Consider the following 57,671-nt stretch of genomic DNA (forward strand, 5'->3'; position numbering starts at 1 on the left):
TGCACGACACCTTGCTGCCCGCCCGGTTCGGGGGCACCGTGGACCGGTGGCTCGACGGTGTGCGGCAGCGTCTCGACCCCCGTACGGGACTACTGCCGCACCGCGTCTCCCCCGACACCGGAGAGCCCGTCGAGGTGGCCAGAGGCACCTCGCAGAGCATCATCCAGCGGTTCCTTGTCGACATAGATCCCGCCTTCGCCCGTGAGCAGTACACGCGCTTCCGCGAGCGCTACGTCGTCACCCCGCTCGGTCTCGGGCCCACCACGCGCGAGTATCCCGAGGGCCGGGACGGACCGGCCGACGTCGACTCCGGACCGCTCCCCCTCGGAGTGAGCCTGTCGGCGACGGTCGTCACGCTCGGCGCCGCGCAGGTCCAGGGCGACGCCTCGCTGGCCGAGGGGATCGCCAACTACGGGGAGTTGCTCGGCGTGCCGGTCAGCACCCCGTGGACCAAGCGGTACGCCTTCGGTCTGGTGCCGATCGGCGACGCGTTCGTGGCGTGGTCGAAGACGGCACGACCGTGGGTCACGGAGCCCCCGGAGCCTCCGCCGGCGCACCTCTCGTCCTGGTGGCGCCTGCCCCTGCTGTCGCTGCTGCTGCTCATCGGCGTCGTGCCGTGGGTGCCCGCGCTCCGCCGTCAGCGCCTGGCGAAGATCGGTTCCCAGCGGCCCGGTGAGTAGTCTTTGGGCGTACGGGCTCCGCTCAGCGAGACGACCTTGTCGCTGCCGAGCGTGATCAGTACCAGACGGTTGTCGTACTCCCCTCCGCCGGGCGCGATGTCCCAGGCGATCAGCCGCTTGTCGTCGGCCCAGGCGAGGAGTTCCTGGCCCTTCAGCTTGGCCACGCGCTCGCCGGTCCCGGGGTCGAGGACCTCGGTCGCCGTCGTACGCATACCGCCGGCGAAGCCGCCCGCGACGAGTTCGCCGTTCGGGGAGAGGCCGGCCGGGCCGCTCATCAGGTCGACGTGCTTCTCCTTCGGCGGCGTGGGCACCTTCTTCCCTTGCAGGTCACGGTAGTTCACGGGCTCCATGTCGACGATCTCGTACACGAGCGTCCCGTCGGCGTTGAACAGCAGGGGGCGGCCGGAGCCCATTGACGGGAAATCCGGCGGACGCTGGGTCGGCAGGGACGTCCAGCGCACGCTGTCCTTCGTGAGGTCGATGACGGCGAATCCGGTGCGGCTGTCGACCCGTTGCGGCTCCGGCGTGTTGTTGACCGGGATCCTCTTGGACCAGTAGGCGCGGTCCGGGTTCTTCTCGTACGTCGTGGCGAGCAGCTTCTCACCGTCGGGCGAGAAGACGAGCGAGCCGATGCCCTGCTCCACGGGGATCCAGCGGGTCACCTTCTTCGTGACCAGGTCGAGCATCCCGACGCGGTGGGCGGGCAGTTCGCGCTCCAGGACCGCCGCCGTGCGCATGCCGGGCGCGACCGCCAGGTAGGACCAGCGCGCGTCCACCTCGTAGCGTCCGGTCCTCTGGTCGAGCAGGGAGTAGGTGCGGGTGGTGATCGTGTCGCGGTTGGGCTGCTTGGCCTGGCGGGAGGTGTAGTACGCGGCGAGTGCCTGGTCGCCGACCGCGATCAGGTCGCGTGGCGGCGACTGGTCGACATGGGTGAGGGTCTGTCCGCGTGAGGCCTCGCTCGCCAACTGGGTGGATACGTCGCCCGAGTTGAGCGCGAGGGGCACGCCCACCGCGACGGCGACCACGAGCACGGTGGCGGCGGCGACCCCGGTGACGGTGCGTCGGGTACGGCGGCGCCGTGCGGCGAGGACGCGGTCCGCGAAGTCGGTCGGCGCGGAGGCGGTGTCGGCGGCCTGCTCGCGCAGCGAGGCCCGTACGAGCTGCTCGACGTTCACGGTCGTACCTCCACAGGGGCGAAGTCGCGGGACGGCGGCTGCTGTTGCCGGTGGGTGTCGGACGGGTCGTCGAGCAGGTGGAGTTCGGGTGCGAGGACCCGCAGGCGGGCGAGTGAGCGGTGGGTGGTGGAGCGGACCGTGCCGACGGAGCAGCCGAGGAGGCGGGCGACGTCCGCCTCGGGCAGGTCCTCGAAATACCGCAGGACGAGTACGGCGCGCTGCCGCGCGGTGAGCCGGGACAGCGCGTCACGCATCACCAGGCGCAGTTCCGCGGCGCCCGTGCCGTCGGCGCCGGAGGAGGTCCGGGAGTCGGTGCCGGGGTCGGGTGGTTCGGCGACGGTGAGTTCCCTGCGCCGGCCCTTCAGGCGCCACCGGCTGACCTGCTGCCGGTAGAGGATCTGTCGTACGTACGCCTCCGGTTCGTCGATCCGGTGCCAGTGGTCGGCGGCCTTGATGAGCGCGTTCTGCAACAGGTCCTCGCCCGCGTGGCGGTCGCCTCCGCTGAGCAGCACGGCGGTTCTCAGCAGCGCCGTCGACCTGTTGGTCACGAATTCCAGGAAACTCTCCTGGCCTGTGGCATCCATCGTCACCTTCTTCTCCCGGCCGGCCGGTCGGCCCTGCCTACCCGTACTGACGCGCGGGAGAGCCCTTCACTATGCCGGGTGCCCCGACCTCCTCATGGGTGTGGCCCCGCGCGGCGTCCCTCCGCGCGGGGCCACGGTCATGGTCGGCGGCCGAGGTGGGGTGTCAGGGGGTGATGCGCAGCGCGTCCACCATCCCCACCGACGTGCTGCGGTTCACGATCCTGATCGTGTGGGAGCCGCCTGTGAGTCCCTGTTTCTGCCATACGACCTGCTGGACCTGTCTCGCACCGTCCGCCCGCAGATTCACCGTCGCCTGGAAGACGTTGTCGAGATAGACGTCGACCGTCCCCATGTCGCCGTTGCGTTCGGACAGATACTGGATTCCGGTCCCGGTGAACGTGTAGGACGCGACCGCGTCCACCGTGTTGCTGTGGTGCGTGTCGTCGTTGAAGTCGCCGTAGCCGCGGCTGTTGGTGAGATGCCAGTTGTTGTCGTACGTCAGCGCCGTGTTGTTCACCATCGGGTCGGCCGTCGCGTTCGACCCCAGCGTGGAGCTGGTACCGGCCAGGGACTTCATGCCCTGGTTCGCGGTGCCGGTGAGCTGCGTCTGGGTGTAGGAGCTGAGCGGTTTGGCGGTCCGCTCGACGACGTACACCTCGTTCGTCCCGGTGTTGAAGGTGATCTCGGCGCTGCTGGACGTCGTCACGACGGCGTTGTCGGAGGTCCTGCGGACCCTGACCTCCTGCGTCCCCCAGGGATTGACGACGCGGGCGGCGTTGCCGAACTGGCTTTTCACTCCTACGTACTTGACCTCACCCGCCTCCCTCTCCGAACTGACCATGAATCCGCCCTTGGCCAGCAGGCTGAATTTCCCTACGAAGGTGGAATCGGTGGGGGCGGCGGGAAAGACCCGGATCTTGTCGTTGTACGACTGGAGCAGCGATTCGTTCGTCGCGGCCAGATGCACACCGAGGTATTCGAAGACGCCGTTGGTGTTGCTGGTCATGCCGTTCGGATAGTTCTGGTACTTCTGGAGCATGGTTTTGAGACCCTGGAGCGTCTGATTTCCGAGTCCCAGTCGCGCCGCCTGGATCGCGTCGTTGGCCCATACGTTTCCGTACGGGAACGGCCTGGCGTTCCAGGTGTTGATCGCTTTCTGCTGGTCGGGATAGCCGATGCCGGTGAGGTCGTAGGGCCAGATGATCTCGGCCGCGACATTCTCGTTGTTGCGCGTCTGCGCGATCGGGGGTGTGTGCGGCAGATAGGTGTTCGCGTTCGTGTCGGACGGGTACGCGATCAGGTTGTCCAGGATGTTCTGCCACTGCGGGCGCAGCCCGGCGTCCAGGCCCAGTTGGGTGCCGGCCTTGATGGCGAGCGGGAACAGGGTGCGTACGGCGGCGAGGTCCGTGATCGCGTTCGGCACGTTCCAGTACGTCTCGTGCGCGTGGGAGGTGGCCACGTGGTATTTGCCGGTCGAGCTGTTGAAGGACAGCTTCGCCTGGTAGAACTTGGCGACCTCGCGCATGAACGGATAGGCCGTGTTCCGCAGGTAGTTGGTGTCGTTCGTGTACGTGTACTGGAGGTACATGTTGTACGCGGCCTCGGTGCCGGTCGACCAGATGTTGTTCGTGTAGTCGCTGTTGACGGTGCCGCGCGCGTTGCCGTCCCAGCCCATCGTCTCGGGCACCCAGATGCCGTCCACGTTGTAACGGGTGCGGGTGTACGCCTTCAGCGCGTCGAAATTACGGCTGTAGAGCTTGTTGAACCCGGCCATGAGATCGGTGTGGTTGGAGGCGAGGAACGAGTTGTAGATGTCCCGTTGATTCCAGTACCAGTACGCGTTGCTCCATTTCGTGGCGTCCCCGGTGGCCCGGAAGACGCCGTTGATGAAGTGGGCCGGATAGTTGCCGTATCCGGCCGCCGCGATCATGTAGGTGGAGAGGTAGTAGACGTTCTCCATGTAGTCCGCTTCGCGGGACCCGTTGGAGTACTGGACGAACGACTTCTGCCAGAAAGCGTGCCACCAGTTGAGATACGCGGTGTTGGTGCTGGTGTATCCGGCGGCCTTGACCTCGGCGAGCGCGCGTTTCGCCTCCGCGACCGAGTCGTGGCCGGCCGCGTTGAGCCGACTGCTGGCGGTGAACCAGATGGTGTAGCTGGAGTCCGGCGTGATCGACAGCCGCACCTTGCGGCCGTCGACGACACGCGCGGTGTACGCGGCGCCCTCCACGGTCGCGCCGAGGGTGTAGCCGAAGTTCTGCGGATCCGACTGGCCTCGGCTGAGTCCGGCGCCGGTGGAGTCCGCGTACGTGGACACGGTCCGCCAGGTCTCGATGTTCGGTACGTCACCGCTGTTGCCGAGCCCCGCGACGTCCCACAGGCTCAGGTCGAGCGTGATCGCGGACACCCCGGAGCGGCTGTCCTCGACGTGGATGCCCATGACCTCGGAGTTGGGCCGGCCCATCACCGTGACGGTGCGGTTGTTGTCGTATGTGGTGGTGAGCGTGCCGTCGTAGAGGGAGAGGCGCTGCTGGAAAGTGGCGTAACCGCTGTCCATCGCCGGGGTGGTGGAGAGGTTGAGCAGCCCGGCGCCGAACGCGGTCTGCTGCGAGGTGTCCACGCCGGACACCTGCATGTTGAGGCCGTTGTTCTGCCAGGCCATCGCGCCGGTACGGCCGTTGCCGACCGTCAGGCCGTGCTTGGGCTCGGTGGTCGGGCGGTTGTAGACGATGTCGTGCTTGGACAGGTACTTCGCGTAGTCCACGTTCAAGGCGCCGGTCGAGGAGTTGAAGGCGGCGTCGGTGGGTGCGGCCACGGCGGGTGACACACCGGACACGCCCGACAGGCCGGTCAGCATGCAGACGAGGACGAGGAACGCGCCGAGGAGGCGTGCGGCGCGTGTTCTCGTACCGGTGGTCCCTCTTGCTGACGGTCTCGCGGTGGTCACTGCGCTCACTGCGCATCACTCCTACGGGCGGTCACGGTGGCGGGGCGGCTGATGCCGGGCCCGGTGAAGGTGTAGCTGTCGAGGTCGAGAATGGCGCCGGAGCCGCCGGTGAAGACCACGAAGAGATCGCGCGGCTGCTCGACGGCGCCCGTGACGGGCACGCTGATCTCGGTGTACGACTCCCAGCCGCCGGTGTTGGGCACGGTCACGCGCGCGACCACCGGGCCGGTGACGGAGTCGTACCGGAAGGTCGCCACGTTCCCCGCCTTGTCGGAGGAGACCCGCGCCTTGATGCCGGTGACGCCCTTGAGGCTCACCGGGTGGTACTTGACCCACTCGTTGTTCTGCACGTCGCCGAGGCGCTTGCCGCCCTCGGCCCCGGCGGCGGTGATGAGCTGCGGGCCCGACAGTTGTGCGTAGTGCTCCGCCTGCCACTTCTTGGGCCACAGGCTGAGTTCCTTCTCGCCGGTCAGCGGTACGGTGCCGGGCGCGCCCTTGTCGGTGTAGCTGGCCCGCACCACGTAGAACTGCGTGGCGTCGAGGCCGGAGTGGATCGGTCCCGTGTTGAACGTCGTGGAGCATCCGGTGCCTTCGGCGACCTCGTGGGCGTGCTCCTGGTGGCCCAGGGCGATCCGTACGATCACCTTCGAGCAGTCGATCGGGCCGGCCGTGCCGTCTTCGGGGTCGGTCGCGGACGCCGTGACGGTGACGTTCTCGTTCCACTCGAAGACGCCGCCCGCCGGTGGCTGCGAAATCGTCAGCGTGGGGCGGTTGTTGCCGACGACGACGGGGATCGTCGCGGTACCGGTGCGTCCGGTGCCGTCGCTGACGGTGAGTCTCGCCTGGAAGCTGCCGTTCGACGGATAGGTGAAGGACGGGCTGGCGGCGGTGGAGTCGGTGCTGCCGTTGTCGGTGAAGTCCCAGGCGTAGCTGAGGGGGTTGTTGTCCGGGTCGCTGCTGCCCGCGCTGGAGAACGTCACGGCCAGCGGCGCGAGTCCGTTGTCCTTGTCCACGGAGGCCTTGGCGAGTGGTGACCGGCCGCCCTGCACGTAGTTGATCTTGTAGAGCCCGGCGTCCTCGGCGCCGGAGAAGTATCCGCTGCCGTATTCGAGGAGATAGAGCGAGCCGTCAGGGCCGAATTCCATGTCGATCGGGTGGACGAACTTCATGCCGTCCAGGACCGGTTCGATCTCCGTCGGCGTACCGGTGGAGGCGTTGCCGTTGTCGAACTGCACCTCCTTGATCCAGTTACGGCAGTACTCGGAGATCAGCAGCTTGTTGTCGTAGTACTGCGGCCACTTGACGTCGGAGTTGAGGTTCGCGTCGTAGTGGTAGACCTCCGTGTGATTGGGCGAACCGCAGCCGCCCGGAGTGTCGAGCTGCGGCCACTCCTTGCTGCCGCCGTGCTGCTCCCACACCAACGAGGTCTTGGTGGGGGGCAGTTGCTGGATGCCCGTGTTGCGCGGGGAGTTGTTGACCGGGCCGGTGCTCCCGCCGCAGGGGAACCAGCCGCGTGGCTGGTTGGCCGCGAAGTCCCAGTCGTTGTACGCCACGTTGGGGCCGCCGCAGTAGGGCCAGCCGTAGTTGCCGGGGCCGGTCGCGCGGTTGAACTCGTCGTACGCCGCCGGGCCGCGCGCGGGGATGGTGGCGCCGGCGTCGGGGCCGACCTCGCCCCAGTACAGGGTGTTGTTCGCCTTCTTGTCGACCCAGACGCGGTACGGGTTGCGTACGCCCATGACGTAGACCTCGGGGCGGGTGCCCGCGGTGCCCTTGGCGAAGAGGTTGCCGTCGGGGACGGTGTAGGTGCCGTTGTCCTCCGGGTGGATACGGTTGATCTTGCCGCGCAGATCGTTCGCGTTGCCCGAGGTGCGCTGGGCGTCGAACTGCGCGTGCCGGGACGGGCGTTCGTCGATCGGGGCCATGCCCTGCGTGTCCCCGCCGGAGTTGGTGTTGTCGCCGACCGCGAAGTACAGATTGCCTGCCGTGTCCCAGGACATGGAGCCGGCCGAGTGGCAGCACATCTCACGCTCGGTCGGCCACTCGATGATCATGTCTTCGCTGGACGGGGCGATGGTGTTGGTGCTCTGGCTGAAGGTGAAGCGGGATATCCGGTTCACCAGCGGGGTGCTCTTGGGCGAGTAGAAGAGCATCACCCAGCCGGTGGTGGCGAACCTCGGGTGCAGGGTGATGCCGATGAGCCCGTCCTCGAAACGGGCGTCCAGGGGGAGGGTCAGCGCGACCGTCGTGGACTTGGTGGCCGGGTTGTAGAGGCGGACCTGGCCGCCGGCGGCGCTGGTGCCGCGGTTGATGTAGAGGACCTTGCCGTCGGGCAGTACGGCCAGCTCGATCGGTTCGCCCATGCCGAGCCCGCCGTCGAGCTTGACCTTCTCGAAGCCGCTGGTGGGTGGCGGGGCGACCGCTTGCGGGGCGGCGACGGCTCTGGGGGCGAGTAGGAGTGCGGACAGGGTTAACAAGGCGGTCAGGTAGGCGACAGCGCGCGACAACACGGAACCTCCAGGGGGCCGATCGCGGGTGTGGGGGCGCCCCGACGGCCCGGCGCGCGGCGAAGGCGAACTGCCGCGCGCCAGGTCGTCCGGGCGGTCGATCTACTGCGTGGTGGTGCCGAACACGTTCAGGTCCCAGAGGGAGTAGCCGTACTGCGTGGCGCGCGCGGTGCCCTGGACCCGTACGTACCGTCCGGTGCCGCTCACGGCGATCTCGTCGAGACCCCCGTTGCCCGCCGTGACAGCGCTGACGGTGCGCCAGTTGGCATTGTCCGTCGACGTCTGGACCGTGTACGCCGTGGCGTGGGCGGTCTCCCAGTTGAGCCGGACCCGCTGGAGCGTACGGACGCCGCCGAGGTCGACGGTGATCGACTGCGGGTCGGAGTACGCGCTGCCCCAGCGGGTGGCGGAGTCGCCGTCCACGGCGTTGGCGCCCACATGCGTACTGCCGGGCTCGACGCTGGTGACCGTGACGGGCCTGCCGCGCGCGAGATCGGTGGCCTGCGCGTCGTCCTGCCTGATACGGACGTTGCGGTAGCTGATGTCCAGACCGGCACCGTCGTTCTGGAGACCGATATGGCCGAGCGCGATGTCACGGGTGCTCGTGTAGTCGTTGATCTTGACGCCGTTGAGATGGACCTCGACGTGCCGGCCGCGCACCGCGATCTCGTAACTGTTCCAGGAGCCGGGCGGGTTGAGCGCGGCGGCGCGCGCCGCCGTGTCGGGGGCCTGGAAGCTGTAGACGCTGCCGGTGGTACGGGTCGGGTCGTCGTCGGAGGCGTCGATCTGGATCTCGTGGCCGAGGTCGACCGGCTTCCACGGGTCGCCCTGCGGATCGGGGAAGCCGATGAAGACGCCGCCGTTGTCGTCGCCCGGCATCATCCAGTCGGCCTTGAGCGAGTAGTTGGCGAACGGGTTCACCGGATACCAGAGCAGACCCATGCCGCCGACCGAGGAGAGCGTTCCGTCGGCGAGGCTGAAGCTTCCGGCGCCGGCCTGCCGCCACGTGTCGAGACTGGCCTGGCTGCCGTCGAACAGCGGGATGTAGCCGTTCTCCGGGCGGCAGTCGGCGGCGGTGGCGCGCGCCGCGGTCCGGATACCGCCGAGCAGCATGGTGGTGAAGGCCGGGTCCGCGTACGACTCCTCGGTGTGGCCGAGGCCGGTGTACCAGGACCGGCCGCCCCGGTAGTCCTGGCACCAGGTGATCGGATGATCGCCCATGGTGCCGCCGGTGTACGACGCCTCGTCCAGGCTGGCGAGGACCTTCACCGCCGCACGTGGATTGGCGCGGTAGTTGTACCACTCGTCGGTACGGGTCCAGCGCTGCGGCAGATGCGAGGTGGCGGCGGACGCGCGGTCCTCGACCTTGACGGTGGCCTGCTGGGTGGCGGGGTGGGAGGCGAAGTACGCGCCGACGAGGCCGCCGTACCAGGGCCAGTCGTACTCGGTGTCGGCCGCGGCGTGCACGCCGACGTAGCCGCCGCCGCTTCCGACGTACGACTCGAAGGCGGTCTGCTGCGCGGCGTTCAGCACGTCGCCGGTGGTGGAGAGCCAGATCACCGCCTGGTACCGGGCCAGGTTGGCGGCCGTGAACGCGCCGGCGTCCTCGGTGGCGGTGACGCTGAACCCGTTGGCGGCGCCGAGCCGTTGGACGGCGGCGATTCCGGCGGGGATCGACGGGTGCCGGAATCCGGCGGTCTTGGAGAACACCAGGACCTTGGTCAGGGTTGCGGTGGGGGCGGGGGCCCGGGCTTCGGTGGGGGCCGGGGCCGTCCGGGCTTCGGCGGGTGGTGCTTGCGGTACGGCGACGAGCGACATGGCCGCCAGGACGAGCGCGATCAGGGCGCGGGACACAAGACGCACGATCCGGTCCTCTCTCGGGGCGCCCGGAGGCGCTGGCTGAGCGGAGCGCTGTTCTGCGACGAGGCGGCGTCGTCGTCAGGCGTAGTGAACATCGGAGGTATAGGGGGGTCAAGGGTCGGCGTCGAACTATCCGAAGATTAGTTTTCCTCCATGACAAAATGTCCCCTTGACCGCCCGCCGGGCGAGGACAGCCCTCAACTGCCGTACAGGGGGCGGGAATCGGCCACGTCGATTGATCGGATCTCCTCGCCGCCGCGATCCGGCCGGAGCCGGGGCCGGAGGCTGAGCAGCAGGTCGACGGCGACGGGGACGGCGGGAGTCCGGAGGCGTGGATGGCCGAGACACCCTCGCCGAACGGCCGGCTGCGCTACGTCATGCCGCCGGTCAACTACGAGGGCGGGCCCGGTGATTGGACCCGTTCGCCGTCCCTCTGGGGTACCGATCCGGCGCGGTGGCTCTGACCGGTACCGACCCTGCGGGCGACCGATTGTCAGTGGTCGATGTCACTATGAGTTACATGGAGATCGTGGGGTGGGGATCATTTCTGGAGCGGTGGAACGCGGAGTGGGCAGCCGCACCGAGCACGAGGGAGGAAGCCGAGGAGGACGGGGACGAGGACGGTCCGGCGGGGAGGATCGAGGCGGGGCTCGGGTTTCCGCCTGCCGGCGAGGAGCGGATCGCCGCGCTGGAGCAGCGGCTCGGTGCCACACTGCCGCCGTCGTACCGCTCGTTTCTGGCGGTGTCCGACGGCTGGCGGGGCGCCGGTCGTTCGGTCTGTCTGATGGGCACGACCGAGGGCGTCCACTGGCACGGGGACCCCATGGGCTTCGGCGTGAGCTACGAGAAGGAGCTGGGCGCGCACTCGTCGGCGCGGGACATCCTGGTGGCCGGAATGTGAGGCAGGGCCCTTCAGCTCTCTCTCGACTCCGACATGACCGATCTCCTGCTCGATCCCGGCGATGTGAACGCCGAGGGGGAATGGGCGCTGTATGTCTATCGGGGCTGGTCGGGCGAGTATCCGGACAGATTCGAGTCGTTCGGCGCCTTCATGCGGGCCAAGTATGTGGAGTTCCACGGGGACAACGGCGCGGACGCCGGCTTCGTCAACGAGACGACGCGCGCACTCGACGCGTCCCTTGAGCGCGCGCGGCTGGCCACTCTGGCCGGGGAGGACGTCGACCGTCAGGTGGAGGCCCTGGCCGAGGCGATGAGGCACGGCAGACCGCGAGCCCGCGAGCTGTATGTCCAGCTGACGACGATGCTCGGCAGCAGCGAGTACTTCCACGGGCCGGGCGGTCTTGAAGACCCGCTGGTCGGGAAGGAGTTCCTGCCCGTCGCACTGGCGCAGGACCTCCACGCCGGCAAGGACGACCCGTGGTTCCTGAGAACGCTCGACGAGGGTGACCAGGATCGGGCCACGGCGCTGCTTGAGCGAATCCGGGCGCGTACGTACGAGTACGAGGCCCCCGGCCCGTTCGGCGAGGCGGTCGTCGCGGCCCGCGAGCAGGCGCGGTGGGGCGACACGGAGGGTGCGTGGCGCACGGTGGAGGCGGCTCTGGCGGACTGGGAGCCGTACGGGGACGATCATGTCGCTCCGATAGGGCTGCTCGCCGATCCGATCCTCGGGCCGGTCGTCACGCCGGAGCGCGGACGACGTGTCCTGTCGACGCCGCGCGGTGCCGGGCTGGCGGGACGGGGTGATTCGGGCGCCGGCGCGGCCGGCTCCCCGGACGCGGCTGTGCCGGACGGGCTCGCGTGGCTGGTCGATCCCGCCCGGAATCAGCACTCGTACCGCTTTGTGCTCGCCGAGGGCCTCTCACCGACGGAGTTGGCCGGGCGGCTGGGCGGCGGGTCCCTGTTGCCTCCGCACAGCCACGCGGAGACGCGTCCGTGGGCCGGCATCACGAGGGACGCACCGGACCGGGTCGGATTCTGCGGGCCGGGGAACGAGGCGGCACGGGACGAAGCCCCGCGCGGTCTCGGCTGGAGCTTCGTGTTCAGGGACGGTGTGGAGCCGTTCCAGCCGCACCGGGTGCGACCGATGGGCGAGAAGGCTTCGCAGGGTGGCGGCCGGTCGGTGCTGGTGTGGTGCGAGAGGTATGAGACGTCTCCGGTCAGTTTTCACTTCTCCTACTGCGAGGACGGGCAGGAGCGCTACCGATTCACGGTGAGCGGTGGGACGAGGGAGCCGTCGGGATCGGGGGCTGTTCCGGACGCGCTCGATCCCCGACTTCTCTTCCCCGACGCGGGACGGGAGGGCGATCGTGGGGGCGAACGGCGGGCACTCGCCGCCATATCGGAGACGTTCGGGGTCTCACTGCCGCGTTTCGCGATCCAGCACGGTCGGCTGCCCGCCGTCATGACCGGGTCGTGGATCAGGCCGCCCGGCCGGGGTGAGGCACGGCTCATGTTCGTGCGGCACCGGCCGTCGGCACCGGAGAGCGGGTCATGACGCGTATCGAGGCCGAAGTCATCGGTACGGAGCGGCTGGTGCTGCTGCCGCAGCGGGTGGAGCACGCGCGGGAGATGGCGGCGGTGCTGTCCGACCCGGCGCTGCACATCTTCATCGGGGGCGAGCCGGCGACCGCCGACGAGTTGCGCTCACGCTATGCGCGCATGGCCGCGGGACCGTCCGATCCGGCGGTGTCGTGGTGCAACTGGGTCGTCCGGCTCAAAGAGGGCGGTGGCCAGGGGCGGTTGGCGGGAACGGTCCAGGCGACGATCGGCCCGGCCGGGACGGAGACCGGGACGGACGGGCCGTGGCTCGTCGCGGACATCGCCTGGGTCGTGGGGACCGCCGTGCAGGGGCGGGGTATCGGCACCGAGGCGGCACGTGGGCTGGTCGGCTGGCTCGAACGGCAGCCGGCGGTACGCGAGATCGCGGCCTGCATCCACCCCGACCACACGGCGTCGAAGGCCGTCGCCCGCGCCGCGGGCCTGGAGCCCACCGACGAGTGGCGGGAGGGCGAGGTGAGATGGCTGCTCAGACGAGTAGCCAGGTGATCAGCGAGAGGGACAGCATCGAGCAGAGCGTGGACAGGATGACGGTGTCCCTGGCGAGGTCGGTGTCCAGGCGGTATTCGGAGGCGAAGATGAAGGCGTTCTGCGCCGTCGGCAGTCCCGCGCAGACGACGACGGCGAACAGGGTGTGGCCGCTCAGCCCGAACAGCCAGTGGCCGACGGCGTAGGCGAGCAGCGGCTGAGCCACGATCTTGAGGGCGACCAGGAGCCCGCGTTCGCGGCGTGCGGAGGAGTCCGGCCGCACGCGCGTGTTGAGGGACATACCGAGCGCGAAGAGGGCTGCCGGGACGGCGGCGTCGCCGAGCAGTCGGAGCGGTGCCGTCGCCCCGGCCGGGAGGTGCAGACCGAGCGCCGACAGGGCCACTCCGGCGAGGGAGGCCGCGATGATCGGGTTACGGAAGGGCAGTTGGAGCATCCGGGCGGCGCGCCCGCTCGTCTCGCGCCGTACGTCCAGATCGATGAGGACGAGCACCACCGGCGCGACGAAGATCATCTGGAAGAGGGCCACGGTGATGACGAAGGAGGTGTCGCCCAGGACGTGCACGGCGACGGGGATACCGAGGTTGGCGGAGTTGACGTAGCCCGCGGCCATCGCGCCGACGGCCTGTTCGGCCTGGCTGCGCCGGAACACCCAGCGGCTGAGCAGCAGTCCGGCGGTGAAGACGACGATCAGGCTGATGGCGAAGACGAGGACACCGACGTTCAGCAGGGCGGTCACGTCGGCGTCGGCCATCGCCAGGAACAGCAGGGCCGGCATGGCGAAGGTGAAGGCGAAGCGCCCGAGGACATGCTGGGCCTGCCCGCCGAGGATGTCGTGACGTGCGGCCGCCCAACCGAGGCCGGTGATGACCCAGATGGGCAGGAAACCGAAGAGGACGGTGTTCAAAGCGTCCGCCGCCGCCCGCTTGCCGCCGCTGATGATGATCGCCGTACGTGTATGTGCCCGGCTTCGGGAGATGTCACCGGCCTCAGCATGCCGGACGCCTCGGCCGGCCGGTCACCCGCCCCCGCCCCCGTCTGCCACCGGACGTACGGAAGCCCCTGTACGGAACGGGTGCCTCCACCAGTCCCGCACAGGGGCTTCGCTTCCTCAGCGCCCGTAACGGATCAGGGCGCGCACCATGCGGCACGTCGTGTCCGACGGCGGATGGATGCCTATCAGCGCCGCCGTCGCACGGATCTTCCGGTTGTTCGCGTTCGCCGGGTGATACACACCCGAGTCGAGCAGGGCGATCGCGAGGCGCATGGCCTTGAGGCGGCGGTTGTGGGTCTCGTACCACTCACGGGGCTGTCCCGCGGGCAGTGGCTTGCGCTGCACGGACTTGACGGCTGGCTGTGTGATGTCGAAGAGCTTCGTCGTGATTGTGGCAACGGCCATCGGCGACCTCCCGGCACGGTGGTGGAACCCTCACGAACACTTACGATTCTACCGCCCCCCACTGACAATCGCCCCTGGCCAGACGGTGTTTGAGCATGCCGCGCAAGCCCTCCCCCCGGCCCTCGGGGACGCCCGGCCGGGCCGTGCCTGGCGCCAGGACTCTTGGCACTCCGTCCCCTTCAACCCGGCCTTCAGGACACGTCCGGGAAGCACTCGTCAGGGGCGGGTGAGCTGCCCCTCCGCCTCCGCGAGGATCTCCGTCAGCCGCAGGCCGAACCGTACGTCGCACGGGTGCGGCCGACCTGTGCGCGCCGCCGTCAGCAGCGCGTCGATCGCGATGCCGAACGTGTCCGCCGGATCGCCCCACTGCTCGGGAAGCACCACCGTCCCGTGCTCGCCCCGCAGTTCGAGCCCCGCCCCCGCGCCCTTGGCCGGGGAGCTCAGGCTCAGCACCGCCGAACTCGTCACGCCCGACGTGTGCGTGAGCACCAGATGCGTGAGGTCGGGCTCGGTCCGTACGGCCCTCACGGCCGTCACGTCCCCCAGGACCGGCAGCAGCGCGGAGAGCGCGTGCGGGCCCACGTCCCACAGGCCGCCCTTCTCGCGCCGCCAGGGCGAGTCCGCGTACGGGCTGCTGTCGTCGCCCGCCCCGTACAGCGCGCCGAGCCAGTAGGCGCGTGCCGTGAACCAGCCGCCCACCGCGGCCTGTTCGTCCACCCACTCCGCGGTCCCGGCGGCGAAGCGCAGCGTGCAGAAGACCAGGGAGGCGACGCCGGACCGTTCCGCGGCGTCCGCGACGGCGCGCGCGCCCGGCACGGTCGTCGCGACCGGCTTGTCCATGAGGAGGTGACAGCCGGCCGCCGCCGCGCGTGCCGCGAGCGGAGCCTGGATGTCGGGCGGCAGGGCGAAGGCGACCGCGTCGCTCACGGCGAGCAGCGCGTCGAGCCCGTCAAGCCCGCCCACACCGGGACCACCGTCGGGGCCGCCGGCGTACGCCGTGGTGCCATGCGCGGCTGCGAGCGCGGCGGCGGCCTCGGGCCGCCTCCCCCAGACCCCGCTGAACTCGGCGCCCGGGTGGGCCTCGATGGCGGGGGCATGCGTGCGCTCGGCCCACGGGCCGGTGCCGAGGAGTGCGATGCGTAGCTGGCTCATGCGGATCAGTCTGCCGTCCACACCGGCCCCGGCCCAGAGCGCCCCAGAAAATGGGGTGGCACGGTACCGGACCGCCGGTGCTACGTTTCGGGGGCCGGCCGCGGGCCTCCGGTGCGACTTCCGGGACTTGCCTCTGAAGCAATAATTTCGCTGTTCGCGCCCCCATGCCCCGGCCGGCTTCAGCATGTACGGGGACATGGGGGAACCATGACGGAGACCTACTCCGATCTGATCGCGGCCGAGGACGTGCTGCTGTTCGTCAACGCCGCCGTCACGTCGACGGGCCAGCGCGAGTTCCGTTCCGAGGCCGCCCAGCAGCGGCTCTCGCTCCACTTCCTCCACGAGTACGTACGGGTCAACTACCGCACCGTGTACGCCGCTTCGCTCGCCCTCGACATCAACGACCACAACGCGGCGCGCGTCGTCCAGCAGTTGTTGCGCACGGCGGGCGAGGCGAGCGACGACCAGAAGCGGACTGAGGGCCGGCTCATCGCCGCCCGGCTGGCGCTGCTGCCGCCGCAGCGTGTCTACCGGCTGTTCCGCGCGCTGCGAGCCGCGAAGGTCTCCAACCGCCGTACCCGCGCGATCCTGCGCGACTGGCTCGCGGCCCGGCCGGACCTGGGGCACGACGCGGTGAAGTACCGCGCCGGGCTGAAGACCGTGGCGCGCCACTTCCATCTGCCGCTGACGACGGTGACGGGGGCCGGCACAAGCCCCGTCGGCGAGTTGGGCGACTTCCTCTTCGAGCCGGGCGTACGCCCCCGCTACGAGCACCCGTTGCTCGACGCGTACCGCCGCGCGCACTACGAGCAGGGCGCGATCTACGAGCTGCCGTTCACCGTCGCCGAGGGTTTCGCCGCCAAACACGGCCTTGAGCGCGCCGCGTTCGTGGAGCGGATCGCACCCCGGATGACCCGGCTGGAACGGCTGCGTACACAGCGCGGGTCGGGCGCGGACGCCGCGGGCGCCGCCGTGCGGACGGATCTGTCCGTCATGCCGCTGACCAGGCTCGCGCTGTACGCCCTGTCGCTGACGCTCGACGAGCGGGTGCGCCGGCGCACGGAGCTGATGGGCGCGCTGCGCACCGCGGCGCGCCGGGCGGCGGGGCCGTACGCCGGGACCTGGGGGCGTGTCGCCGCCGTACTGGACGACAGCTATTCCGCGTCCGGCTCCGGCGAGAAGCGCCATCGTCCGCTCGCCGTCGCGCTCGGCGGGCACTTCCTGCTGGAGGCGCTGGCGGCGCCGGGGTCGTACGGCGCGTGGTGGACCTCGGGCCGTACGGACCCACTGCTGGTACGGCCGTACGGCCCCACGCCGCTGGGCATGCGCGTCATCGACGCGCTGGAGTACGCCCCCGACCGGCTAGTCGTCGTCTCGGACGGCTGGGACAACGCGCCACCGGGGCTGGCCGGTGAGGTACTGAGGGTGTGGCGTACGCGGCTGGACCGGGAGCGGCGTACGACGGTCGTCCATCTGAATCCGGTGTACGACGCGGACGGCTTCGACGTGCGCCGGCTCGCGGCGAGTGTGCCGACGGCGGGGATCCGGGACGCGGAGGTTCTGCCGGCGCTGGTGGAGATCGCGCAGTTCGCCGAGGGCCGGACGGGACTGGCCGAACTCCAGGCGTATCTGGACCGGCGGATCGAAAGTTTTCTGCGCACTTACGCGCGCACGCACCAGAAGGGGAAGGCGACATGACCGGGCTCGACTTCACCGGGCTGACGGCCCGCCCCGCACAGGTGTGGGGCGGCGTGCGGCTCGTGCCGCTGGTGCGCGAGGAGCCGATGCCGGGGCTGCGTCTGCACCGCGAGGTGTACGACCGCTTCGGCGAGGTGCTGGTGTCGCCGGGCATGAGTTACGTGTCGTACATCCCGCACGGGCTCGTCGCCGACTGGTCCGGCGAGCAATCGGCGGCGTACGGCACGCAGTTGGACACCGCGCGGTCGACGACCATGGCCGTCGACCAGCACCACCGCATGGTCAAGCGCCGCCCGTCGAAGAAGCGGAAGGGGCAGCCGACGGGCGCCGTCACCCGCTGCCGGTTCCTGCCGCTGCACCTGGCCATGGAGGGGTATCTGACGCTGCACTTCGGCGGCCCCGCGATCGCCTGGAACCAGTGGTCGCAGGAGGCGGTGAGCCAGGGTCTGTCGCCCCGTTCCGAGGCCGCCTATCTGGGGCTCGAAGTGCACGGGCTCGCGGACGCGCTGCGTGTCTTCGAGATTCATCCGGACCAGTGCGGGGTGATGGTGTACGTCGCGGACGCGCTCGCCGCCGCCTTCGTGGTGCCGCACCCCGATGACTACCGCGCGCTGCACCCCACGCTGCTCCAGGACATGTACGGGGAGCTGATCTACCAGTACGGCTACTTCGGCGGGCCCGTACCGGACTTCGAGGCGCGTCTGGGCGACGGGCGGCACATCGCGACGCTCGCCGATCTGCGGGCCGCGGCGCGGGCGCAGGAGCAGGCGTGGAGCGAGTCGCACGACTCGGTCATGGCGCGTGAACTGCTCGGCACGTCGTACGCGTTCGAGCGCGTCCGGCGCATGGCGTCGTTCGACATGTACCGCTTCCTTCCGCCGTTCCGAGTCGGCTCCGACGAACAGCACATCGGTGAGCTGATCACCGACCACAAGGGGCGCACTGCGTACCTGAAGACGTTCCGGCTGGCCCCGGCGCAGATCCGGCGGGGGCATCTGCTGAACAGTCTGGCCGGCAACGACTGGCATCTGCGGCGTACGGCGGACCAGTTGGGCACGACACCGGAGGAGATCGTGCGCCGGATCCACGCGGCGGGCTTCGGCGCGTTGCTTCGCTGAGAAGGCGTGGGGTCGGGTTGTCAGTGGCCTGTGACAGAGTTCCACCCATGCTGGCCATCAGGGTGAAGACAGAGAACTGGCAGGAATACGAGCGGATTTCAGCCGAGCGGCTCGGCGAGTTGATCGTGCGGATAGGCGGTGCCGACGATCACTTCCTGACCGTGGACCGGATACCCGACCGGCCGCATGTGTTCATCCAGGTGGCGCGTGACAGCGCCGAGAGCTACACGCTGGAGCACCGGGACGGCTCGGCCGACGCCATGTTCGGCACGGAGCTGCCGGACGCCGAGTCGGTGACCCGGATCATGGTGGCATGGGCCCGCCAGAAGGACGGGTGGGACGCGGGCGTGGTCTGGCAGCGGGTGGAGCTGCCGCCGGCGGAGCCGGTGCCCGAGTTGGACGACGAGACGCGGAGCGAGATCGAGGAGCACGTACGCGAGCTGATCAAGCGCGGTTACGACGGTCGGGAGCAGCTTGCCGAGGACGCGGAGGAGTGGCTGGTGGACGGGGACGAGCGGCCCGTCTCCGCCGCGCAGGCGCAGCGGATCGTGGACCGGCTGTGGCTGGAGCGTGTCGAGGAGCAGGCCGGGTGGGAGGGCGAGACCGATCCGGAGCGGATCACGGCGGTGTTCGCCGGGCTGGACGCGCGGGGCATCGTGGCCCGTGAGAACTTCACCTGCTGCCGCGGCTGCGGACTGGCCGAGATCGGCGCCGAACGCGAGGAGGGCGACACCAGGGCGGTGCGCGGCTTCGTGTTCTTCCACGCCCAGTGCACCGAGGCGGCGGCGCTCGGGGGCGGGCTCTCGCTCTACTACGGGGGGTTCGACGGCTCGGAGGAGACCACGACGGCCGTCGGCAGGGAGGTCACGGCGGCCCTGGCGGACGCGGGGCTGTCGGTGAAGTGGGACGGTTCGCCGGGGTCGGCGATCGACGTCACGGATCTGGACTGGCGCAAGCGGCTGAGCTGACGGCGGCCGGCGACGGATCCCTCTCCGCGTCGGGCCTGCGTATCGACCCTTGAGAGGGCACTCCTGCTGCGGCCCCGTTTCTGCTTCAATGAGGTCATGGCCAGCCTTCAGCACGACGCGTCGGGTCGCATCGACCTTGAGCCGTTCTGGCCGTCCCGGCAGCACCACGACTTCGACCGGGAGTGTTGCCGCGCGAGGAACGCGCCGGCCCTCTAAAGCCTCTTCCCGGGCCTTCGGCCGTCGCGAATGACGTACGTCCCGTCCCTGTCGACCCGACGACATCCTTCGCGCGAAAGAGCTGACCCCTCATGGCGAACTCCCGCCCTTTCTCCTCCGCCGCCGCGGCCTCGTCCGCCGCCTCCGGCCGTCACCGATTGCGAGCCGTCGACCGTGACGAGGTGGTGCCGCCCACTGCGGCCGGCTCGCCCGGACGGCTCGTGGAACTCCTCCCGCCCGGCTCCACCTGGCTGCCCGCCCCGGCGCACACCCTGCCGACGCTGCCGGGCAGGCCGCCGATGGTCGGCTATCTCGTACTCGTACCCGCCGATCAGCACCCGGTGGCACCCGCCCCGGCTCCCACGACTCCCACCGCCGGCGACGGCGAGGGCGAAAGCGAGGGGCCGGTGCGGATCGACTCCGACGAGCGGACCGTCGAGGTGGACGGCCGCCCGCTGGATCTGACGTACCTCGAATTCGAACTGCTCGCCCATCTCGTGGCGCACCCCCACCGGGTGCACACCCGCGACCAGTTGGTGACCACCGTCTGGGGTTACGGACATGTGGGCGACGGCCGGACCGTGGACGTGCATGTGGCCAGGCTGCGCCGGAAGCTGGGCGTGGAGCACCGGCACACGATCCGGACGATCAGGCGGGTCGGTTACAAGTACGCCCCGTAGGTACGCCCCGTACGACCGCACGCGTCAGTGAGGCCCCCGCCGGTCCGCCCGGCGGGGGCCTCACACCTGTGCCGGGGTGGCTAGGCAGCGGCGCGGGCGCGCGCCACCGCGCCGAGCGCCACGTCCAGGACCAGGAACGCCACCAGCGTGATGCCGAGCAGCGGTACGAACCAGCCGACCAGTGCCGCCACGGCGATCAGCGGCAGCAGCACGGACAGCGGCACCTTGCGCCATGCCCCGCGCGCCATCGGTTTGCCCACGCCCAGCTTCCGGTCCTGGGTGGGCCTGCGCTGCCACCACATGCGGTAGCCCCACACGATGATCACGATCAGCGAGAGGGCGAGGGCGGCGAGGAGCAGCTGGTTCACGATGCCGAACGTGAGCCCCATGTGGGCGTCGATGCCGATCCGGGTGAGCTGGGCGAGCAACGGGTAGTCGGCGAAGCGCAGTTCGTCGAGGATGAGTCCGGTGGCGGGGTCGACGGCGACGGAGTCCAGCCGGACCGGGAACTGGTTGTCCCGCTGCGCGACGACGTACGCCGTCCCGTCGGCGGGCGGCTTCACGGTCACCGGACCGTCGAGTCCGGCCTGGCGCGCGGCGGTCAGGGCGTTGTCGAAGCCGATGTCCATGCCCTGGTGGTCGCCGCCCGCCCCGCTGTCACCGCCGTGGCCTTCGTGCCCGCCGGCGCCGGCCGCCGCGCCCTCGCCGGACTTCAGGTTGGCCGAGACGACGGGGGTGGCGCCGCCCAACTGGTCCTGTACGGCGCCGATGTTGGCGCCCGCGTACGTCGACCAGGTCAGCCCTGTCGCGGAGAGCAGCACGAGTCCGGTGGCCGCCCACAGCCCGAGCGAGCCGTGCCGGCCGAGCGTCCTGCGGCGTCCGGTGGCACCGCGTTCGGGCCGCAGCAGGGCGCGTTTGGAGGTCCTTCTGCGGCCGATCCACAGCAGCAGCCCGCCGAGCGCGACGACCCACAGCCAGCTGGCGGCCAGCTCGCTGTAGATACGGCCGGGTTCGCCGAGATGCAGATGGCGGTGGAGTTCGGAGAGCCAGGTGCGCAGCGGGAGCGCTCCGGAACTGCCGTAGCTGTCCAGCTCGCCGCGGATCTGGGCGGTGTGCGGGTCGACGAACACGGCCAGCGACTTGCTCTCCTCGCTGTCCGGCATCGTCATCAGGACCCGTGTGGACTCCTCGGCCTCGGAGGACGGCCACACGGCGGTGACCTTGCCGTCGGGGTGCTCGGCGCGTGCCGCCTCCACCTGGTCGGAGAGCATGGCCGTACGGTCGCTGTCCGGGGAGCGCAGCTCCTGGCGGTAGACGATCTTCTCCGCCTGGTACGAGAGCGAGTAGAGCAGCCCCGTGGTGGCGGCGATCAGCAGGAGCGGGGCGATGAGCAGGCCTGCGTAGAAGTGCAGCCTCAGGACGAGCGGGCGCACCGCGCCCCAGGTGGTGGTGGGTGCGGGCGGGTTGTTCGCGCTCGCCTCCTTGGTGCTCGGCTTCTTGGTGCTCGGCTTCTTGGTGCCGGGTGGGGAGTCGGCGCCCTGTACGGGGTCGTCAATGGCCATGACTGTCCTAGGAGTTGGCGTGGCACGGGGAAACAGACCCCCGGGCCCCGCCCAGGTCAGATCAGGGCGGCGGCCCCGGAGGCCGTCGTTCGGATCGGGAGCACGCGGTGGGCCGGCGGGCCACGCCGGGAGACGGCATGGGCCAGGACGGTGCCGCGCGGCCGGTGCGGCGCGCGGGTGCGGTGCCGGGGCCGTACGGGCGGCGGCGGTACGGCGAGGGGCCGGGGCGCGGCGAGCAGCAGCCCCAGCGGGGTGAACGCGAACGCGGCGACGGTCTCGGCGAGCCGGAAGAACGCGGCCTCGCCACGAGCCAGCCAGAGCGCGCAGACGGCGCCGGCGAGCAGGTGAGCGGCGAGCATGCCCGGCGAGGTGGCGTCGGCTGCTGACAGCAGGGCGTCGCCTATGCCCGAAACACCCGTGCTCTCCTCCATGCCCGCCGTCCCGTGGCCGTGGCCCCGCGACGGCATCGCGCCGTGCGTCCCGGCTGCGGAGAACGTCATGTGCAGCGCGGCCTGTGCGGTGAGTACGGCGGGCCCGATGAATCCGATGCCCCGGCGCCGTCCGCCCGCGAGCCAGGACAGCCCGGCGATCACGGCGAATGCCGCCGTAAGCACACCGAGCGGAATTTCATGGGTGGATGTGGATGAATGCCCCACCGCGGCCAGTGTCACACACACCGCCGCGAGGACCGCGGCCCGCAAGGCGCGCATCGGCGACCGGGCATCTGTCATGGTGCGCACATGCTGCCATCCCCGTGACGCGTGCGGCAGATGGTGCTAACGGCGCTGACCTGCTATGCCCGCAGCAGAACGCATCCGGTAATCGGACAGGCGCGTGCCAGAGTTCGGGCATGAGACTTCTGATTCTGGGCGGCACCGAGTTCGTGGGCCGCGCCGTGGCCGATGCCGCGCTCGCGCGCGGCTGGCAGGTGACGGTCTTCCACCGCGGCCACCACGAGGCACCTGCTGGTGTCCGCGTCCTGCGGGGCGACCGCACCGAGCCGGACGGGCTCGCGGCACTCTCCGCCCCGGCCGCCGGCGCCGCTCCCGGATGGGACGTGGTCGTCGACACCTGGTCGGGCGCGCCGTCCGCCGTACTCGACGCGGCCCGGCTGCTCGCGGACCGGGCGGGGCACTACGCGTACGTCTCCAGCCGCTCCGTGTACGCGTATCCGACCCCCGCCGGTCTCCCGGAGGACGGCCCGCTGGTGGCGGGCGCGTCGGCCGACGCGGAGCGGCGGGACTACGCGAAGGACAAGCGCGGCGGCGAACTGGCGGCCGAAGCGGTCTTCGGCGACCGCGCGTTGCTGGCACGCGCGGGCCTGATCCTCGGGCCTTGGGAGAACGTGGGGCGGCTGCCGTGGTGGCTGGGGCGGATCGCGCGCGGCGGCCCGGTGCTCGCGCCCGGACCGCGCGACAACCCGTTGCAGTACATCGACGTACGCGATCTCGCCGAGTGGATCCTCGACGCGGCGGGCCGCGGGCTCGGGGGCGCGTACAACGTGGTGAGCCCGCCGGGTCACACCACGATGGGCGAGCTGCTGGCGGCGTGCGTCAAGGCCACCGGCTCCGACGCCGAGCTGCGCTGGACGGATCCGGACGCGATCCTCGCCGCCGGGGTCGAGCCGTGGACGGACCTGCCGATCTGGCTGCCGCGCGGTGAACTGCACGACATGATGCACAGCGGCGATGTCTCCAAGGCGCTCGCGGCGGGGCTGCGGTGCAGGCCGGTGGAGGAGACCGTCGACGACACCTGGGCCTGGCTCCGCTCGATCGGCGGCGAGGCCCCCCAGCGCCCGGACCGACCAAGGCTCGGGCTGGCACCCGAGGTGGAGACGGCCGTTCTGGGTTCCTGAAGCTTTCGCGGCCCCGCCGTGTGACGGCTGGGGCTGCTTGGGGCGGGGGATGCCGGGGGTGTGTGAGTGGTGCTAGGTACACCCCCGATTGGGGGCGGAAACAGCTCCCGCCTCGTAGCCGCCGCCGGGCAGACTGATGGTCGTGCCCGTCGGTCGGGCCGAGGGCCGGTCGCCGACGGGGCACGGGCGACGAGAAAGGGAACGACGATGAGCGAGACGAAGACCGGGACGAAGAGCGGGCCGAGGGGAATAGTCGCGGAGGCGGCGACAACCGCCGGCCGGGGACTGGTGCTGGGATTCACCGCCATCGCCGGCTCGGTGACGCTGTTCGTCCTCTCGGTGCTCTCGATCACCTTCATCCTGCTCGGCATCGGCGTCTTCACCACCCCCCATGTCCTGACGGCCGTGCGGATGCACGCCAACCGGCGCCGGCTGCTGGCCGCCACCTGGTCGGACGTCAAGATCCCTGTTCCGTACCGCCCGATGCCCGCCGACCTGCGGACCGGTGTCACCGGCCAGGTGGAGCGGACCACGCTGATGCTGAAGGACCCGGCGACCTGGCGGGACCTGGCGTGGCTGATGGTGGACATGACGGCCGGCGCGACGGTCGCGCTGCTGTCGATGACCCTGTTCGTCTACCCGCTTCAGGGGCTGGTCCTCGCGGCCGGACTGTGGCTGGTGTTCAGGAACGACCCGTACTGGTACGGCTTCGTGCCGGTCGACAGCCAGCTGACCGCCCTGCTCGCCGCCGCGCTGGGTGCCGCGATCTTCGCGGTGGGGGTGCGGTACGCCGACGAGATCCAGCGTGGTTACTTCCTGCTCGCCAAGTCCCTGCTCGCCCCCGGCCACGACCAGGAACTGGCCGAGCGCGTCGCCCACCTCACCGAGACACGGCACGACGCGGTGGACACCTCCGCCGCCGAACTGCGCCGGATCGAGCGGGATCTGCACGACGGCGCTCAGGCCCGCCTCGTCGCCATGGGCATGGACCTGGGCACGATCGAGGCGCTGATCGAGAAGGACCCGGCCAAGGCCAAGGAGCTGATCGCCAACGCCCGTAAGTCCTCCGCCGAGGCGCTGACCGAGCTGCGCGACCTGGTCAGGGGCATCCATCCGCCGGTGCTCGCCGAGCGCGGACTGGGCGACGCGGTGAAGGCGCTGGCGCTGCGGCTGCCGGTGGAGACCGACGTCCAGGTGGATCTGCCCGGCCGCGCCGACGCCCCGGTGGAGTCGGCGGCGTACTTCGCGGTGAGCGAGATCCTCACCAACGCGATCAAGCACTCCAACGCCGACCGGATCTGGATCGACATGAACCACGGGGAGTCCATGCTGCGGGTCACGGTCGGCGACAACGGCGACGGCGGCGCGAAGATCGGTTCCGGCACGGGGCTGAGCGGACTGGAGCGCCGACTCGGTACATTCGACGGCATCCTGGCCGTCAGCAGCCCTGCGGGCGGCCCCACCATGGTCACCGTGGAGATCCCTTGCGAGTTGTCCTAGCCGAAGATCTCTTCCTGCTCCGCGACGGCCTGGTCCGGATGCTTGAGGCGTACGACTTCGAGGTCCTGGCCGCCGTGGAGACCGGGCCCGAGCTGACCAAGGCGTTCGCGGAACTGCGACCGGACGTCGCCGTCGTCGACGTCCGGCTTCCGCCGTCGCACACGGACGAGGGGTTGCAGTGCGCCCTCGCCGCGCGCCGGGACCGGCCCGGACTGCCCGTCCTCGTCCTGTCGCAGCATGTGGAGCAGTTGTACGCACGGGAGCTGCTGGCCGACGGCAACGGCGGCATCGGGTATCTGCTCAAGGACCGGGTCTTCGACGCCGACCAGTTCATCGACGCGGTGCGCCGGGTGGCCGGCGGCGGTACGGCGATGGACCCCCAGGTCATCCAGCAACTGCTGTCCCGCAGGGCGCAGGACAAGCCGATCGGCCGGCTGACGCCGCGTGAGCGCGAGGTCATGGAACTGATGGCGCAGGGGCGGTCGAACGCGGCTATCGCGGCCCAACTCGTCGTCACGGAGCGGGCGGTGTCCAAGCACACGTCCAACATCTTCGGGAAGCTGGGGCTGCCGGTGTCGGACGACGACAACCGGCGCGTGCTCGCGGTGATCGCCTATCTGGACCGGGGTCAGCGGTGAGGCGGTAGCGGTGTGGGGCTGCTCCCGTTGCCCAAGGTGCCGACGGGCAGGGTGTGTTGAGGGCATCCGCCCGGTTTGTTGATGGAGATTTCTATGAATTCCTGGTGGGGCTGAACAGGCCCCGAATGACGTCCGTATGGAACGGAGCGCTTCCTCCCCACGCCGGAGATCCCACTGAACCGGCACCGAAGCTTGAGGAGTTCCATGGGACGCACGTCAAGAAAACGCTCGACGGTGGCGAACCGGGCCATCGCGGCCTCGGCGGCCTTGATTCTGGGCGGGGGTGGGCTGGTAGCGGTAAATGTCTACGCATCCGCGGGAGAAGACCGCTCCGGGCAGGATCAGCGGATCCAGAATGCCGGACGCCAGATGTCCACCATCGACTGTCCCGAAGTGGCGAACGCGCTCACCAAGGTGCCGCGCCGGGCCCGTGCCCAGGTCGACCGGGAACTGGCCCGGATGGACACGCAGATCACCGACGCGTACAAACGGTTCGCGGACAACAAAACGCAGTTGGAGAGTGATCCGAAACTTACCGAGAAGAAGATCCTGAAGCCGCTGAAGGCGAAGCGGCTCGCCAGCCTCAAGCGCATCCGTTCCGCGCTGCAGCGCGCGGGGCACTGGCAGAAGGGCCTGGACTCACTCGCACCGTGCACCATGCGCCCCGACGACGACGCCACCAACGACGGTGACCCGGGCGGTGGCCAGAACGGCGGGCAAGGGCAGAACGGCGGTCAGGATCAGAACGGCGGTCAGGACGGCGGTCAGGGTCAGAACGCGGGCCAGGACGGCGGTCAGGGCGGCGGCGACGGCGGCCAGCCGCCCGGCAACGGCCCCGACGCCTCCGATTTCGTCGACATCGAGTCCATCGAGCCGAACAGCCAGGAGCCCCAGCAGCAGGAACAGGCGTCGACCGGCACCTTCACCACCGAATGCGGGCGCAACGAGAACGGTCTCTTCAACTCGGACAACGTCATCGCCGCGCCCGGCGTGAGCAACGGCGCCCACCACAAGCACGACTACGTGGGCAACCAGGCCAACAACGCCTTCGCGAGCGACGACGACCTGGCCAACGGTGAGACGACCTGCAACGAGCAGGGTGACAAGTCCACGTACTACTGGCCGGTGGTCCGCCTCCAGAACGGTCAGAACGAGGACGACGCGAACGAGGACGGCGGCGGCAAGGACGGCAACGTCGGAGAGATCCAGACCCCGTCCGAGGTCACGCTGCAATTCGCCGGCAACGCCACGTCGAAGGTCACGGCCATGCCCCGCTTCCTTCGCATCATCACCGGTGACGCGAAGGCGTTCGTCAACGGAGACGCCAACGCGAATGCCTCGTGGAGCTGCACCGGATTCGAGGACCGTCAACTGAAGGACAAATACCCGATTTGCCCGGCGGGCAGCCAGGTGGTGCGTTCGTTCAACTTCCAGAGCTGCTGGGACGGACAGAACACGGACAGCGCCAATCACCGCACCCATGTCGCTTTCGCTGACGAGAACGGTCAGTGCCAGCCGGGATTCCAGGCAATTCCGCAGCTCAAGCAGCGGGTGGTGTACGACATTCCGCCGGGTCCCGGATTCGCGGTGGACTCGTTCCCCGAGCAGTTGCACAAGCCCATCACCGACCATGGCGACTTCATCAATGTCTTCGACGAGGACGTGATGAACAAGATGGTCGACTGCATCAACACGGGCAAGGAATGCAACTGACAACTGACGGTGTGAGGTAATCCTCGGGCGCCGGCCGGACCGTGTACGCGGTCCGGCCGGCGCCGCTCGACGTCAGCTCTCCGGGTGACCGGAGTGCCCCGCGGTGCCCTGCCCCGCGGTGCCGTGTCCCTCGGTGCCGTGCTCCTCGCCGCCGGAGTCCCCGCTCCCGGAGTCGTGCTCGGGGGCCGTCTCGACCGTCCCGCCCAGCCTGCCCCGCAGCGTCTCGACCACCTTCGCGTCGCCGCTGGCGACCCACTTCCTGCCGACGAGATACGACCCGCCGTAGTCGTTGGCCTGGTTGATCCACTCCCGCAGACCCCTGTCGGTCGCGAACGTGGTCAGGATGTATCTGCCGTCACCCGTCTTGCAGTTGGCCTGACGCAGCTCCTCCGCGTCCGTCTGCACGTTCGGATCACACGCGGCCTTCTCGGCCAGTTGTTCGAGGCTCCCGGTCGCCGTCTTCGGCACCTCCGGGGCCTCGTCGTCATTCGTGCCGCAGCCGCTCAACAGGGCCAGGGCCAGGGCCGGCACCAGCAGTGCCACTCGGGGTCGCTCGGTACGCATTCGGCCATCGTGCCCCCTCCGCAAGCCCCCGCGCGGGTGAACGACGCATCACATCGTTGCCCACCCCTCTCCCCGTCATTAACGTGCGCTCCGCATGCACCTGTTGTCACCCCCCGTAACCGAGGACAGAGGACCGCTGATGACCGAGCTGCCGAGTCCCACCCCTCCTGCCACTCCCTCCAGACGTGCGGTGCTGGCCGGCGCCGGCGCGATCGGCCTCGGTACGGCGCTGACCGCGCACTCCCCCGCCACGGCCCGCCCCGCCGCGCCGTCCGCCCCCGCCGCGCCGTCCGCGCCGGCGCCCGACACCGCCGGTGCCGCCCGCGCCGCCGTGGAGCGCCTGCTCCCCCGCCACGCGGACCAGTTCAGCTTCCAGGTGGCGCCCGGCCCCGAGCGGTTCCGGGTGTCCGGGTCCGCCGGCCGGATCGAGGTGTCGGGCACCGACGCCGGGGTCCTGCTCACCGGGGTCCACTGGTATCTGAAGTACGTGTGCGGGGCCCACATCAGCTGGTCGGGCAGCCAACTCGACCTCCCCGCCACGCTGCCCGCGCCCCGCCGCCCCCTGGAGCGCTCGGCGACCGTACAGCACCGGTTCGCCCTCAACGACACACACGACGGTTACACCGCCCCGTACGCCGACTGGCCGCGCTGGGAGCGGATGCTCGACGTCCTCGCCCTGCACGGCTGCAACGAGGTCCTCGTGACCACCGGCCAGGAGGCCGTCTACCACCGTCTGCTGACCGACTTCGGCTACTCCGACACCGAGGCCCGCACCTGGCTCCCCGCCCCCTCCCACCAACCGTGGTGGCTGCTCCAGAACATGAGCGCGTACGGCGGCCCGCTCTCCCCCGAGCTGATCGAGACCCGCGCCGTACTCGGCCGGCGCATCACCGACCGGATGCGTGAGCTGGGCATGTCCCCCGTGCTCCCCGGCTACTTCGGCACCGTCCCGGACGGCTTCGCCGCCCGCAACCCCGGCGGGCGCACCGTGCCGCAGGGCGACTGGAACGGCCTGCCGCGCCCCGACTGGCTCGACCCGCGTACCTCCGTCTTCGCCGATGTCGCCGCCGCCTTCTACCGGCACCAGGGCGATCTCTTCGGCGAGGTGAACCACTTCAAGATGGACCTGCTGCACGAGGGCGGCAGCGCCGGGGACGTACCGGTGCCCGACGCCGCCCGCGCGGTCGAGACCTCGCTCCACACCGCCCGCCCCGGCGCCACGTGGGTGATCCTCGGCTGGCAGTCCAATCCGGTACGGGCCCTGCTCGACGCCATCGACACCGACCGCGTGCTGATCGTCGACGGCCTGTCCGACCTGGACTCGGTGACGGACCGCGAGCGGGACTGGGGCGGCGCGCCGTACGCCTTCGGCACCATCCCCAACTTCGGCGGCCGTACGACCATGGGCGCCAACTCCGACCGCTGGACGCAGCGGTTCACGGCCTGGCGCGACAAGCCCGGCAGCGCGCTCGTCGGCACGGCGTACATGCCGGAGTCCACCGAACGCGACCCGGCGGCCTTCGAGCTGTTCAGCGAACTGGCGTGGCGGGACGAGGCGGTGGACGACCGCGAGGGCTGGTTCCGGTCGTACGCCGATCTGCGCTACGGCGGCGAGGACAGCGCCGCGCGGGACGCCTTCGGGGTGCTCGCGGCGACCGCGTACCGGCTGACGTCCGCCGACGGCCGCCCCGTCGACTCACTCTTCTCGCGCCGCCCCTCCCTCACCGCGTCGTTCGGGACCGCCTTCGACCTCGCCGAGTTCGACAAGGCCTTCGGCTCGCTGCTGGAGGTACGGGCGGAGCTGCGCGGGTCGGACGCCTTCCGGCACGATGTGACCGAGCTGGCCAGACAGGCGCTCGCCAACCGTTCCCGGCTGCTGCTGCCGCAGTTGCGCGCCGCCTTCCAAGGAGGCGACGCCGCCACGTTCCGCGCGCTCGCCGCGCTGTGGCTGAAGCTGATGCGGCTGAGCGACACGATGACGGGCTGCCACCGCTCCTTCCTGCTCGGGCCCTGGCTGGAGGACGCCAAACGGCTGGCGACCAGCCCCGAGGAGGCCGTGACCCTGGAGTGGACGGCCCGCACGCTGATCACCACATGGGCCGACAGATCGGCGGCCGGGCATCTGAGCAACTACGCCAACCGCGACTGGCAGGGCCTGCTCGCCGATGTCCATCTGCCGCAGTGGCAGGCCTATCTGGACGAGCTGGCCGACGCGCTGGCCACCGGGCGGGAGCCGAAGGCGTTCGACTGGTACGTGGACGAGGAGGCGTGGACGCGGGCGCGCGGCGGCTACCCGGTGCGGGCGGCCGGCGACGCGTACGGGACGGCGCTGCGTGTACGGGACACCCTGGCCACCGCCCCGTACCAGGGCACCGTCACGGTGGGCGCCGACCCGCTCGCCTTCACACCGGGCAGCACGGGCACGGTGAAGGCCGACTTCCGCAACGTCAACGGGCTGCGCGGCACCGGCCCCGTCGACTTCGCGCTGACCGGCCCCGACGCCCGGCCGGACGGCCCGGTGGGGCTGTCCGCCGTCGCCCCGGCCGGCACCGGCTCCGTCTCCTGGACGGTGACGGCCCCCGCCGAGCCGCTCACGGCGCCGCTGCGCCCGCTGCCGTACGCGCTGGCGGTGGAGTACGGGCCTCGCGGAGAGGAGCGCGTGCGGACCGTCCAGCGGGGCAGCGTGTACGTCGCGGGCCCGCTGGCCGCGGGCTGGCGCACGTACAGCAACAACGGGGCGGTGTTCGGGCAGCTCGGCGACCGCTTCGCGGTCAACGGCGGCGGCCAGGACCTGTGGCGCGCGACCACGCAGTTCGGCACGGCCTTCAAAGAAGGCGCGCTCCGGGACGGAGTGAGCGTGACGGTGCGGGTGGACGCCCAGGAGAACACGGGGGCGTGGGCCCGCGCGGGCATCGTCGTCCGCAACGGCCTCGCGACCCCCGGCTCGCCCGGCTTCGTCAACCTGGCCGTGACGCCGTCCAACGGGGTGGTGCTGTCGTACGACACGACCGGCGACGGCACGCTGGACACCTACCAGCGCGTCACCGGCATCACCGCGCCGGTGCTGCTGCGACTGGCGCGGGCGGGGGGCCGGTTCACCGGTTCGTGCTCGACGGACGACGGGGGGACGTGGCGGACGGTTGCCTCGGTGCCCGTGTCCGGCGCGGCCGACGCGCAGGACGTGGGCCTGTTCATGAGCGCGACGAACGGGGGCAGCGGGCTGCGCGGCACCGTCGAGTTCAGCGGTTGGAGGGGTGCGTAGGACCGGGCGATCGGCGGCAAAGCCCTTGATCCGTAAGGCGGTTGGGTGACCATCCGACGAATCGCTCGTTCTGCTGAACGTGCCCCCACCCGACGCCGCCACGGCCACCGCCCCCGCCTCCAGCGCCCCCGTTCCCGCCCCCGTCGACGTGGAACAGGCCGAGGCCGCCCTCGTCGAGCACTACCCGCGGCTGGTGCGGATCGCCTATCTCGTGCTGCCGCCCGCCCTCGGCCGCAACCGCCGTGTGCTGACCGCGCACGCCGTCGTCCAGCGTTCGCTGCCGCGCAACCGCACCGCGGCGACGCCTGACGACGGCTACGCCTACGTACGCGGCCGGGTGCTGCGGCAGGCGCTCGACGCGGGGCGCCGGCCGCGCCGTGCGGTGTGGCCCCGGCGCGCCCAACTGCCGCCGCTGCTGCCGCAGGTGTGGGGCCTGCGGCTGTTCCCGCGCTCGGGGGGCGCCGACGAACTCGCCCTCGACCAGCGCTTGTCGGCCCTCTCCGGCGGCGCCAGGGCCGCCTTCGTACTGAGGGGGCTGGAACTGCTGCCGGACACGGACGTACGCAGGCTGCTCAGCGCCGCCGGGATCGAGGACCCGCACGCGGCGCTCGTGGAGGCCGACGGCATCGGTACGGAGGGCGTGACGCTGCTGGAGTCCCCCGAGTACGATCCCTGTTCGCTCCAGGCCCGCCCCACCGATCTGCTGCGCCGGCGCCGGCACGCGCGTGCGGCGCTCACGGGCGTCGCCGCCCTCGCGGTGTGCGGCGCGCTGCTCGGGCTGCCCGGCGACGGCTGGGGCGCGAAGGGCGCCGCCGCCCCCTCGTACGCGCGCAACTCGGCGGCGGAGGCGGCCCTGGACCCGGCGAAGGTCCTGCGCGTCCCGGAGAACGCGTGGCGGAACTCCGCCCGTACGGACTTCTCCGTGTGGCCCACGCGCGGCGCGCTGGCCCGCGACGGTGAGTTGCTGCGCCGGGCGCTGGAGGTCTGGGCCGGACCGGGCTCGTCGGTGCGGGTCTCGTCGACTCCGGCCACGCCGGTGGGGCCGCCGATGGGACCGGCGCAGTTGCTGTACGCGGGCGAGGTCGACCGGGCGCGGGTGGTGCTGCTGTACGACGGGCTGCGGATCGCCCGGTACGCCGAACCCCGCACCGGTACCGGCCCCGTGGCCCTGGACTTCGCCCGCGTCGACGGGGCGGCGGCCGACACCGCGCCCGGCGCGGCACCGGCCACGTACGCGCTGGTCGCCGGGCGCACGGACGGCAACGTGCGCTATCTCACGGCGCCCTGGGTGGGCGCGACGGCCGTACGCGATCTCCTCGACCCGGCCGGTGACGCGCGGCCCCTGCGGCGCGGTGCGGACGGGGTGACGGATCCGCTGCCGATGCCGGGAGACACACCGGAGTGCGGGGCGTGGGACGCGCTGGAGGTGACGGAGAGCGGCAAGGGAGGCGCGAACGGCGGGGGCGGCATACGGCTGCTGTCCGACCTCGGCGAACTCACCCCCGCGCGGCTGACGTCGGGCCCCCCGTCGGCGCCCGTCGACGTGTCGGGCGGCGCGGCGCGCGGCGCCTGGGCGCGTACGGCGTGCCTGCTGCCCGCGGTGCGCTCGCACGGCGTGCGGACGGTGAACTCCTGGCAGTACGCGAGCCAGCGCCTGCCCGAGTCCAGCGGCGACGCGCGGTGGGTGTGCACCCGCGCGGAGACCTGGCGCGGCTCGGAGAACAGGGTGCTGGCACAGTTCCAGTCGCCCGCGGCGAAGACCGGGGCACCGAAGCCGGGGGCGATCGCGGCGCGGGGTTCGGACTCGTCTGCGTGCGGGGCGCGGGAGCCCCGGGTGCTGGCGGGTGTGCTGTGGAAGTCGCGCGGCGGCCGGTGGTACGTACTGGCCGCCGGCAGCGACGAGTTCCGCTCCGTCCGTACGACGGGCGGCGTCACGGGTGACGCGCGCGGACCGCTGCTCGCGGTCGCGGCGAAGCCCGGTGACCGGGCGGAGCTGGACGGGCTGCTGGCCGACGGCACGCGGGTGGGTTCGCTGCGGTGAGCTCCGCAGGGGGCTCAGGGCAGGAGCAGCCAGTCGGTGGCGAGCGTTCCCGCGAGGCCGAAGCCGAGCACCCAGGTGGCGAGGCGGGTGCGGCCGTGTCTGCTGAGTTCGATGACGACGCCGCAGAGGATCATCGCGAACCCGTAGAGGCCGACGACGAGGACGGAGCTGCGGTTGGCGAGGCGTACGGCCAACAGCGCGGCCATGGCGACCAGAAGGACCGACGCGACGACGACGCGGATACGGCGGGCCTGCCGCGGGGTGAGCGCGTTGTCGTCGTGGCCGGCGTCCGTGGTGGTGTCACCCGGATCGTCGGACAGCGGCTTCGGCTCCGGCTTCGGCTCGGGTTCCGGCCCCGATTTCGGCTTCGCTTCCTGCTCCGGCTCCGGCTTCGGTCCCGGCGATTCGGTGACCTCTTCCTGGTCAGATGCGCTCATGGTCGGCGAGCGTAACCGACCGGCTTCAACCACCGACGGTTAGGCTGTTCATATGACGACCGGGGTCCGACGCAGAATGGGCGTCGAAGAGCGACGCGAGCAACTGATCCGTGTCGCGCTGGAACTGTTCAGCCACCGCTCGCCCGACCACGTCTCCATCGACGAGATCGCGGCGGCGGCCGGCATCTCCAGGCCGCTGGTCTACCACTACTTTCCGGGCAAGCAGTCGCTGTACGAGGCCGCGTTGCGGCGGGCCGCCGACGAGTTGGCCGCGCGCTTCGCCGAACCGCGTGAAGGGCCGCTCGGCGCCCGCCTGCTGCGCGTCATGACACGCTTCTTCGACTTCGTCGACGAGCACGGGCCCGGCTTCTCCGCGCTGATGCGCGGTGGTCCCGCCGTGGGTTCGTCCACGGCCAACGCCATGATCGACGAGGTGCGGCAGGCGGCGTACGAGCAGATACTGGCCCATCTCGCGATCAAGTCGCCGCCGCCCAGGCTGGAACTGGTCGTGCGTTCCTGGGTGTCGCTCGCCGAGTCGACGGCACTGCTGTGGCTGGACGGCCGCCGGATCCCGCGCGGCGAACTGGAGTTGCAGCTGGTGCACGACTTCGCCGCGCTGGCAGCGGTGAGCGCGGCGTACGACGAGGAGATGGCCCGGCTCCTGCTGCCGGTCCTCGCCGACGAGCCGCCGGCCGGCCCGTTCGGCGATCTGTTGACCCGCCTGACGGCGCTGGCGGCGACGCTGCCCGCGGCGCCGCCCCCGGCGCAGCCCGCCGTGCTGCCGCTCCCCGCGCCGCGCAGCGCATAAGGACGGTCCGGGTCAGGACAGCCGGCGTCCTGGACGTGCTGCGCGGCGAGCTTGTTGACGGCGTACGGCCGGTCGGCCGTCACGCACCGGCCCTGAAGACCGCCACCGTCCTTCCCGGCACCTCGAAGGTGCCCGAACTCGCCTCGTACGACGCCTTCTTGACCGTCGCGTCCGCGCCGCCCGCCTGGACCGGGTGCAGGCCGTACGACCGGTCGGCGAGTGCCGTGACCCGCTGCCGCGCCGTGTCCGGCGTGGCGTTGAAGACCACCACCAGCTCACCGAGGCGCATCGTGATGACGCCCGGTGTCTCGTCGGGGCCGGAGAGCGGGAAGGAGAGCGCGGACTGGACGGCGTCCGTGGAGGGGAGGCGGAAAGCCCCCTCCGTGGTACGGATCCGCAGCAGGTCCTGGTACGCGGCGGAGGCGCCGGTGATCTCCGGGCAGCCGGGGGTGATGCCGGGTGTCCCCAACAGGGGCTTGGCGTATGGCCACTTGTCCCTGTTGTCGGCGGCGGGCGGCAGACCGCGCCCGAAGCCGTTGCCGGCCCGGCAGTCCCAGTTGATCGCGTTGAACCAGTCGCCGCTGTCGTACGAGTTGCGGTCCAGCGACTTGGACCGGAGCAGGTCCGTCCCCGCCTGGGAGAGCGAGGGCCCTTGGGTGAGCACCGCCGTCGCCATGGCGAGCACCTGGGCCCTGGCGCGGTCGGCGGCCGGTGTGGTGCGCGGCAGCTTGAACGCGAGGGCGTCGTAGAGGCTTTCGTTGTCGTGCGCGTCGGAGTAGGCGAGCGCTTCGCCGGGCGCGGCGGCGTAACCGGCCGGGGCGCCGTTGTAGTCGACCTCGGAGCCCTTGACGGTGCGGCCGGCGCTGTCGGTGAAGGAGTAGTCGGCGAGATTGCCGGTGAGCCCGACCTTGATCAGGTCCTGGTAGTGCAGCAGCCGGGCCCGCTGCTCGGCCGGAGTGCCGTTCGCCGCCGAGGAGTTGGGTTCGGTGAACAGTCCGGAGGCGAAGCCCTGGACGCCCGGGTCCTCGTCGAAGGGGCCGCCGCCGCGTACCGCGTCGCGCGCCCGGTCGGAGAAGGTCGCGATCCCGGTGCCGGCCATGTTCTTCTGTGTGGCCTGCTCGAAGCGCGCGTCGCCGGCGATCTCGCCGAAGTCCCAGCCCTCGCCGTAGAGGATGACCGCCTTCCCGTCGACCCCGTCCTTGGCGACGGTCAGCGCGTCCAACGCCTTACGCACCGCGAGGATGTTGGCCTTGGGGTGATGGCCCATCAGGTCGAAGCGGAAGCCGTCGACCTTGTACTCCTTCGCCCAGGTGACGACGGAGTCCACCACGATCTTGCCCATCATGGCGTTCTCGGGCGCGGTGTTGGCGCAGCAGGTGGACGTCGCCACGGTGCCGTCGTCGAGCAGCCGCTGGTAGTAGCCGGGCACGATCCGGTCGAGTACGGACTTGGGGTCCTGGCCGCTCGCCACGGTGTGGTTGTAGACGACGTCCATCACGGTGCGCAGGCCGGTGCCGTTGATGCCCTGCACCATCCGCCGGAACTCCACCGTGCGCTTGGTGCCTTCGGGGTCGCTCGCGTAGGAGCCCTCGGGCACCGTGTAGTGCAGCGGGTCGTAGCCCCAGTTGAAGCCGTCCTTCGCCGCCGCCTTCGCGACGCACGCCTGCTGCTCCTCGGAGTCGGGGGCGTAGACGGACAGGTCGCAGGCAGGCTGCTGCTGGTCGGAGGGCTTCTCCGGGATGGTGCCGATGTCGAAGGCGGGCAGCAGATGGACGTACGACGTTCCCGCGTCGGCCAGTTGGGCGAGGTGCTTCATGCCCTTCGACCCGGTGTCGGTGAAGGCCAGATAGCGGCCGGGGTGCTCCGACGTGCGGTCCGCGATCGAGAAGTCGCGGATGTGCAGCTCCTGGATCTGCGCGTCGCGCATCGGGACGGCCGCCGGCTTCTTCAGCGTCGACCAGCCCCGGGGCGCGAGCTTCGGGTCGGTGAGGTCGACGGCGAGGCTGCGCGCGGAGTCGGTGGTCAGGGCGGTCGAGTACGGGTCGGTGACCTTGTTGGTGACCATCTTCGCGGCGCTCGGCGCCCAGACGTCGACCACGTACCGGTACGCCTTGCCCGTCCAGTCCCGCCCACCCTGCACGGACCACACGCCGCTGCGGTCGTCGCGCCGCATCGGCACGCTCTTCCCGTCGAGTTCGAGCGCGACCCGCCGCGCCGTGGGCGCCCACACCGACAGCGTGGGACGTCCCTCGCGGAAGACGGGGCCGAGCGAGGCGCGGGTGGCGTCGGCGGCGTACAGGTCGTCCAGCACGCCGGGGATCTGCACGCCCGTCGCGTCCAGCAGCGCCCCGTTGGCGGCCCGCTGGGTGGCGATGAGCTGGCCGCGCAGTGACTCCTTCACCCTGTCCCGGTCGCGCGGGTCGACGGTGAAGGCCGGATACTCCTTCAGATGGGGGTACTTGGCCTTCTGCGCGTCGGTCAGCGCCCCCGGAGCGAGCCGCAGCCACTGCCCCTCCTCGGTCAGCGCCCCGTTCTCGACGGTGATCCCGCCGTCCGGCGCGTACACGAGCTGCTGGCTGGTGGCCTCGGTCGCCTTCACCTTCCACACGACGGTGTCGCGGTCGATCCACTGCGCCTCGGCCTTGCCGAGATCCGGCGTGGGTACGGCTCCGGCGGTCGGCAGCAGATACTTCGGCCGGCCGCCGAGCAGCCAGACCTCGTTGCCGTATGTCGTCAGGTCGAGCGACTGGTCGGACGGCAGGTCCTTCTCGTCGCCCTTGTGCAGGATGTAGCTGAGGGACGTGGCGCCCTCGGCGAGCGGCACCTCGTACGTCACGCCGTACGCGTCCTTCTTCACCGGCTCCAGGGGCTTCGCCCAGTCGGTGGGGTCCTTGGCGCCGGTCCAGGTGTGCAGCCCCCAGCCGTCGTAGTCGCCGTCGGCCCGCTGGTAGTGCAGGACGGCCCTGGTCTTGTCCTGCGGCGGATAGGCGCCGTCGGGGGCCTGCTCGCTCTGGCCGTCCTCGCCCTGCTCGATCCAGACCTCGCCGGTCTTCGCGAGGTCGACGGTGCGCTCGGGACCGTCCGGCGTCCCGTCCTTGACGACGGTGTACGGGACGGCCGACGCGCCCTCGGTGACGTCCACCCACGCGAACGCGCCGTAGGCGTCGCGTCCGGTGAACTCGGCAGCCTGGTCACCGGACTTGAGCTGCCAGCCGTCGTAGTCGCCGTCGGGGCGCCGGTAGTGCACGATCGCGTGGTCGCGCTCGACCGCGGTGGGCGGCTCGGGCGCGGGTGTCCGCCCGGCGGTCGACGAGGCGAGGTCCGAGGCGGTACGGCCCAGGCTGTCGACGACAACCGCCTTGTAGCGCAGGGGTGTTCCGGCGGCCACGTCGGCGTCCAGATGCTGGGTGACCTTGTACGGGGCGTGGTCGGCGCTGCCGAGGGTGCGCCACTTGCCGTCGCCGGCCTGGGCGGCGAAGACGACACGGTTCAGCTGTCCGCCGTCGACGTCCGCGCCGATCTCGACGGTGCCGGTGGCACCGGCCTCCGGGGCCGTCAGGGTGATCGACGGCTCGGCGGCCGGCGGCGCGAGCGGTTCGGCGGCCCGCAGGACCAGCGACGACAGCGCCGGGACGGTGATCCTGATCTTCGCGTCGGCCCCGCTGCGTACAACGTCACCCGCCGGTGAACCGCCGTACAGGGCAAGGAAGTCGGTGCGCGCGGACCCGGTCGGCACCTCCACGGTCTCCGGCGTCGCGGCGTTGTTCACGGCGACGACGTACTCGCTCCGCTCCTTCGCGTCGGTGCGGGAGAACGCGTACACCGAGTCGGCCGCGTACCGCTCGGTCTGTACGCCGTCCCGCAGCGCCGGGTGCCGCTTGGTGAGCTTCGACAGCTCGGCGATGGACCGGTAGAGCGGGTGCGTGGGGTCGTACGCGTCGGAGGCGTGCGTGCGGTCGGTGCCGAGCTGGTCGTCGTCCAGATAGTCGAGGGTCGTGGAGGCGAACAGGCTCTGGCGGGCGTCCTTGTCACCACCGGGGCCGGTGAAGCCCTGCTCGTCGCCGTAGTAGACGACCGGGTTCCCGCGCGAGAAGAACATCAGCTCGTTGGCGAGGCGGGCGCGCTCGACCAGCTCGGCGTCACCGGCGTCGGGGTTGTCCTGCTTGAGGAAGGTGCCGATGCGGCCCATGTCGTGGTTGCCGAGGAACGACACCTGCTCGTAGGCGTTGGCCTTGTCGGTGGTGTAGCGGTAGTCCTCACCGAAGACCTTCGCCAGCCGTTCGGCGGACGCGCCCTGCGAGGCGTACGCGCGCGCCGCGTCCTGGAAGGGGAAGTCGAGCGTGGAGTCGAGCCGCCCGCGCGTCACATAGGGCGCGGTGACGGCCGGGTCGGCGGAGTAGACCTCGCCGAACATGAAGAAGTCGTCGCGGCCCCGCTCCGCGGCGTAGGCGTCGAGCGCGGTGGCCCACTGGGTCCAGAAGTCCAGGTCGACGTGTTTGACGGTGTCGATGCGGAAGCCGTCGATGTCGAAGTCGCGGACCCACTTCTGGTAGATCTCGGCCATCCCGTCGACCACCTCGGGCCGTTCGGTCCACAGGTCGTCCAGGCCGGCGAAGTCGCCGTACTCGGAGCTTTCCCCGGCGAACGTCGAGTCACCGCGGTTGTGGTACATCGTGGGATCGTTGAGCCAGGACGGGACCTTCTTCTCGCCCGCCTTCGGAGCCGGTGTGTACGGGAACGCGTCGGCGTCCACCCGGCCGACGCCCTCCCGGTCGTCGAAGGGGCGGCCGTCCTTGTCGAGATACGGATAGGCGCCCTTGGGACGGTAGTTGTACTTCTTCTCCGCGTAGTCGACGGTGTCGGCCGTGTGGTTGGTGATGACGTCGAAGAAGACCTTCATGCCCTTGTCGTGGGCCTTGTCGATCAGCTTCTCCAGTTCGGCGTTGGTGCCGAAGTGCGGGTCGACCTGGGTGAAGTCGGTGATCCAGTAACCGTGGTAGCCGGCCGAGACGTCGTCGCCCGTGCCCTGGACCGGCTTGTTCTTGAAGATCGGCGCCATCCAGATGGCGGTCGTACCGAGGCCCTTGATGTAGTCGAGCCGGTCGGTGATCCCCTTGAGGTCGCCGCCCTGGTAAAAGCCCTTGTCCGCCGGGTCGTAGCCGGTCTTGGTACGCGAACCGGTGAGCCCGCCGCGGTCGTTGGACCGGTCGCCGTTGGCGAAGCGGTCGGGCAGGACGAAGTAGAACTGATCCCGTGTCAGATCGTGCCGGGCTGGTTCAGCGGCGAGCCGGGCGTCCGACGGCGGGGCCGGGGCGCGGGCGGCGACGGCCGGCAGCGCGGGCACCAGGGCAGCGCACAGGGCCGCGGCCACGACGGCGACGGCCGTTGTGCGCGCGGGCGCGGGCAGGGTCGGGCGTATCACGCGGGATCTCCTCGGGGTACGGGAAGAGGGCCGGCCCGGCGACGCGCGCGGGGAGGTGGGGTGCGCGTCGCCGGGGCGGCCGGATGGTGCGGGGGGTGCGGTTTTGTCGGATCTCGACCGGGCCGGACCGGGCCGGTCAGGAGCAGGTGCGGGCCCCGACGTGAAGGGCGACCGCCGTGTTGACGCCGAGCGTCGCAGTGAACTGGCCGGAGCCGTTCACGGTGACGCGGTTGCCGCTCTGCACGTCGCAGTAGTCACCGGCCGCCAGCGACGTCTGGAAGGTGCGGTTGAGCGCGGAGCCGGTGTAGTTGATCGCGACGTACGCCTTGGAGCCGCGCCCGAAGGCGATGCGGTCCCCGCCGTCGTCCCACCAGTCGGTGACCCCCTGGCCGCGCGCCGCGTTGCGGAAGCCGACCATGGAGGAGATCTCCCGCCAGTCGTGCTGGCACTTCCAGCCGTCGGAGTAACAGGCGTTCACGGTACCGCCGTTGGGCGGTCCGGCGTCGTGGTCGCTGAACTCGTAGCCGGAGTGCACATCGGGCGAGCCGTACGGGTAGGCCAGCATGAAGACATTGGCCAGCGTGTAGGTGGCGCCGTTCTTGTAGTTGAGGGTGTCGCCGCCGCGCTCGGTGTCGTGGTTGTCCACGAAGACGCCGGACCTGCCGCCCTCCATGAAGCCCCAGCCTTCGCCGAAGTTCTTCAGATAGGCCAGGTTCTCGTTGAGGAAGACCTGCTTGAGGCTGCGGCCGTAACGGAATTCCTGTACGTCTCCGGTGCCGAGGTACTCGCTCGGCGACACGGCCTCGCCGCCGCCGTAGATGGCCTCCTGCTTCCAGTACACGCCCGGATTGCTCAGCCTGGACTTGATGTTGGCCAGATCGGCGGCAGGCATGTGCTTCGCCGCGTCGATGCGCAAGCCGTCGACGCCGAGCGAGAGCAGGTCGTTGAGGTACGTGGCGATCCTGCCGCGTACGTAGTCCTCGCCGGTGTCCAGGTCGGCGAGGCCGACGAGTTCGCAGTTCTGGACGTTGCCGCGGTCGCCGTAGTTGTTGATCTGCGAGCGGCAGTCGTCCATGTCGAAGCCCGAATAGATGCCGGGGTACTCGTACTTGGAGTACGAGGTGCCGCCGGTGCCGGTGCCCGAGCCGGCCGACATGTGGTTGATGACGGCGTCGGCGACGACCTTCACCCCGGCGGCGTGGCAGGTGTTGACCATGGACTGGAAGGCGGCGCGGTCGCCGAGCCGCCCGGCGATCTTGTAACTGACGGGCTGGTACGAGGTCCACCACTGGCCGCCCTGGATGTGCTCCTGGGGCGGGGACACCTGGACGTAGCCGTATCCGTCGGGGCCGAGGCTGTCGGTACAGGCCTTGGCGACCGAGGCGAACCGCCACTCGAACAGGACGGCGGTGACGTCCTTCGCTCCGGGAGGCGCCGCCTGGGAGGGGTTCGCGGGTGCCACGAGGGCCGCCGCGCCTGCCACTAGGGCGAGCGCGAGGGCGGAAGCTCTGCGGGCCATGTTTCCTCCTGCGTGGGGGGAGGTGCGGATGACGGGAGAGGCCTCGGACGGCAACGCGCCCTGCCCTCAAGGCTCCTGAAGGTCCTGAATGTTCTTGCTGCAAGAAAGCAAAAGCCTGTCGCGAGCAGACCGTACGAGCCCCGCCCATCGCGGTCAACCCCCTGGACACCACTGGGTAACACCGGGGAAATATCGGAACGGATTGATGTGCAAGAGCTTCCGCAAGAGATTGCGCAGCGGTACGTTCGTCCCGACTCCGGTCCGGTCGGACGGGAGATCCCGGCGACGCCGGGCTCCACGCGCCCGCCCGGCCGGGCCGGTCACCGCCGCACCCCGGCGACGCTCTCAGATCACCCGCGCACCCGCCGTCGACCCCCGTACGACCAGCTCCGGCTGGAACACGTACTCCGTACGCTGCACGGGACTTCCCCCGATCTCCTCCAGCAGCGCGCTCACCGCCGCCCCCGCCATCGCCTGCACGGGCTGCCGCACCGTGGTGAGCGGCGGGTCGGTGAAGGCGATCAGCTGCGAGTCGTCGAAGCCCACCACGGACACGTCGTACGGGACGCGCAGCCCGCGCTCGCGGGCGGCCCGCACCACGCCCAGCGCCATCATGTCGCTGCCGCAGACGATGCCCGTACAGCCCTGGTCGAGCAGCGCCCCGGCCGCCACCTGGCCGCCCTCCACGCTGAACAGCGTGCAGCACACCCACTCCCCGGCCTCCTCGCGCGTGAGCCCCAGCGCCCCGCCCAGCGCGTCGATGAAGCCCTCGCGCTTGCGCGCCGACGGCACGTACCGCAGCGGTCCCGTCGCCAGGCCGATCCGCCGGTGCCCCAGATCGGCCAGATGCCCGACGGCCATCCGCATGGCAGCCCGGTCGTCCAGGGACACGAACGGCGCGCTGACGCGGTCGTTGCAGCCGTTGATCATGACGAACGGCACCCCGCGGTCGATGAGCGCGGCGTACCGCGAGGGGTCCGCCGAGGTGTCCGCGTGCAGCCCGGACAGGAAGACGATGCCGCCGACGCCGCGCTCGACCAGCTGCTCGACCAGCTCGTCCTCCGTGGCCCCGCCCGGCAGTTGGGTGCACAGCACCGGGGTGTAGCCGTGCCCGGCCAGGACCTGTTCGACGGCCTGGGCGAACGCCGGGAAGATCGGGTTGATCAGCTCCGGGGTCACCAGACCGATCAGTCCGGCGCTGCGCTGCCGCAGCCGTACGGGACGCTCGTACCCGAGGATGTCGAGCGCGGCGAGCACCCGTTGGCGTGTGCTGTCGGCGACGCCGGGCTTGCCGTTGAGCACCCGGCTCACCGTCGCCTCGCTGACCGATGCCTGTCCCGCGATGTCCGAGAGCCGTGGCGTACCGGCTCCGGACTTGGGGAGGGGCAGCGTCACACCGTCCACCACACCGTGGTGTCGGCGGGCAGTTCGGCCTCGGGGGCGCCGGACTCGGGTCCGGTGTGGGTGACCGTGCCGGGCCCGCTCTCCAGCAGCAGCCGGCCACGGACCGGGATCCGGACCGGCGCGCCGGTGGTGTTGACGGTGCAGAGGAAACCGGGGCGGGCGAAGACGAGTACGCCTTCGGGCGCGTCCTGCCAGTCGACGGACTCCCCGGCGCCGAGTCCGGGGTGTGCGCGCCGGGCGGCGATGGCCGCGCGGTACATCTCCAGGCTGGAGCCCGCCACCCCGGTCTGCGCCTCGACGCTCAACGCGCCCCAGTCGAGCGGCATCGGGAGCCAGCTGCCGCCGGAGCCGAAGCCGAACGAGCAGCCCTTACGGGTCCACGGGATCGGCACCCGGCAGCCGTCGCGGAAGCCGTCCTGGCCGGCCGCGCGGAAGTACGAGGGGTCCTGCCTGGCCTCGTCGGGGAGGGTGGTGACGTCGGGCAGGCCCAGTTCCTCCCCCTGGTAGAGGTAGGCGGAGCCGGGCAGGGCGAGCATCAGCAGCGTCGCCGCGCGGGCCCGGCGCCGGCCGAGTTCACGGTCGCCGGCGTCCCGGAGCTGGGTGCCGAGGGCGACGGGGTGGGCGAAGCGGGTGGTGTGCCGGGTGACGTCGTGGTTGGAGAGCACCCAGGTGGTGGGTGCGCCGACGGGGCGCATCGCGGCGAGCGACGCGTCGATGACGTCGCGGAGCGCGGCGGCGTCCCAGAAGGTGCTCAGATACTGGAAGTTGAAGGCCTGGTGCATCTCGTCGGGGCGCACGTAGTTCGCGGTGCGCTCCACGGTGGGTGTCCATGCCTCGGCGACGGCGATCCGCTCGCCGGGGTACTCGTCGAGGATGGTGCGCCAGCTGCGGTAGATCTCGTGCACGCCGTCCTGGTCGAAGAACGGCAGACCGGATTCACTGCTGTCCAGCAGCTTGAGCTGGCCGCCGCTGCCGATGTCGGGCAGCCCCGCGGCCTTGACCAGTCCGTGGGCGACGTCGACGCGGAAGCCGTCGACGCCCATGTCGAGCCAGAAGCGCAGGATGGAGCGGAACTCGTCGGCGACGGCCGGGTGGTCCCAGTTGAAGTCGGGCTGCTCGGGCGCGAAGAGGTGCAGATACCACTCGCCGGGGGTGCCGTCCGGGTTGGTGGTCCGGGTCCAGGCGGGGCCGCCGAAGATGGACTCCCAGTCGTTGGGCGGGAGTTCGCCGGTGGCGCCCTTGCCGGGGCGGAAGTGGTAGCGCTCACGCAGCGCCGATCCGGGGCCGTCGTTCAGGGCGCGGCGGAACCAGTCGTGCTGGTCGGACGAGTGGTTGGGCACCACGTCGACGATGACGCGCAGGCCCAGCTCGTGGGCGTCGCGGATCAGCGCGTCCGCGTCCAGGAGGGAGCCGAACATGGGGTCGATGGCGCGGTAGTCGGATACGTCGTAGCCCGCGTCGGCCTGTGGCGAGGCGTAGAAGGGGCTGAGCCAGACGGCGTCGACACCCAGCGCGCGCAGATACGGCAGCCGGCTCCGTACGCCTTCGAGATCGCCCATGCCGTCACCGTTGGAGTCGGCGAAGCTGCGCGGATAGACCTGGTAGATCACCGCGTCCCGCCACCAGCCGGAGCGGTGGCCCTCGGCGTCGTCGGACGTGCCGGTGGAAGGGGCAGCGAGGTGCTGGGTCATGTCGTCCCTGGGGGGTCTGGTTGGAAAGGGGCGGGGGGAAGGCGTCGTCAGCCCTTGACGGCGCCCGCGGAGACGCCGGTCACCAGATGGCGCTGCGCGAAGAGGAAGACGATCGCCGCGGGTATCGCGATCAGCACGGACGCCGCTGTCATCGGACCCCATTGGGCGCCGTACTGGTTGACGAACTTCTGCAGACCGCCCGCGAGGGTGAGGTTCTCGTCGCCGACCATGAACGCGGAGGCGTACGCCACCTCGCCCCAGGCGGTGATGAAGGAGTAGAACGCGGTCACCGCGAGCCCCGGCTTGGCGAGCGGCAGGATCAGCCGCCAGAAGGTGCCGAACGGGGTCAGTCCGTCGACCATGCCCGACTCGTCGATCTCGCGCGGGATGGTGTCGAAGAAGCCCTTCATCATCCAGGCGCAGAACGGCACGGCGATCGTGAGGTACGTGATCACCAGTCCGGCGGCCTGGTTGAGCAGACCGAGGTCCGACATGATGTTGTACAGCGGCACGATCAGCACCGCCATCGGGAACATCTGCGTGATCAGCAGGGTCCACATCAGTCCGCGCTTGCCGGGGAAGCGGTAGCGGCTGACGGCGTAGCCGGTGGTGGCGGCGGTGAACACACCGAGCACGGTGGTGAGTCCGGCGATCAGCAGCGAGTTGCCGAACCAGGTGAGGAAGGGGGTGTCCTCAAGCAGCTTGGTGTAGTTCTCGAACGTCGTCTCCTTGAAGAAGTCCGTCGTCGTCGCGTACGCGGCGGGCTTCAGCGACGTCAGCAGGACCCACAGCACGGGGAAGACCGCGATCAAGGACGCCGCGATCAGCGTGGTGTGCAGGCCCACGGACGCGGCCCTGGAGCGGTCGCCGCGGCGCCGTACTTTCGCCGCCGGGGGCGCGGTCGTGGTGTTCGGGGTGTGCGGCGTGTTCGGGGTGTTCGGCGTGTTCGTCTGGGGCTCGGTCGCGGCGGTCACCAGGTATCTCCCTGCTTGCGGAGGACTCGTTGGTAGACCACGGCGAAGATCATCAGGAGTACGAGGATCAGGACGCCCCAGGTGGACGACTGGGCGAAGTCGCGCGGGCTGATCTCGAAGGAGAACTTGTACGCCTGGGTCACCAGGATCTGCGTGGCCTCGCCGGGACCGCCTCTGGTCAGCAGGAAGATCACCGGGAACATGTTGAACGTCCAGATGGTGCTGAGCAGGATCACGGTCGTGCTGACGGACCTGAGGCCCGGCATGGTGATGTGCCGGAAGCGCTGCCAGGGGCCGGCGCCGTCCATCTCGGCGGCCTCGTACATCTCCCCCGGAATGGACTGGAGTCCGCCGAGCAGGGCCACGAGCATGAAGGGCACACCGAGCCAGATGTTCACGGCGATGACCGAGAACTTGGCCCAGGTCGGGTCGTTGAGCCACGGCACGGCGTCGATGCCGCCGCCGGCGAGCAGCTTGTTGAGGAAGCCCCGGTCCTCGTTGTAGAGGAAGCGCCAGGCGAAGACGGAGACGAAGCCCGGTACGGCCCACGGCAGGATGAGCATCATGCGGTAGGCGGAGCGGCCCGCGATCCGGCGATTCAGCATATTCGCGAGAGCCAGGCCGAGGCCGAAGGTGATGCCGACGCAGGAGACGGTCCACACGAGTGTCCAGCCGAGCGTGGACAGGAACTGACCGCCCGTCAGCGCGTCGGCGTAGTTGTCGAGACCGACGAACTCATAGGTGGCGGGCAGGTGGTTGACGCCGATGTTCCGCTCGACGTTGCGTTCGTTGGCGTCGGTCAGCGACAGATAGATGCCGCGGACCAGCGGGTACCCGACGATCACGCCGATCACGGCCACCACGGGTGCGACCATGGCCCAGGCGTACCAGTGGGTGGAGACCGAACGCCGCAGCCCGCCGGGGGGTTTGCCAGTGCCGCGGCTCCGGCCGCGGGCGACATCCGAGTCACCCGCGGCCTTCACCGCCGACTGGCCGGTGTGGACAGCCATCAGCCGGCCTGCCTTCCTTCCTCTCGCCGAAGTCTTACTTCCAGCCCTTGAGCAGCTTGCGGTAGGAGTCGCCGGTCGCCTTGACACCCTTCTCGGGGGTGGTCTGGCCGGTGAGGACCTTGGTGTACTCGGTCACCAGCGGGGCGAACAGGCTGCCGGTCTCCGGGATCCAGGGGCGCTCGACGGCCTTGTCGACGACGGGCTTGAAGAAGCCGACGATCTCGTTCTTCGCGACGTCCGGCTGCGAGTAGACCGAGGTGCGGGTCGGCAGCAGGTTCAGCTCGGTGGTGATCTTCGCCTGGGACTCGGCGGAGGACATGTACTCCACGAACGCGTAGGAGGCGTCGAGGTTCTTGGACCCGGCGTACACACCGAGGTTGTGGCCGCCCTGCGGGGCGCCCTGGCCGGCCGATCCGGCGGGCACCGGGGCGACGCCCAGGTTGGCCTTGTCCTTGAACTGCGGTCCGGCGTAGGTGTCGGCGATCGCCCACGGGCCGTTGATCATCATGGCCACGTCGCCGCCCTTGAAGGCGGCCTGCATGTTCTCCCAGCCGTCGGTGGCGTCGGTCTTGGCGGCGCCGGAGTCGACCAGGTCCTTGACGACCTCCATGGCCTTGACGCCGGCCGGGCTGTCGACGGTGATGGTCTTGCCCTTGGCGTCGACCAGGTCGCCGCCCTCGCCGTAGAGGAACGACAGGAACCAGTACGCGTCGTCGCCGCGCAGATACATGCCGGTCTTGCCGGTCTTGTCCTTGATGGTCTTCGAGACCGTCTTCAACTCGGCGATGGTCGTCGGGACTTCGACCCCGGCGTCCTTGAACAGCTTCTTGTTGTAGAAGATGCCGAGGGAGTCGATGACCTGCGGGACCGCGTATGTCTTGCCGTCGTACTCGGTGGACGCCGCGGCCTGCGGTACGAAGTCCTTCTCGTCCTTCAGCGCGGCCGTGCCGTCCAGCGGCGCGAGGTAGCCGAGATCGGCGAACTCGGGCGTCCAGGCGACCTCGGAGCGGATGACGTCGGGTGCGCCGGAGCCGGACTGCGCCGCGTTCTTGAACTTGTTCTGCGCCTCACCGAAGGGCACGTTGACGTACTTGACGTCGACGCCCTTGTGCTTGGCCTCGAAGTCCTCGGCGAGCTTCTTGAAGACCTTGTCCTCGCTGCCCACGGTCGAGGTGTCCCACCAGGTGACCGTGCCCGAGAGCTCTCCCGAGCTCGACTTGCCGTTGGTCTCCTCGTCGCCGCCGCAGGCGGTCGCCGCGAGCGCCAGGGTCGCGACCAGGGCGGTGGCCGTTATGCCACGTCGCATCTGAACTCCTTCAACTGCCGTACCGCTCCGTCGCGGCGCCGGGTCGACGTGAAGGTAACAAGGATGAAAGAAGGCCGAAAGAGCTTGCGGAAGATTCCTGCAAGCATCCTTGATCGTTACATTCACGTGTCCGCACAGTTGCCGCAAGGGTTCTTGACGGGGGGCGCGCGAGCTGGCAAGTACGTTACGTGTCGGCCAATACCGGCTCCGTGAGCGGGTGGCGCACTCCGGCGCCGCCACCCCGCAAGGTATTGCAAGATTTTGCTATCCGGGTGTTTGCAAGGCGCTGCAAGGCATCGTGTCCCGAGCGCCCCGTCGGTGCCCGTGGCTGATTCAGGCACATGGTGGGCAATCCGGCACACGCCCGGTACAGTCCACTCCCATGACCGCACGGCTAGCCGATATCGCAGCCCAGGCGGGGGTCAGCGAAGCGACGGTCAGCCGCGTACTGAACGGCAAGCCGGGTGTTGCCACGGCCACCCGCGAATCCGTACTCGCCGCACTCGACGTCCTCGGCTACGAGCGCCCCGTGCGGCTGCGCAGGCGCAGCGCCGGCCTCGTCGGACTGATCACGCCCGAGCTGGAGAACCCGATCTTCCCGGCGCTCGCCCAGGTCATCGGCCAGGCACTGACGCGCCAGGGCTACACGCCCGTGCTCGCCACCCAGACCCCCGGCGGCTCCACCGAGGACGAGCTGACGGAGATGCTGGTGGACCGCGGCGTCTCCGGCATCATCTTCGTCTCCGGACTGCACGCGGACACCTCGGCCGACATGCAGCGCTACGAGCAACTGCGCGCCCAGGGCGTGCCGTTCGTCCTCGTGGACGGTTTCTCGCCGCAGGTCCGGGCACCGTTCATCTCGCCGGACGACCGGGCGGCGATGCGGCTGGCCGTGACCCATCTCGTCTCGCTCGGCCACCGCCGTATCGGTCTCGCCGTGGGACCCAAGCGGTTCGTGCCCGTCCTGCGCAAGATCGAGGGCTTCCGCGCCACGATGCGCGAGCAGCTGGAGCTGACCTCCGAGGAGACCGAGGAGCTGATCGAGCACTCCCTCTACACCCTGGAGGGCGGCCAGGCGGCGACGACGGCGCTCATCGGGCGCGGCTGTACGGCGGTGGTGTGCGCGAGCGACATGATGGCGCTGGGCGCGATCCGCGCCGCCAGACAGCTCGGCAAGGACGTGCCGCGCGATGTGTCGGTCGTCGGTTTCGACGATTCGCCGCTCATAGCCTTCACCGATCCACCACTGACCACCATCCGCAAGCCGGTGCCGTCGATGGGCCAGGCCGCGGTCCGCACGCTGCTTGAGGAGATCGGTGGCACACCCGCTCCGCACAGCGAGTTCGTCTTCATGCCGGAGCTGGTCGTACGCGGTTCAACCGCCTCCGGGCCGGCGCCGGGCCCGGTGGGGAGATCCCCGGTGGAAAACGGGCGGAACTCAGGGTCGCGGGCTCGTCCGTAGGGCGTAGCGCATGCGGTCAGGACCCACCCGAGGGATGATCGGTCGAGAGTGGAAATCTGGCAGACTCTCTCTCCATGGGTGAAACGACCGTGAAGATTCCGGAAGGCACGAAGGCCGCAGCGACACCCCCCTCGGGTGCGACGGCCGACGAGTCCGGCCCGGTGTCCCGCACCGGTCGGATGCGCCGGATGCGATCGCCACGACGCCCTCGTATCTGGTTCGAAATCCTGCTGATCGGGGTGAGTTACTGGATCTATTCGCTGGTCCGTAACGCGGTGCCCGAGCAGAAGGCCGAGGCCCTGCGCAACGCGGACTGGATCTGGCATGTGCAGCGATCCATGGGCCTCGGCTTCGAGGAGGCCGTCAACCACGCCGTGAATTCGGTGACATGGCTTGTCGTCGCGATGAACTACTACTACGCGACCCTGCACTTCATCGTCACGATCGCGGTACTGGTCTGGCTCTACCGCCGCCACCCCGGCCGTTACGCGGCCAGCAGGCTCATCCTCTTCGCGACTACCGCTGTGGCACTGCTCGGTTACTATCTGTATCCGCTCGCACCGCCCCGGTTGATGCGCGGGGGGAACTTCATCGACACGGTGATGGTCCACGAGACCTGGGGCTCGATGGCCTCGGGCAACTTCAAGGCCGTCTCCAACCAGTACGCGGCGATGCCCTCGATGCACATCGGCTGGTCGCTCTGGTGCGGGCTCACCATCCTCGCGCTGGCCAAGGCGCCCTGGGCGAAGATCCTGGGGATGCTCTACCCGGCGGTGACGCTGATCGTGATCGTCGCCACCGCGAACCACTTCTGGCTGGACGCGGTGGGCGGGATGGCCTGCCTCGCGTTCGGGTTCGCCGTCTCGTACGCCTGGTACCGCGCGCTCCCGCACCAACTGCCCCGGTGGGTCGAGGACGACCGCCCGAGGCGCCGGCGATGGCTCCGCCGCCCCGGTACGCCGGGGACACGGGGCGCACACGAGCCCGCGGCACAGCCCGCGAGGAAGGGCCGGACCGTGCCGAGCGGAGAGGCCGCTCCGACCGGGGAGGCCGCCCGGACCGGCGGGGCCTCCCGGATGACACCGGCCACGCGGAGTTCGCCCTCGATCAAGAGAGGGCCGCCACCGCGGAGCGCGCCGTCGTCTCAGACCGCTCCGTAGAACAGCTCCTCCATCACGGCGCGCGCCCGTCGGGTGGCCCGACGGTAGTCGTCGATCATGTCGCCGCTGTGTCCGTTGTACGGGGTCGGGCCCGGCGCCCCCGATCCGGGGCCGTAGCCCAAATACCGCCCTATGGCGGCCAGTTCACGGCCGTCCGAGGGGAAGGTGTCGCCCGCTCTGCCGCGTACGAGCATCACGCCGTTGCGCACGCGGGTCGCCAGCACCCAGGCCTCGTCCAGGATTTGGGCGTGCTCCGTGGAGATCAGGTCCGCGGCCCGCGCGGCGGCCAGCGCCTCGCGCGTCCGGGTCGTCCGCAGACCGGGCACTTCCCAGGCGTGCCGCATCTGGATCAGCTGCACCGTCCACTCGACGTCCGAGAGACCGCCCCGGCCGAGTTTGGTGTGCAGGGTGGGGTCGGCGCCGCGCGGCAGCCGCTCCGTCTCCATCCGCGCCTTGAGCCGGCGGATCTCCCGTGCGGCGGCCTCGGTCAGGCCCTCGGCGGGATAGCGCAGCGGGTCGATCAGCTCGATGAAGTCGCGGCCCAGCTCCGCGTCGCCCGCCATCGGCTCGGCACGCAGCAGCGCCTGGCTCTCCCAACCCAGCGACCAGCGACGGTAGTAGGCGGCGTACGAGGCGAGGGTGCGCACCAGCGGGCCGGTCTTGCCCTCCGGGCGCAGATCGGCGTCGATCATCAACGGCGGGTCGGTCGTGGGCAGTTGGAGGAGTCTGCGCATCTCGGTCACGACGGTGGTCGCGGCCCGTGCCGCCTCCTGCTCGGCGACGCCCTCGCGCGGCTCGTACACGAACAGCACGTCGGCGTCGGAGCCGTACCCCTGCTCGTGGCCGCCGAAGCGGCCCATGCCGATGACCGCGAATCTGGCGGGCAGGGTGTCGCCCCAGGTCTGGCGCACGGCGGCGCGCAACGCCCCCGACAGGGTGGCGGAGTTGAGGTCGGTGACGGCGTTGCCGACCCGGTCGACCAGCTCGCCGGGGTCCTCCTCGGCGGGGCTCTCCTCGGTGCCGTAACTGCCGATGATGTCGGCCGCGGCGGTCCGGAACAGCTCGCGGCGGCGCACCCCTCGGGTGACGGCGACCGCGATCTCGGCGGTCTCGGCCCGGCCGACGGCGGCCAGTACCTCCAGCTCCAGATGATTGCGGCCGCGCGGTTTCAGTCCGCCCGGATCGCCGAGGATGGCGACCGCCTCGGGGGCGCGCAGCAGCAGGTCGGGGGCGAGGCGGCCGGCGGACAGCACACGGGCCAGATTCTCGGCCGCCGCTCCCTCGTCCCGCAGGAGCCGCAGATACCAGGGGGTCTTGCCGAGCGCGTCGGACACCTTGCGGAAGCCCAGCAGACCCGCGTCCGGGTCGGCGGAGTCCGCGAACCAGCCCAACAGCACGGGCAGCAGCGTCCGTTGGATGGCGGCCTTGCGGCTCACGCCGGACGACAGCGCCTCCAGATGCCGCAGCGCGGCCACCGGGTCCGCGTAGCCGAGGGCTTCGAGACGCTGGCCGGCCGCCTTCGTACTGAGCCTGATCTCGCCGGGGGCGAGCTGGGCGACGGCGTCCAGCAGCGGCCGGTAGAAGATCTTCTCGTGCAGCCGCCGCACGACCGAAGCGTGCCGTCTCCAGGCCCTGTTCAGCTCGGAGACCGGTTCGGTGCGCAGCCCGAGGGAGCGTCCGAGGCGGCGCAGATCGGCTTCGTCGTCGGGCACCAGATGCGTGCGGCGGAGCCGGAACAGCTGGATGTGGTGCTCCATGGACCGCAGGAAGCGGTACGCCTCGTCGAGCTGCGCCGCGTCGGTCCTGCCGACGTAGCCGCCGGCCGCGAGCGCGCGCAGGGCGACGAGCGTGGTGCCGCTGCGGAGCGAGGCGTCGCTGCGGCCGTGCACCAACTGGAGGAGCTGTACAGCGAATTCGACGTCCCGCAGCCCGCCGGGGCCGAGCTTCAGCTCCCGCTCGATCTGGCCGACGGGGATGTTGTCGACGACCCGGCGGCGCATCTTCTGCACGTCGGGTACGAAGTTCTCGCGGTCGGCGGCCTGCCAGACCATGGGGGAGACGGCGGCCACGTAGTCCTCGCCGAGCGCGAGGTCCCCGGCCACGGCGCGGGCCTTGAGCAGGGCCTGGAACTCCCAGGTCTTGGCCCACCGCTGGTAGTACGCGAGATGGCTGGAGAGGGTGCGCACGAGCGGGCCGTTGCGGCCCTCGGGGCGCAGGTTGGCGTCGACGGGCCAGATGGTGCCCTCGGCCGTCGTCTCGGAGCAGATCCGCATCATGTGGGCGGCCAGCCGGGTGGCCGCCTGGACTGCCTTGGCCTCGGTCTTCGACGCGTCGGCGTCGTCCTCGGGGGCCGACGGGTCGTGGACCAGGGTGTGGACGGACTCGCCGACGAAGATGACGTCGACGTCGGAGACGTAGTTCAGCTCCTGGCCGCCGCACTTGCCGAGCGCCACGACCGCGAGCCGGCACATCGCCGCGTCCTCGGGCGCCGCGGCGCGGGCGATGGCGAGCGCGGCGCGCAGCGTGGCGGTGGCCAGGTCGGCGAGTTCAGCGGCGGTCTGGGCGACGTCCGTGGTGCCGCAGACGTCGCGGGCGGCGAGGGGGAGCAGACAGCGGCGGTAGGCGACGCGCAGCGTGTCGACGTCGTGCGCCTCGGCCAGCCCGGCCTCGAACTCGGCGACGCCGGGGTGCAGATCGGCCGACTCGTAGGTAACGAGCACCTGCCAGTCGGCGGGATGCCTGGCCAGATGGTCACCGAGCGCCTCGGACGCCCCGAGCACACCCAGCAGCCGGTCCCGCAGCGGCTTCGCCGCGATCAGCGTGTCCAGCAGCAGCCGGCGGTCGTCCCCCTCGTGCGCCTCGACGAGCCGGACGAGACCGCGCAGTGCCAGATCGGGGTCGGCGGTGGAACCGAGCGCGTCGAGGAGGACGGAGTCGGTCCGTACGGACGCCATCTCGGGCAGATCGAGCAGCCGGCCGGCCGCCGAGGGGTCGGTGAAGCCGTGCCGGAGCAGACGGGTGAAGGTACTGCTCCTACGTCCCTGCACCGTCATCCCGGCCTTTCGTGCGTCCGATCAAGGTCCGGGCCCGAGCCTAGACGAGTTATTCCGAAGTAGCGTCGTCCGCCCGAAGGGCGGGCCCGGCGGTGTCCGGTGCGTGCGATCGCAAGGCGCCGGGATGCCCTCGTAGCGGAGCTACTTGGGCATTTCGGCAACGCGGCGAGCGTGCGTGCCGGACACCGCCGGGCAGACGGGACTTCGGAATAACTCGTCTAGTACTCCCCCGCTCCTCGGGAGCCGGTCGTGACCGCCCGACCGATGAGTCCTGCTGTCGCGGCCGGTCACCACTTGCGGAAGGGTCGTGAGCGTACCCCGCTCGCCGCCGTACAGGAGACTCCCGAAGGGACCGCGCAATGGCTCACAAGGAACCGACCAGCACCTGTCTGGACGCCCGCTACAGCGACCCGAGGGCCGTCGCGGACAGCTGGGCCGAGGCGGTGACCCGGCTGGCGCGGGCGGAGATCTTCTGGCTGTCGACGGTACGCCCCGACGGCCGCCCCCATGTGACCCCACTGCTCACGGTCTGGTGGCGGGACGCGCTGTACTTCTCCTCGGGCGAGCGGGAGCGGAAGGTCCTGAACCTCGCCGAGAACACCGAGGTCGTCCTCACCACCGGCACGAACGTGCTCAACGAGGGCCAGGACCTGGTGGTCGAGGGCGAGGCGGTCCGCGAGAGCGACGACGCGCGGCTGCGCGAACTCGCCGCCCTGTGGGAGCGGAAGTACGGCTCCGACTGGCACTTCGAGGTGAAGGACGGCGCGTTCACGGGGAAATGGGGCCCGGTCCCGGTGTTCGGGGTCGCACCTCGCACGGCTTTCGGCTTCGCGAAGGACCCGTACAGCCAGACGCGCTGGCAGTTCGGCTGACGGCTGACGTCCGGCCCTGTCATCTGCCGTACCCACCACGGGCGTTCACGGGGTACTGGGCGGGGGCCGGTCCATCTGGGGTGTCCTGGACACGTGGCCGTACCATGGGACATCGCCATGGACACGATCAGCATGTGGGAGTTCGTCGCGCTCGCCGCCGCGGCGGCGCTCGTCGGCTTCTCCAAAACGGCGGTGAGCGGGGCCAATACGGTCAGCCTCGCGGTGTTCGCCGCCGTGCTGCCCGCGCGTGAGTCGACCGGCGTCCTCCTGCCGATCCTGATCGTGGGCGACACGATCGCCGTCCTCACCTACCGCCGTCACGCCCACTGGCCGACCCTGTGGCGGCTGTTCCCGGCGGTCGCCGGGGGTGTGGTGGTCGGCACCGTGTTCATGCTGTGGGCCGACGACGGAGCCGTACGCGTCTCCATCGGCTCGATCCTGCTGCTGATGGCGGGCGTGACGATCTGGCGGCGCCGTTACGCGCCCGAGGAGGACACCCCGGAGGAGAGCGCGTCGCTCAAGGGCCGTGTCAAGGCGCGCTCCTACGGGGTGCTCGGCGGCTTCACGACGATGGTCGCCAACGCGGGCGGCCCCGTCATGTCGATGTATCTGCTGTCGGCCGGCTTCCGGAAGCTCGGCTTCCTGGGCACGTCCGCGTGGTTCTTCCTGATCGTCAACACCAGCAAGGTGCCCTTCAGCGTGGGCCTCGGTCTGATCGACCGCGACTCACTGCTGCTGGACGCGCTGCTGGTGCTATTCGTCCTGCCCGGTGCCGTCATCGGGAAGCTGTGCGTGGACCGTATCGACCAACGGGTCTTCGAGCGGCTGGTGATCGGCGCGACGGTGCTGGGCGGCCTCCAACTGCTGCTGCGCTGACGGCGGCTACAACACCGGGAGCAGCGCCTTCAGTTCGAAGGCGGTGACCTCGGAGCGGTACTCCTCCCATTCACGCTTCTTGTTGCGCAGGAAGAAGTCGAAGACGTGCTCGCCCAGCGTCTCCGCGACCAGTTCGCTGCGCTCCATGAGCGAGATCGCCTCGCCGAGGTTCTGCGGCAGCGGTTCGATGCCCATCGCGCGGCGTTCGGCGTCGGACAGGGCCCATACGTCGTCGTCGGCGCCCGCCGGGAGTTCGTAGCCCTCCTCGATGCCCTTGAGGCCGGCCGCGAGGAGTACCGCGTAGGTCAGATAGGGGTTCGCGCCGGAGTCGATGGAGCGGACCTCCACGCGCGCCGAGCCGGTCTTGCCGGGCTTGTACATCGGGACGCGGATCAGGGCGGAACGGTTGTTGTGGCCCCAGCAGATGTACGAGGGGGCCTCGCCGCCCGAGCCGGCGATGCGGGTCGAGCCGCCCCAGATGCGCTTGTAGGAGTTGACCCACTGGTTGGTGACGGCCGAGATCTCCGCGGCGTGCTTGAGCAGTCCGGCGATGAAGGACCGGCCGACCTTGGAGAGCTGGTACTCGGCGCCCGACTCGTAGAACGCGTTGCGGTCTCCCTCGAAGAGGGAGAGGTGGGTGTGCATGCCGGAGCCGGGGTACTCGCTGAACGGCTTCGGCATGAAGGACGCGTGGACGCCCTGCTCCAGCGCGACCTGCTTCATGACCAGGCGGAAGGTCATGACGTTGTCGGCGGTGGAGAGCGCGTCGGCGTACCGAAGGTCGATCTCCTGCTGGCCGGGGGCGCCCTCGTGGTGGCTGAACTCCACGGAGATGCCCATGGATTCGAGCATGGTGATCGCCTGGCGGCGGAAGTCCATGCCGACGTTCTGCGGGGTGTGGTCGAAGTAGCCGGAGCTGTCCGCGGGGGTGGGACGCGTGCCGTCGACCGGCTTGTCCTTCAGGAGGAAGAACTCGATCTCGGGGTGGGTGTAGAAGGTGAAGCCGAGGTCCGAGGTCCTGGCGAGCATCCTCTTCAGGACGTAGCGCGGATCCGCGAAGGACGGCGATCCGTCGGGCATCAGGATGTCGCAGAACATCCGCGCGGTGCCGGGCGCCTCCGCGCGCCACGGCAGGATCTGGAAGGTCCCCGGATCGGGCTTGGCGATCATGTCGGACTCGTAGACCCGCGCGAAGCCCTCGATCGCCGAGCCGTCGAAGCCGATGCCCTCGTCGAATGCCTGTTCAAGCTCGGCGGGGGCGACGGCGACCGACTTGAGGAAGCCGAGCACATCGGTGAACCACAGGCGTACGAAGCGGATGTCGCGTTCCTCAAGGGTCCGGAGCACGAATTCCTGCTGCTTGTCCATGTCTGCTGTCCTACCCATCCTTGCCGGTCAGGCCGCCTGCTCCCACGCTGCCGAGTACACACCGGGGCACCCGAGCATGACACCACAGGATTTCCGGAAGGTTGCACACCGGCGTACTAAAGCATTGTCGGACACGCGACGCCTGCCGCGCGCGTCCGGGTGCCTCGGCGCCCGGCGCGGACCGGCGGACCGGGGGACATCGACGGCCGGCGCTCAGGCCTGGTGGGCGATCTGGATCAGATTGCCGCACGTGTCGTCGAACACGGCCACCGTCACCGGGCCCATCTCGACCGGCTCCTGCGTGAAGCGCACGCCCAGAGCCCGAAGGCGTGCGAACTCGGCGTGCACGTCGTCGACGGCGAAGGAGGTGTACGGGATGCCGTCGGCCACGAGCGCTTCCCTGAAGGGCTTCACGGCGGGGTGTCCGGACGGTTCGAGCAGCAGCTCGGTGCCGTCGGGCTCGGCCGGGGACACGACGGTGAGCCAGCTGTCCTCGCCCACGGGGACGTCGTGCTTCTTCAGGAAGCCGAGCACCTCCGTGTAGAAGCGCAGCGCCTCGGCCTGGTTGTCGACGAAAACGCTGGAAAGGTGGATCTTCATGGGGTGCCTCCTGGTTGCTCGGACGGGCGCCGGGGCGTCAGCCAGCGGTCGGTGAGATGCTCCAGCGGCCCGGTGTCGATGTGGTGGAACTTGTAGCGGCCGTCGCGGCGGGTCTCGACGAGGCCGGCGGCTTCGAGGAGGGCCAGATGCTGCGAGACGCCCTGCCGGGACGTGCTGAGCCCGTGCTTCGTCAGCAGCCGTCCGCAGATCTCGAACAGTGTCTGGCCGTCGCGTTCGGCCAGCTCGTCGAGGATCGTGCGGCGGGTGTGGTCGGCCAGGGCCTTGAACACATCATCGGACACGACTCCATTATAGGCAAGCATTTCCTTGCCTATTGGTCGAACACCCTTCCGCCTTCTCAGTGAAGCGGCGCCGCGGTGTCCGACCAGCCCAGCGGGTACGGCTCCCCGTCGTCCCCCGGCATGGGCCGCTCCCCGCCCGCCTCCGTGAACGCCGTGAGGGCGTCCACCAGCGCCGTACGCTGCTCCGGGGCCAGCCGCTCGACGATCGCCGTGATCTCACGCCTGCGGGCCGCCGAGACGTCCGCCACGAGCGTGCGGCCCTCGTCCGTGAGCCGCAGCGTGGTCTCG

43 protein-coding genes and 1 pseudogene (2 of these 44 only partly in view) are annotated in these 57,671 nt (G+C 70.4%); 20 read left to right on the forward strand and 24 right to left on the reverse strand.

Going from position 1 to position 57,671, the window contains the following annotated elements; genetic code table 11:
• On the forward strand, nt 1–680 hold the 3' portion of the coding sequence (locus tag ACIBLA_RS27965; RefSeq protein WP_399200231.1) for a hypothetical protein. Its footprint begins 610 nt before the window's first position; 680 of the gene's 1,290 nt are visible here — the last part of the coding sequence; its start codon lies beyond the left edge, outside the window; it ends in the stop codon at nt 678–680.
• On the opposite strand, the gene ACIBLA_RS27970 is transcribed toward ACIBLA_RS27965, so the two are convergent.
• The 5 genes from ACIBLA_RS27970 to ACIBLA_RS27990 all read right to left on the reverse strand — a co-directional run bounded on the left by ACIBLA_RS27970 (nt 638) and on the right by ACIBLA_RS27990 (nt 9,708).
• Nucleotides 638–1,855 (reverse strand): hypothetical protein, encoded by a 1,218-nt coding sequence (locus ACIBLA_RS27970; RefSeq protein ID WP_399200232.1) that lies wholly within the window; start codon nt 1,853–1,855, stop codon nt 638–640. The genes ACIBLA_RS27965 and ACIBLA_RS27970 overlap by 43 nt on opposite strands.
• The gene (locus ACIBLA_RS27975) at nt 1,852–2,439 is read right to left on the reverse strand and encodes a SigE family RNA polymerase sigma factor (RefSeq protein ID WP_399200233.1); all 588 of its coding nucleotides are present in this window, start codon (nt 2,437–2,439) and stop codon (nt 1,852–1,854) included. The genes ACIBLA_RS27970 and ACIBLA_RS27975 overlap by 4 nt, the downstream gene beginning before the upstream one ends.
• A 163-nt stretch (nt 2,440–2,602) precedes the next feature.
• Nucleotides 2,603–5,395, reverse strand: a complete 2,793-nt coding sequence (locus tag ACIBLA_RS27980; RefSeq protein WP_399200234.1) for a glycosyl hydrolase family 95 catalytic domain-containing protein — start codon at nt 5,393–5,395, stop codon at nt 2,603–2,605.
• Nucleotides 5,392–7,893: a PQQ-dependent sugar dehydrogenase gene (locus tag ACIBLA_RS27985; protein WP_399200235.1), complete on the reverse strand. Its 2,502-nt coding sequence runs from the start codon at nt 7,891–7,893 to the stop codon at nt 5,392–5,394. The genes ACIBLA_RS27980 and ACIBLA_RS27985 overlap by 4 nt, the downstream gene beginning before the upstream one ends.
• 99 nt (nt 7,894–7,992) lie before the next feature.
• On the reverse strand, nt 7,993–9,708 hold the full coding sequence (locus tag ACIBLA_RS27990; protein WP_399200268.1) for a ThuA domain-containing protein: 1,716 nt from the start codon (nt 9,706–9,708) through the stop codon (nt 7,993–7,995).
• Between the two features lie 377 nt (nt 9,709–10,085).
• Here ACIBLA_RS27990 and ACIBLA_RS27995 point away from each other — a divergent pair, with 377 nt between their 5' ends.
• Genes ACIBLA_RS27995 through ACIBLA_RS28010 form a run of 4 tightly spaced genes read left to right on the forward strand, consistent with a single transcriptional unit; the run spans nt 10,086 to nt 12,756 of the window.
• Complete coding sequence (locus ACIBLA_RS27995) at nt 10,086–10,214, forward strand: CoA-transferase (RefSeq protein WP_399200236.1); 129 nt, start codon at nt 10,086–10,088, stop codon at nt 10,212–10,214.
• Nucleotides 10,215–10,270: 56 nt separating this feature from the next.
• Nucleotides 10,271–10,651: an SMI1/KNR4 family protein gene (locus ACIBLA_RS28000; protein ID WP_399200237.1), complete on the forward strand. Its 381-nt coding sequence runs from the start codon at nt 10,271–10,273 to the stop codon at nt 10,649–10,651.
• Between the two features lie 33 nt (nt 10,652–10,684).
• Nucleotides 10,685–12,205 carry an SMI1/KNR4 family protein gene (locus tag ACIBLA_RS28005; protein ID WP_399200238.1) on the forward strand — a complete coding sequence of 507 codons (1,521 nt, stop codon included), beginning with the start codon at nt 10,685–10,687 and terminating at the stop codon, nt 12,203–12,205.
• Nucleotides 12,202–12,756: a GNAT family N-acetyltransferase gene (locus tag ACIBLA_RS28010; protein ID WP_399200240.1), complete on the forward strand. Its 555-nt coding sequence runs from the start codon at nt 12,202–12,204 to the stop codon at nt 12,754–12,756. Before ACIBLA_RS28005 ends, ACIBLA_RS28010 begins: the two co-directional genes overlap by 4 nt.
• On the opposite strand, the gene ACIBLA_RS28015 is transcribed toward ACIBLA_RS28010, so the two are convergent.
• The 3 genes from ACIBLA_RS28015 to ACIBLA_RS28025 all read right to left on the reverse strand — a co-directional run bounded on the left by ACIBLA_RS28015 (nt 12,737) and on the right by ACIBLA_RS28025 (nt 15,304).
• Complete coding sequence (locus ACIBLA_RS28015; protein ID WP_399200241.1) at nt 12,737–13,660, reverse strand: AEC family transporter; 924 nt, start codon at nt 13,658–13,660, stop codon at nt 12,737–12,739. The two genes, ACIBLA_RS28010 and ACIBLA_RS28015, sit on opposite strands and share 20 nt — an antisense overlap.
• Before the next feature lie 204 nt (nt 13,661–13,864).
• Nucleotides 13,865–14,152: a hypothetical protein gene (locus ACIBLA_RS28020; RefSeq protein ID WP_363243533.1), complete on the reverse strand. Its 288-nt coding sequence runs from the start codon at nt 14,150–14,152 to the stop codon at nt 13,865–13,867.
• A 216-nt stretch (nt 14,153–14,368) separates the two neighbouring features.
• Entirely contained in the window at nt 14,369–15,304 is a 936-nt protein-coding gene (locus ACIBLA_RS28025) for a Gfo/Idh/MocA family protein (protein WP_399200242.1), read from the reverse strand.
• Nucleotides 15,305–15,511: 207 nt separating this feature from the next.
• Here ACIBLA_RS28025 and ACIBLA_RS28030 point away from each other — a divergent pair, with 207 nt between their 5' ends.
• The 4 genes from ACIBLA_RS28030 to ACIBLA_RS28045 all read left to right on the forward strand — a co-directional run bounded on the left by ACIBLA_RS28030 (nt 15,512) and on the right by ACIBLA_RS28045 (nt 19,984).
• Nucleotides 15,512–17,002: a hypothetical protein gene (locus ACIBLA_RS28030; protein ID WP_363243531.1), complete on the forward strand. Its 1,491-nt coding sequence runs from the start codon at nt 15,512–15,514 to the stop codon at nt 17,000–17,002.
• Nucleotides 16,999–18,120, forward strand: a complete 1,122-nt coding sequence (locus tag ACIBLA_RS28035) for an ARPP-2 domain-containing protein (protein ID WP_363243530.1) — start codon at nt 16,999–17,001, stop codon at nt 18,118–18,120. The genes ACIBLA_RS28030 and ACIBLA_RS28035 overlap by 4 nt, the downstream gene beginning before the upstream one ends.
• Nucleotides 18,121–18,167: 47 nt before the next feature.
• Complete coding sequence (locus tag ACIBLA_RS28040; protein WP_363243529.1) at nt 18,168–19,088, forward strand: DUF6891 domain-containing protein; 921 nt, start codon at nt 18,168–18,170, stop codon at nt 19,086–19,088.
• Between the two features lie 308 nt (nt 19,089–19,396).
• Nucleotides 19,397–19,984, forward strand: coding sequence for a winged helix-turn-helix domain-containing protein (locus ACIBLA_RS28045; RefSeq protein ID WP_363243528.1), 588 nt, complete (start codon nt 19,397–19,399; stop codon nt 19,982–19,984).
• Nucleotides 19,985–20,064: 80 nt separating this feature from the next.
• Here ACIBLA_RS28045 and ACIBLA_RS28050 read toward each other — a convergent pair whose 3' ends face one another.
• Together ACIBLA_RS28050 and ACIBLA_RS28055 are read right to left on the reverse strand one after the other, a co-directional pair.
• The gene (locus ACIBLA_RS28050) at nt 20,065–21,546 is read right to left on the reverse strand and encodes a PepSY domain-containing protein (RefSeq protein ID WP_363243527.1); all 1,482 of its coding nucleotides are present in this window, start codon (nt 21,544–21,546) and stop codon (nt 20,065–20,067) included.
• A gap of 56 nt (nt 21,547–21,602) precedes the next feature.
• Nucleotides 21,603–22,277, reverse strand: coding sequence for a hypothetical protein (locus tag ACIBLA_RS28055; protein ID WP_399200243.1), 675 nt, complete (start codon nt 22,275–22,277; stop codon nt 21,603–21,605).
• Between the two features lie 119 nt (nt 22,278–22,396).
• Here ACIBLA_RS28055 and ACIBLA_RS28060 point away from each other — a divergent pair, with 119 nt between their 5' ends.
• From ACIBLA_RS28060 to ACIBLA_RS28075, 4 genes are all read left to right on the forward strand, one after another.
• On the forward strand, nt 22,397–23,401 hold the full coding sequence (locus tag ACIBLA_RS28060; RefSeq protein ID WP_363243524.1) for an NAD-dependent epimerase/dehydratase family protein: 1,005 nt from the start codon (nt 22,397–22,399) through the stop codon (nt 23,399–23,401).
• Between the two features lie 207 nt (nt 23,402–23,608).
• Nucleotides 23,609–24,901: a sensor domain-containing protein gene (locus ACIBLA_RS28065; RefSeq protein ID WP_363243523.1), complete on the forward strand. Its 1,293-nt coding sequence runs from the start codon at nt 23,609–23,611 to the stop codon at nt 24,899–24,901.
• Nucleotides 24,886–25,539 carry a response regulator transcription factor gene (locus tag ACIBLA_RS28070; protein WP_363243522.1) on the forward strand — a complete coding sequence of 218 codons (654 nt, stop codon included), beginning with the start codon at nt 24,886–24,888 and terminating at the stop codon, nt 25,537–25,539. The genes ACIBLA_RS28065 and ACIBLA_RS28070 overlap by 16 nt, the downstream gene beginning before the upstream one ends.
• A gap of 204 nt (nt 25,540–25,743) precedes the next feature.
• Complete coding sequence (locus ACIBLA_RS28075; protein WP_399200244.1) at nt 25,744–27,252, forward strand: DUF1996 domain-containing protein; 1,509 nt, start codon at nt 25,744–25,746, stop codon at nt 27,250–27,252.
• 72 nt (nt 27,253–27,324) lie between these two features.
• On the opposite strand, the gene ACIBLA_RS28080 is transcribed toward ACIBLA_RS28075, so the two are convergent.
• Complete coding sequence (locus tag ACIBLA_RS28080) at nt 27,325–27,816, reverse strand: hypothetical protein (RefSeq protein ID WP_399200245.1); 492 nt, start codon at nt 27,814–27,816, stop codon at nt 27,325–27,327.
• A 139-nt stretch (nt 27,817–27,955) separates the two neighbouring features.
• On the opposite strand from ACIBLA_RS28080, the gene ACIBLA_RS28085 reads away from it, so the two are divergent.
• Nucleotides 27,956–31,078 (forward strand): alpha-N-acetylglucosaminidase TIM-barrel domain-containing protein, encoded by a 3,123-nt coding sequence (locus ACIBLA_RS28085; protein WP_399200246.1) that lies wholly within the window; start codon nt 27,956–27,958, stop codon nt 31,076–31,078.
• Between the two features lie 79 nt (nt 31,079–31,157).
• A complete protein-coding gene (locus ACIBLA_RS28090) occupies nt 31,158–33,119 on the forward strand; it encodes a hypothetical protein (protein ID WP_399200247.1) in 1,962 nt (653 codons plus the stop codon).
• Nucleotides 33,120–33,133: 14 nt separating this feature from the next.
• Here ACIBLA_RS28090 and ACIBLA_RS28095 read toward each other — a convergent pair whose 3' ends face one another.
• On the reverse strand, nt 33,134–33,556 hold the full coding sequence (locus ACIBLA_RS28095; protein ID WP_399200248.1) for a hypothetical protein: 423 nt from the start codon (nt 33,554–33,556) through the stop codon (nt 33,134–33,136).
• A 52-nt stretch (nt 33,557–33,608) separates the two neighbouring features.
• Between ACIBLA_RS28095 and ACIBLA_RS28100 the strand changes: the two genes are divergently transcribed.
• On the forward strand, nt 33,609–34,364 hold the full coding sequence (locus ACIBLA_RS28100; RefSeq protein WP_363243517.1) for a TetR/AcrR family transcriptional regulator: 756 nt from the start codon (nt 33,609–33,611) through the stop codon (nt 34,362–34,364).
• Nucleotides 34,365–34,443: 79 nt separating this feature from the next.
• Here ACIBLA_RS28100 and pulA read toward each other — a convergent pair whose 3' ends face one another.
• From pulA to ACIBLA_RS28135, 7 genes and pseudogenes are all read right to left on the reverse strand, one after another.
• Nucleotides 34,444–39,783: a pullulanase-type alpha-1,6-glucosidase gene (pulA, locus tag ACIBLA_RS28105; protein ID WP_399200269.1), complete on the reverse strand. Its 5,340-nt coding sequence runs from the start codon at nt 39,781–39,783 to the stop codon at nt 34,444–34,446.
• 142 nt (nt 39,784–39,925) lie between these two features.
• A pseudogene (locus tag ACIBLA_RS28110) lies at nt 39,926–41,305 on the reverse strand (alpha-amylase family protein); the annotation flags it as partial.
• Between the two features lie 345 nt (nt 41,306–41,650).
• Nucleotides 41,651–42,712: a LacI family DNA-binding transcriptional regulator gene (locus ACIBLA_RS28115; RefSeq protein ID WP_399200249.1), complete on the reverse strand. Its 1,062-nt coding sequence runs from the start codon at nt 42,710–42,712 to the stop codon at nt 41,651–41,653.
• Nucleotides 42,697–44,400: a glycoside hydrolase family 13 protein gene (locus tag ACIBLA_RS28120; protein WP_363243514.1), complete on the reverse strand. Its 1,704-nt coding sequence runs from the start codon at nt 44,398–44,400 to the stop codon at nt 42,697–42,699. Before ACIBLA_RS28120 ends, ACIBLA_RS28115 begins: the two co-directional genes overlap by 16 nt.
• A 47-nt stretch (nt 44,401–44,447) precedes the next feature.
• Entirely contained in the window at nt 44,448–45,245 is a 798-nt protein-coding gene (locus ACIBLA_RS28125) for a carbohydrate ABC transporter permease (protein ID WP_363243558.1), read from the reverse strand.
• A 125-nt stretch (nt 45,246–45,370) separates the two neighbouring features.
• A complete protein-coding gene (locus ACIBLA_RS28130) occupies nt 45,371–46,384 on the reverse strand; it encodes a sugar ABC transporter permease (protein WP_363243513.1) in 1,014 nt (337 codons plus the stop codon).
• Between the two features lie 34 nt (nt 46,385–46,418).
• Nucleotides 46,419–47,690 carry an extracellular solute-binding protein gene (locus tag ACIBLA_RS28135; protein ID WP_363243512.1) on the reverse strand — a complete coding sequence of 424 codons (1,272 nt, stop codon included), beginning with the start codon at nt 47,688–47,690 and terminating at the stop codon, nt 46,419–46,421.
• A 382-nt stretch (nt 47,691–48,072) separates the two neighbouring features.
• On the opposite strand from ACIBLA_RS28135, the gene ACIBLA_RS28140 reads away from it, so the two are divergent.
• Nucleotides 48,073–49,152 carry a LacI family DNA-binding transcriptional regulator gene (locus tag ACIBLA_RS28140; RefSeq protein WP_363243511.1) on the forward strand — a complete coding sequence of 360 codons (1,080 nt, stop codon included), beginning with the start codon at nt 48,073–48,075 and terminating at the stop codon, nt 49,150–49,152.
• Between the two features lie 74 nt (nt 49,153–49,226).
• Nucleotides 49,227–50,312, forward strand: a complete 1,086-nt coding sequence (locus ACIBLA_RS28145) for a phosphatase PAP2 family protein (RefSeq protein ID WP_399200251.1) — start codon at nt 49,227–49,229, stop codon at nt 50,310–50,312.
• Here ACIBLA_RS28145 and ACIBLA_RS28150 read toward each other — a convergent pair.
• Nucleotides 50,297–53,365 (reverse strand): bifunctional [glutamine synthetase] adenylyltransferase/[glutamine synthetase]-adenylyl-L-tyrosine phosphorylase, encoded by a 3,069-nt coding sequence (locus ACIBLA_RS28150; protein WP_399200252.1) that lies wholly within the window; start codon nt 53,363–53,365, stop codon nt 50,297–50,299. The two genes, ACIBLA_RS28145 and ACIBLA_RS28150, sit on opposite strands and share 16 nt — an antisense overlap.
• A 359-nt stretch (nt 53,366–53,724) precedes the next feature.
• Here ACIBLA_RS28150 and ACIBLA_RS28155 point away from each other — a divergent pair, with 359 nt between their 5' ends.
• Together ACIBLA_RS28155 and ACIBLA_RS28160 are read left to right on the forward strand one after the other, a co-directional pair.
• Complete coding sequence (locus tag ACIBLA_RS28155; protein WP_363243509.1) at nt 53,725–54,237, forward strand: pyridoxamine 5'-phosphate oxidase family protein; 513 nt, start codon at nt 53,725–53,727, stop codon at nt 54,235–54,237.
• A gap of 117 nt (nt 54,238–54,354) precedes the next feature.
• Nucleotides 54,355–55,113 (forward strand): sulfite exporter TauE/SafE family protein, encoded by a 759-nt coding sequence (locus tag ACIBLA_RS28160; RefSeq protein ID WP_363243508.1) that lies wholly within the window; start codon nt 54,355–54,357, stop codon nt 55,111–55,113.
• Nucleotides 55,114–55,119: 6 nt separating this feature from the next.
• On the opposite strand, the gene glnA is transcribed toward ACIBLA_RS28160, so the two are convergent.
• The 4 genes from glnA to ACIBLA_RS28180 all read right to left on the reverse strand — a co-directional run.
• A complete protein-coding gene (gene glnA / locus ACIBLA_RS28165) occupies nt 55,120–56,481 on the reverse strand; it encodes a type I glutamate--ammonia ligase (protein WP_363243507.1) in 1,362 nt (453 codons plus the stop codon).
• A 213-nt stretch (nt 56,482–56,694) separates the two neighbouring features.
• The gene (locus ACIBLA_RS28170; protein WP_399200253.1) at nt 56,695–57,081 is read right to left on the reverse strand and encodes a VOC family protein; all 387 of its coding nucleotides are present in this window, start codon (nt 57,079–57,081) and stop codon (nt 56,695–56,697) included.
• Nucleotides 57,078–57,383 carry an ArsR/SmtB family transcription factor gene (locus ACIBLA_RS28175; protein ID WP_399200254.1) on the reverse strand — a complete coding sequence of 102 codons (306 nt, stop codon included), beginning with the start codon at nt 57,381–57,383 and terminating at the stop codon, nt 57,078–57,080. Before ACIBLA_RS28175 ends, ACIBLA_RS28170 begins: the two co-directional genes overlap by 4 nt.
• Nucleotides 57,384–57,439: 56 nt before the next feature.
• Nucleotides 57,440–57,671, reverse strand: partial view of a MarR family transcriptional regulator gene (locus tag ACIBLA_RS28180; RefSeq protein ID WP_363243504.1) — the final stretch only. Its footprint extends 299 nt past the window's final position; the window shows 232 of its 531 coding nt (coding positions 300–531); its start codon lies beyond the right edge, outside the window; its stop codon occupies nt 57,440–57,442.

It is taken from the genome of Streptomyces sp. NPDC050433 (assembly GCF_044458565.1).
In the GTDB taxonomy this organism is placed as follows: Bacteria; Actinomycetota; Actinomycetes; order Streptomycetales; family Streptomycetaceae; genus Streptomyces.

What these genes read in the sequence shown, in the direction of transcription:
- ACIBLA_RS27975 (WP_399200233.1), bottom strand. Translation starts at nt 2,439, where the DNA reads ATGGATGCCACAGGCCAGGAGAGTTTCCTGGAATTCGTGACCAACAGG.
- ACIBLA_RS27990 (WP_399200268.1), bottom strand. Translation starts at nt 9,708, where the DNA reads ATGTCGCTCGTCGCCGTACCGCAAGCACCACCCGCCGAAGCCCGGACG.
- ACIBLA_RS27995 (WP_399200236.1), top strand. Translation starts at nt 10,086, where the DNA reads ATGGCCGAGACACCCTCGCCGAACGGCCGGCTGCGCTACGTCATGCCG.
- ACIBLA_RS28000 (WP_399200237.1), top strand. Translation starts at nt 10,271, where the DNA reads ATGGAGATCGTGGGGTGGGGATCATTTCTGGAGCGGTGGAACGCGGAG.
- ACIBLA_RS28005 (WP_399200238.1), top strand. Translation starts at nt 10,685, where the DNA reads ATGACCGATCTCCTGCTCGATCCCGGCGATGTGAACGCCGAGGGGGAA.
- ACIBLA_RS28010 (WP_399200240.1), top strand. Translation starts at nt 12,202, where the DNA reads ATGACGCGTATCGAGGCCGAAGTCATCGGTACGGAGCGGCTGGTGCTG.
- ACIBLA_RS28020 (WP_363243533.1), bottom strand. Translation starts at nt 14,152, where the DNA reads ATGGCCGTTGCCACAATCACGACGAAGCTCTTCGACATCACACAGCCA.
- ACIBLA_RS28025 (WP_399200242.1), bottom strand. Translation starts at nt 15,304, where the DNA reads ATGAGCCAGCTACGCATCGCACTCCTCGGCACCGGCCCGTGGGCCGAG.
- ACIBLA_RS28030 (WP_363243531.1), top strand. Translation starts at nt 15,512, where the DNA reads ATGACGGAGACCTACTCCGATCTGATCGCGGCCGAGGACGTGCTGCTG.
- ACIBLA_RS28035 (WP_363243530.1), top strand. Translation starts at nt 16,999, where the DNA reads ATGACCGGGCTCGACTTCACCGGGCTGACGGCCCGCCCCGCACAGGTG.
- ACIBLA_RS28040 (WP_363243529.1), top strand. Translation starts at nt 18,168, where the DNA reads ATGCTGGCCATCAGGGTGAAGACAGAGAACTGGCAGGAATACGAGCGG.
- ACIBLA_RS28045 (WP_363243528.1), top strand. Translation starts at nt 19,397, where the DNA reads ATGGCGAACTCCCGCCCTTTCTCCTCCGCCGCCGCGGCCTCGTCCGCC.
- ACIBLA_RS28050 (WP_363243527.1), bottom strand. Translation starts at nt 21,546, where the DNA reads ATGGCCATTGACGACCCCGTACAGGGCGCCGACTCCCCACCCGGCACC.
- ACIBLA_RS28055 (WP_399200243.1), bottom strand. Translation starts at nt 22,277, where the DNA reads ATGACAGATGCCCGGTCGCCGATGCGCGCCTTGCGGGCCGCGGTCCTC.
- ACIBLA_RS28060 (WP_363243524.1), top strand. Translation starts at nt 22,397, where the DNA reads ATGAGACTTCTGATTCTGGGCGGCACCGAGTTCGTGGGCCGCGCCGTG.
- ACIBLA_RS28065 (WP_363243523.1), top strand. Translation starts at nt 23,609, where the DNA reads ATGAGCGAGACGAAGACCGGGACGAAGAGCGGGCCGAGGGGAATAGTC.
- ACIBLA_RS28075 (WP_399200244.1), top strand. Translation starts at nt 25,744, where the DNA reads ATGGGACGCACGTCAAGAAAACGCTCGACGGTGGCGAACCGGGCCATC.
- ACIBLA_RS28080 (WP_399200245.1), bottom strand. Translation starts at nt 27,816, where the DNA reads ATGCGTACCGAGCGACCCCGAGTGGCACTGCTGGTGCCGGCCCTGGCC.
- ACIBLA_RS28085 (WP_399200246.1), top strand. Translation starts at nt 27,956, where the DNA reads ATGACCGAGCTGCCGAGTCCCACCCCTCCTGCCACTCCCTCCAGACGT.
- ACIBLA_RS28095 (WP_399200248.1), bottom strand. Translation starts at nt 33,556, where the DNA reads ATGAGCGCATCTGACCAGGAAGAGGTCACCGAATCGCCGGGACCGAAG.
- ACIBLA_RS28100 (WP_363243517.1), top strand. Translation starts at nt 33,609, where the DNA reads ATGACGACCGGGGTCCGACGCAGAATGGGCGTCGAAGAGCGACGCGAG.
- ACIBLA_RS28120 (WP_363243514.1), bottom strand. Translation starts at nt 44,400, where the DNA reads ATGACCCAGCACCTCGCTGCCCCTTCCACCGGCACGTCCGACGACGCC.
- ACIBLA_RS28130 (WP_363243513.1), bottom strand. Translation starts at nt 46,384, where the DNA reads ATGGCTGTCCACACCGGCCAGTCGGCGGTGAAGGCCGCGGGTGACTCG.
- ACIBLA_RS28135 (WP_363243512.1), bottom strand. Translation starts at nt 47,690, where the DNA reads ATGCGACGTGGCATAACGGCCACCGCCCTGGTCGCGACCCTGGCGCTC.
- ACIBLA_RS28140 (WP_363243511.1), top strand. Translation starts at nt 48,073, where the DNA reads ATGACCGCACGGCTAGCCGATATCGCAGCCCAGGCGGGGGTCAGCGAA.
- ACIBLA_RS28145 (WP_399200251.1), top strand. Translation starts at nt 49,227, where the DNA reads ATGGGTGAAACGACCGTGAAGATTCCGGAAGGCACGAAGGCCGCAGCG.
- ACIBLA_RS28150 (WP_399200252.1), bottom strand. Translation starts at nt 53,365, where the DNA reads ATGACGGTGCAGGGACGTAGGAGCAGTACCTTCACCCGTCTGCTCCGG.
- ACIBLA_RS28155 (WP_363243509.1), top strand. Translation starts at nt 53,725, where the DNA reads ATGGCTCACAAGGAACCGACCAGCACCTGTCTGGACGCCCGCTACAGC.
- ACIBLA_RS28160 (WP_363243508.1), top strand. Translation starts at nt 54,355, where the DNA reads ATGGACACGATCAGCATGTGGGAGTTCGTCGCGCTCGCCGCCGCGGCG.
- glnA (WP_363243507.1), bottom strand. Translation starts at nt 56,481, where the DNA reads ATGGACAAGCAGCAGGAATTCGTGCTCCGGACCCTTGAGGAACGCGAC.
- ACIBLA_RS28170 (WP_399200253.1), bottom strand. Translation starts at nt 57,081, where the DNA reads ATGAAGATCCACCTTTCCAGCGTTTTCGTCGACAACCAGGCCGAGGCG.